Source organism: Streptomyces sp. NPDC001270 (assembly GCF_042896695.1).
Lineage (GTDB): Bacteria > Actinomycetota > Actinomycetes > Streptomycetales > Streptomycetaceae > Streptomyces.
In genome coordinates this window covers 276,729-333,249 of record NZ_JBIAXM010000008.1, presented here as the reverse complement: position 1 = coordinate 333,249, position 56,521 = coordinate 276,729, and the positions used below count along the sequence as shown (strand labels likewise).

Here is a 56,521-nt window from a genome sequence, read left to right as displayed (position 1 = left end):
ACGTGCGAGCCCAGCCCCACCGGCACCCCGTACGCCAGCACCTCCACCACACCACCCAGCGTGTCCCCGTCCCTGTGCGCCCGGTCGATCTCCGCGACCATCGCCTTCGACGCGCCCGCATCCAGACACCGCACCGGATCCGCATCCAGCCGCTCCACATCGGCGGGCGTGGGGCAGACACCGTACGGCGCCTTCGCCGCCGCCAGCTCCACCACATGCGAGACAACCTCGATGCCCGCGGTCTCCCTCAGATACGACCGCGCCACCGCACCCAGCGCCACCCGCGCCGCCGTCTCCCGCGCCGACGCCCGCTCCAGCACCGGACGCGCCTCGCCGAACCCGTACTTCTGCATCCCCGCCAGATCCGCATGACCCGGCCGCGGCCGGGTCAACGGCTCATTTCGCGCCAACCCCGCCAGGATCTCCGGGTCAACGGGATCGGCCGCCATGACCTGCTCCCACTTCGGCCACTCCGTGTTCCCCACCATCACCGCGACCGGCGACCCCAACGTCAGCCCGTGCCGCACCCCGCCCAGAAACGTGACCTCGTCCCGCTCGAACTTCATCCGCGCACCCCGGCCGTATCCCAGCCGCCGCCGCGCCAGATGGTCCGCCACCATCTCCGTGGTGACCGGCACACCGGCGGGAAGCCCCTCCAGCGTCGCGACGAGTGCGGGACCGTGGGACTCCCCCGCGGTAAGCCAACGCAGCCTGCTCAACGGTGCTCCTCTGAAGATCGCGCCCTGGTCCTGCCCTGCGTACGCGGGTCTTCGCGTACGGCGACGGCGCCGCCCGGTTGCGCGGCCCGGTTCGTCACTCCCGATCCTCCCACGTCCGCGGTCCGGACCCGGCCGCCGGTCCAGCAGGCGGGACGCACGGGGACGCTCAGCGGTCGGCCAGGGCCTTCTCCCCGGCCCGGCGCATGGCGTCCAGCGGGGCGGGCGTGCGGCCGGTCATCTGCTCGACCTGGAGCACCGCCTGGTGGACGAGGAGGTCGAGGCCGCTGACCACGGCCCCGCCGGCCATGGACCAGCGGGCCGCGAGGTCGGTCGGCCAGGGGTCGTAGAGCACGTCGAAGAGGGTGGCGGGCTGGTCCGGTACGGCGGCGGCGAGGGCGTCGGTGGTGCCCGCGGGGGTGGTGGCGATGACCAGGGGGGCGTGCAGCGCCTCGGCCGCGTCCGCCCAGTCCGCCGTACGGACCTCGACGTCGAGCCGGCGGCCCCACTGCCGCATCTCGGCGGCGCGGGCCGCGCTGCGGACGTAGGCGACGACCTCGCCGGTGCAGATCCGGGCCAGGGCGGCGAGCGCGGAGGAGGCGGTGGCGCCGGCACCGAGGACGGCGGCGGAGCCGACCTGTTCGATTCCGTGCTCGCGCAGGGCCGCCACGATGCCCGGGATGTCGGTGTTGTCGCCGAGGCGACGGCCGTCCTCGGTGAACACGACCGTGTTGACCGCGTCCACCGCGGCGGCCGTGTCACTGACCTCGTCGAGCAGCGGGATGACCGCCCGCTTCAGCGGCATGGTCAGCGAGAGCCCCGCCCACTCGGAGCCGACCTGCTCGAAGAAACCGGGCAGCCCGGCCTCGTCGACCTCGATGCGGTCGTACGTCCAGCCGCTGAGGCCGAGTTCGGCGTACGCGGCCCGGTGCAGCACCGGGGAGAGCGAGTGCGCGATGGGGGAACCGAGCACGGCGGCCCGCTTGTGCCTGACGTTCTCCATCACCGCTCCGCCGTTCCTTGCCGCCCCGATCCGCGTCGGGCCGCAACGCTACCGGAACCGCCCGCCGCCGAGCACGGCGGGCGTCCGGTGTCAGCCGATCGAATTGGCGTTGAACTTGTCCCGGAGCTGCTGGAATTCCTCGTAGGTCTTGGCGAATTCCGTGTTGCTCTTTCCGTCGGTCGCCACGAAGTAGATCCAGCCGTCGTGGGTCGGATTCAGCGCGGCCTTCAGGGCGTCGTCGCCCGGGTTGCCGATCGGACCGGGCGGCAGGCCCTTGTTGGTGTACGTGTTGTACGGGTCCTTGTTGCCGTGCACCTCGGACTCGGTGATGTGGATGTTGCTGGTGCCCTTCAGATAGTTGTACGTCGAGTCGAATTGCAGCAGCCCGTTGGTCTCGGTGTTCGTGGGCTTGAGCCGGTTGTAGATCACTTCCGCCATCTTGCGGAAGTCGTCGTGCGTCTTGCCCTCGGCCTGGACCAGGCTCGCGACCGTGACGAGCTGGAACGCGTTGTCCAGACCGAGTTCCTTGGCCTTGGCTTCGAGGCCGGAGTCGGCGAACTTCTCCTTGGCCGTGCCGATCATCTGCTTGAGGACCGTGTCGGGCTTCATGCCCTTCGCGGCGGGATACGTGCCGGGGTAGAGGAAGCCCTCCAGCGGGTCCCGGATCTGGCTGTTGTTCTGCGCCCAGCTCGGCAACCCGAGGGTCTTGTATTCCTTGTCCGCGGTCTTCTTCGTGGTTCCGGAGGCAAGACCGAGTTGCTTGTCGATCGCCTGGTACACCTGAGTGTTGCGCTCACCCGGTTTGACGAGCACATTGCTCTGGCTCTTCGGGTCGAGCATCATTTTCACGGCGCTCGCGGCGGACATCTCCTTGTGCAGCACATAGGCACCGGCCTGGATCGTGCCGCCCTGGGAGTTCTGCGACTGCGCGGAGACGAACGCGTCGACGCTCTTGACGACCCCGGAGTCCTTGAGCCGCCGCCCGATCTCGTAGCCGCCCGCTCCCTTGGGGATTTCCACGGTCACGGTCTCGCTGGTGCCGTTGCCCGGGTAGTCCGGGGCCGCACCGAAACGGTTCTGGTAGAACTTCAGGCCGAAGTATCCGACCCCGCCGAGGCCGCCGCCGAACACCAGGACGACCACCATGCAGGCGCAGCCGCTGCGCCGCTTCTTGGCTCCCTTGCCGCCCTTGGCGTTCTTGCCCCGTCGGTCACCGCGTCCGCCGCGCCCCTTCGGGTCGTCGTCGACGTCGTCGTCGGAGTCGTCGCCCGTGAAGAACGCGTGCTCGCCCTGGTCCGGGCCGGGGTCCCAGTCGGTCTCGGGATCCGGCTCGGGCCGTCTTCGCCCCGGCGGCTGCGGGGGCGGGTAGGCGTCGGGGGTGCCGTAGCGGTCGGGCTGCTCCGCGCCGTACGCCGCGGGCTGCTGACCGTAGGGGTCGCCCGGGTCCGCGGCGTGCGGCACGTGCCCGTGGGAGCCGCTGGCGTCCCAGCCGCCCTGCTGGTACTGGCCCTGGGGCGGCCCCGGGTACGGCTGCTGCTGGCCCTGCCGCGGGTACGGCGGCTGCTGACCCGCGTAGCCCTGCGGGTCGTAGTGCTGGTCGTGCTGGTCGCCCTGTTGCGCGTAGTGCTGCCGGCCGTGCTCGTCGTAGTACGGGTACTGCTGCTGGCCGTACCCGCCCTGCTGCTGGTCCCAGTCTCCGTACTGCGGCTGCTGGGGATGGTGCTGCGGCACGCCGCCGTAGGGGGACTGCTGACCCGCCTGGGTCTGCTGTCCTCCCCATCCTCCGTCCCCGTACAACGGGTCCTCGGGATGCCATGGTTCGGGGCCCGGGCCCCGGCCATACTCAGTCATCGATCCCCTAGAGCCACGAGGCGGCGGTCCCGCGGCTGCCCGCCGGGGTCCTGTTCCGCCTCTTGATGTGCGGCGGCTGTTCGAAAACCGCCGCATCGCGCGGAACGTTACCGTATCGCGATCAGATGACCACTTCGACGCCCTCGCCGGGCGCCTTACCTGACACCCGTTCGGATTCCAGGGCCTGCTGGAGGATGATGACGGCGGCCGCCTGGTCGATGACGGAGCGGCCCTTCCTGGCCGTGACCCCGGACGCGCGCAGCCCCTGGCCTGCCGTCACGGTCGTCATCCGCTCGTCGACGAGACGCACGCCGACGGGTGCGATGCCCTTGGCCAGCTCCTGCGCGAAGCCGCGCACCTTGACCGCGGCCGGGCCTTCACCCCCTTTGAGGGAACGGGGCAGACCGACGACGACCTCGATCGGCTCGTACTCCTCGACGAGTTGCCTGAGCCGGCGGTGGGCCGCCGGAACGTCCCGTCCGGGGACGGTCTCCACCGGGGTCGCGAGGATCCCGTCGGGGTCGCACGAGGCGACCCCGATACGGGCGTCCCCGACGTCGATCGCAAGCCGACGTCCTCTGCGCATGATTCCTTGACCGTTTCTTACTTGGCGGTCTCGCCGACCAGGCGCTCGACGGCGTCCACGGCGTCACCGATGGCGGCCGGGTGCTGGCCGCCGCCCTGGGCGACGTCCGGCTTGCCGCCTCCGCCGCCGCCGAGGGTCTTGGCGGCGGTACGGACCAGGTCGCCGGCCTTCAGGCCGCGCGCGCGGGCGGCCTCGTTGGTGGCGATGACCGTGAGCGGCTTGCCGTTGTTCACCGTGAACAGGGCGACGACGGCGGCCCGCCCGCCCTGGATGCGTCCGCGCACGTCGAGAACCAGTTTGCGCAGGTCGTCCGGGGTGGTGTTGTCCGGGACCCGGCCGGTGACGACGGCGGTCCCGCGGACGTCCTTGGCGGACTCGGCGAGCCCGGCGGCGGCCTGGAGCACCTTCTCGGCGCGGAACTTCTCGATCTCCTTCTCGGCGTCCTTCAACCTGCCGAGCATGCCGGAGACCTTCTCGGGCAGCTCCTCCGGGCGGCCCTTGAGCAGTTCGGTCAGCTGGTTGACGACGGTGTGCTCGCGGGCGAGGAAGGTGTAGGCGTCGACGCCCACCAGGGCCTCGATACGGCGCACACCGGAGCCGATGGACGACTCGCCGAGCAGCTTCACCAGGCCCAGCTGGGCGGTGTTGTGCACGTGCGTGCCGCCGCACAGTTCCTTGGAGAAGTCACCGATGGTGACCACGCGGACCCGCTCGCCGTACTTCTCGCCGAACTCGGCGATGGCGCCCTGCTTCTTGGCCTCGTCGATGCCCATGATCTCGGCGTTGACGTCCAGGTCGCGGGCGAGCACCTCGTTGATCTTCTGCTCGACGTCGGTCATCACGGCCGTGGGAACGGCGGACGGCGAGCCGAAGTCGAAGCGGAAGCGGCCGGGCTGGTTCTCCGAACCGGCCTGGGCGGCGGTCGGGCCGAGGGCGTCGCGCAGGGCCTGGTGGGTGAGGTGGGTGGCCGAGTGGGCGCGGGCGATGGCCTTGCGGCGGCGGGCGTCGATGGTGGCGTGCGTCTTGGCGCCGAGCGTCACCTCGCCGACCTGCACGACGCCCTTGTGGACGTACACACCGGGGACGGGCTTCTGGGTGTCGCGGACCTCGATGACGGCACCGGAGTCCGCTTTGATGCGGCCGGTGTCGCCGATCTGGCCGCCGCCCTCGGCGTAGAACGGGGTGCGGTCGAGGACGATCTCGACCTCGTCGCCCTCGGTGGCGGCGGGTGAGGGGACGCCGTCGACCAGGATGCCGACGACCGTGGACTCGCCCTCGGTGTCGCCGTAGCCGATGAAGTCGGTCTCGCCGGCGGTGTCGGCGATCTCCCGGTAGGCGCCGAGGTCGGCGTGGCCGGTCTTCTTGGCCTGGGCGTCGGCCTTGGCGCGCTCCCGCTGCTCCTTCATCAGGCGGCGGAAACCGTCCTCGTCCACGGTGAGGCCCTGCTCGGCGGCCATCTCCAGGGTGAGGTCGATCGGGAAGCCCCAGGTGTCGTGGAGCAGGAACGCCTTGTCGCCGGCAAGGACGGTGGAACCCGTGGCCTTGGTCTCGGTGACGGCGGTGTCGAGGATGTTGGTGCCGGACCTCAGGGTCTTGAGGAAGGCGTTCTCCTCGGCGAGGGCGACCTTCCCGATGCGCTCGCGGTCGGTGACCAGCTCCGGGTACTGCTGTCCCATCACACGGATGACGACGTCGATGAGGTCCGCCACGACCGGACCGGTGGCGCCGAGCAGGCGCATGTTGCGGATGGCCCGGCGCATGATGCGGCGCAGGACGTAGCCGCGGCCCTCGTTGCCGGGGGTCACGCCGTCACCGATGAGCATGGTGGCGGTGCGCATGTGGTCCGTCACCACGCGCAGGGACACGTCCGAGGCGTGGGCGTCGCCGTAGCGCACGCCGGTCAGCTCGGTGGCCTTGTCGATCACGGCCATGGAGGTGTCGATCTCGTACATGTTCTGCACGCCCTGCAGAATCATGGCGAGCCGCTCCAGGCCGAGGCCCGTGTCGATGTTCTTGCTCGGCAGGTCGCCGAGGATCTCGAAGTTGTCCTTGCCGGTGCCCTCGCCGCGCTCGTACTGCATGAAGACGAGGTTCCAGATCTCCACGTACCGCTCGTCGTTGACGGCGGGGCCGCCCTCGGCGCCGAACTCGGGGCCGCGGTCGTAGTTGATCTCGGAGCAGGGGCCGCACGGGCCCGGTACGCCCATGGACCAGAAGTTGTCCTTCATGCCCAGGCGCTGGATGCGCTCCTTGGGCACACCGACGACCTCGTGCCAGATGCGCTCGGCCTCGTCGTCGTCCTTGTAGACGGTGATCCAGAGCTTCTCCGGCTCCAGGCCGTAACCGCCCTTGTCCTGGGGAGCGGTGAGCAGTTCCCAGGCGAGCTTGATGGCGCCTTCCTTGAAGTAGTCGCCGAAGGAGAAGTTGCCGCACATCTGGAAGAACGTGCCGTGCCGGGTGGTCTTGCCGACCTCTTCGATGTCCGGCGTGCGCACGCACTTCTGCACGCTGGTGGCGCGCGGGAAGGGCGGCTTGACCTCACCCAGGAAGTAGGGCTTGAACGGCACCATGCCGGCCGGGACGAGGAGCAGAGTCGGGTCGTCCGCGATGAGCGACGCCGAAGGGACGACGGTGTGACCGCGCTCCTCGAAGAAGCTCAACCAGCGGCGACGAATCTCAGCCGACTCCATCAGTGGTCCTCATTCCGGTTGTACGAGTACGTCGTCGGATCGGCGTACTTCGGGTTGCTGCGGTTCTCGATGGCGGCGTACCGCGGAGGGACGGGGAGTTCCGGGGTCTCGTGGATGCCGAGCGCGTCTTCGAGTTCGGCTTCCCGCTGGGCCATGTTGTCCCGCACGTCGAGCGCGAAGCCCACCGCGCGGTCCTTGACGCGCCGGCCCGTCACGAGCGCCTTGTCCGCCGCGGTCGCGGCCAGACTCTCGGGGGTCAGCTGCTTCAGCTTGCGGTTGACCTTGGCGGTGGCCCACACACCGGCGGCGACACCTGTGGTGAACCAGAACGTACGGCGGAACATCGCTCGGTCAGTCTCTCTTTTCCCGGGTGTTCCGCTTCCCCCGTCGCGCGGACGGGATGGTGCGGCCCACGATCACGGTACGACGGGGCGCCTTGCCGGGCACGTCCTCGCGGCCGCCGTCGGCGGGCTCCGCGCGGCGGCCGGTGATCGCCCGGCGCACGCCGTAGCCGAAGGCCGCGACCTTGACGAGAGGGCCGCCGAAGGTGGACGCGACGGTCGTCGACAGCGCCGACGCGTTCGACGTGACTTCCTGGACGTCCGAGGCGATGGCGTCGACCCGGTCGATCTGGGTCTGCGCCGAGCGCACCGCGGCGGAGGCGTCGGCGAGCAGCGGGACGGCCTGGTCGGTCACGTCCGCCACGAGCTTGGTGGTCGCCTTGAGCGTCTGGGCCAGCCTCGCCAGGGCGACGGCGAGGAAGGACACCAGGATCGCCCAGAAGACGGCCACCAGGATCCCGGCAACCTCTCCACCGGACACGCTGCACCGCTTCCTGTTGTCACTGGAGTGCCCTGCCCACGGGCTCTCGGCGGGCACTTGCCGACGGGCACTCTGAAAGTCGCCATCCGACCCTATCGCGCCCGTGGTGGCCCGCCGTACCGGATTTCGGCGTCCGGCGCCGCGTCGATTCTACGCAGCGCGGCCGTGTACTCACGCAGCGCGGGGCCGGGTCGGCGTGCGGACGACGACGCCCGCCGCTTCCCACCGGTGCGGTGGGAAGCGGCGGGCGCGGGCGCAAGGCCGGTGGTACCGCCGCCGAGGGTGATCAGCGGGCGTAGTACTCGACGACGAGCTGCTCGTCGCAGATCACCGGGACTTCCTTGCGGTTCGGCTCACGGTCCAGGCGGAACGCCAGGGCCCTGAGGTTCACCTGGAGGTAGCGCGGGGTCTCGCCGTCGGGGGCGAAACCGCCCTCACGGGCGATCTGGAAGAGCGTCTTGTCCTTGCTGCGGTCGCGGACCTGGATGACGTCGTCGGGACGCACCCGGTAGGACGGCTTGTCGACCTTCTGACCGTTGACCTGGATGTGGCCGTGGACGACCATCTGACGGGCCTGGTAGATCGTGCGGGCGATGCCCGAACGCAGGACCAGCGCGTCGAGACGGCGCTCCAGCTCGACGATCAGGGCCTCACCGGTCTTGCCCTGGACCTTGGACGCACGCTCGTAGGCGCGCACCAGCTGACGCTCGGAGATGTCGTACTGAGCGCGCAGCCGCTGCTTCTCCAGCAGACGGACCTTGTAGTCCGAGTTCTGCTTGCGGCCACGTCCGTGCTCACCCGGCGGGTAGGGACGGGCCTCGAAGTACTTGACGGCCTTCGGGGTCAGCGCGATGCCGAGGGCACGCGACTTCTTGACCTTGGGGCGGGACTGGTTCGCCATGGAACCGAACACCTCATGTTCTCTGTGCGAATACGGCTTCACCAGGGTTAAGGGAGGTCGCATCCGCAGCCGGGGAATCCCGCCGGGTCCGCAGGACGGACCGGGTGGGCAGCCGCTCCCCTGGTCTGGGCACATACGTGCAGCACGCGAGTGGCCCACCGACCGGTCCCGGAGCCCCGGGGTGGTGGTGGGCTGCCCGCGACACCGTTCGACGGTGCGCGACGCTCCTGGATCCCCCGGCCCTCGCGGGCCTGGGGTTCCGGCTGGATGTCCCGTTCTGGTGGTGCCGGTTCTCCTTGCGGAGGCACGGACACGGGACACAGCACTTCGCGGAAGTCTACAGGGCGCTCAGGACCGCTTGCGACCCAGGTGTTTCCTGGTCCAGTCGACCGCGTCCGCGTACCGGGCCTCGGCACCGTGCCGGGTCGGGGTGTAGTACTCGCGGTCCTGGAGGCCGTCCGGCGCGTACTGCTGGGTGGCGATGCCCTCGGGCAGGTCGTGCGGGTAGACGTACCCCTGTGCGTGGCCGAGCTTGGCGGCGCCCTTGTAGTGCCCGTCGCGCAGGTGCGGCGGGACCGGGCCTGCCAGGCCCTTGCGGACGTCGTCCAGGGCGGCGCCGATCGCCGTGGTCGCGGCATTGGACTTGGGGGCGAGGGCCAGGGCGATGGTGGCGTGGCTGAGGGTGAGGGCCGCCTCCGGGAAACCGATCATGGCGACGGCCTGGGCGGCGGCCACCGCGAGCGGCAGGGCGTTCGGATCGGCGAGGCCGATGTCCTCGCTGGCGGAGATCATCAGCCGGCGGGCGATGAAACGGGGGTCCTCGCCGGCCTCGATCATCCGCGCCAGGTAGTGCAGCGCCGCGTCCACGTCGGAGCCGCGGATGGATTTGATGAGGGCGCTGGCCACGTCGTAGTGCTGGTCGCCGTCGCGGTCGTACTTCACCGCGGCCCGGTCGACCGTCTCCTCCAGGGTGGCGAGAGCGATCTCCGGCTCGCCCTTGTCGAGCGCCGCACCGGCCGCCGCCTCCAGGGCCGTCAGCGCACGGCGGGCGTCGCCGCCCGCGATCCGCAGCAGGTGCTCCTCGGTCTCCTCGGGAAGGGCGACGGCAGCGACGAGGCCCCGCTCGTCGGCCAGGGCGCGACGGAGCAGGCCGCGCAGGTCGTCGTCGGTGAGGGGTTCGAGGGTGAGCAGGAGGGAGCGGGACAGCAAGGGGGAGATCACGGAGAAGTACGGGTTCTCGGTGGTGGCCGCGATCAGGGTCACCCAGCGGTTCTCGACGGCCGGGAGCAGGGAGTCCTGCTGGGCCTTGCTGAAGCGGTGGATCTCGTCGAGGAAGAGGACGGTCTCCTTGCCGAAGCCACCGGTGGCCCGCCGGGCGCCGTCGATGACCGCCCGGACCTCCTTGACACCCGCGGTGATCGCGGACAGTTCCACGAAGCGCTTGTCGGTGGCCTTGGAGACGACGTACGCCAAGGTCGTCTTGCCGGTGCCGGGCGGGCCCCAGAGGATCACCGAGGAGGGTCCGGCCGGGCCGCCCGCACCCTCGCCGACCAGCCGGCGCAGCGGCGAGCCGGGCTTCAGCAGGTGCTGCTGGCCCACCACCTCGTCCAGGGTGCGCGGGCGCATCCGCACCGCCAGGGGGCTGCCTGCCGGGTCCTTCTCCTGGCGTTCTTCCGCCGCGGCGGTGAACAGGTCGGGTTCCACGGTGAAACCCTAAATCACGGTACTGACAACGCGACCGGGCCCTCCGCCGGGCGGGCCGGCGACGGGACGCGTACCGGGCTCAGCCGGTCCAGAAGTCCCACCAGCGGGTCAGGATCAGCATGCCGATGATGCCGACGTGCAGTACCGGCACCACCCAGGTGAACTCCCCGAAGAAGCCCTTCAACCAGCCCGGGGCGGGCAGGAAGCCCTTGCGGACGTTGAACGACGTCACGTACCAGAACATGGTGATCGTGGCGACCCAGGCCAGGCAGCACCACAGGCACAGCGCGTTGATCCGGTACAGGGACTGGAACTGCAGCCAGGTGCAGAAGCCGACGCCGAAGAGGGTGCCGAAGTTGAAGGTCAGCCAGTACCAGCGGGGGAACCGGGCCCGGGCGAGCAGGCTCATGCCGACGCAGATGACGATGCCGTAGCAGACCAGGCCGAGCATGGGGTTCGGGAAGCCGAAGGCGGCGGCCTGCTTGCTCTCCATGACGCTGCCGCAGGAGACGACCGGGTTGAGGCTGCATCCGGGGGTGAAGGTCTTCCCCTCGACCTTCGCCTCCAGCAGTTTGAACTTGTCGATCGTGATGACCCAGGCGGCGAGCAGGCCGGCCGCGCCGGTGATCACCAGCAGCAGGGCGAAGGCGCGGCTGCCGCCCTCCGTCCGCGTGCCGGGGGCACGCCCGGAGTCGGGCTCGGGCTCCGTGGAGGCGTCCTTGACTGTCGTCTTGCTCATCCCGCCGATTCCGTCTGCTTGAGAGTTGGACCTTCTTCGGCCAGGGGCCATTGTGCCGCACCGGGGATCCGGACATCCTCCGGTGGCCGTAAGTGGCCGACCCGAGGAGGTGCGCACGATCGTCCCGGAGCGTTGGTTCCTGGCCGACCCGTACTGCCATGACAGCACAGGCGGGCGAATTCCCGGTGGACGGATGGGGGGGACGGACGGTCCCGGAATCGCCTGGCCGGGCGAACCGGCGGCGCCGGATTGACGACGCGGCGGCCCGCCGGGAGGAGGGTCAGGGGCCGCCCTTCGCCGGTGGCCCGCGCCGTGGTGGGTCGGCCGGGCGGTTCCCCGTCCCTGCGGGCGCCGCCGCACCGGCGGCGGCGCCCCACCGCTAGTGCCCCGACAGGCAACGTTCGCCCCGTCGCGACGCCCGGCACGTGCTCTCGCCGCACCGGCCGAAAGCCCAAGTACGTCCAGTACGAGGACTTCCGGCCGGCACTCCCCCAAGCTCTTCGAGCAGGGGGGACCCCCAGAGCACGCACCGAACGCCGCTCCTTGACGGGCAAACGTTGCCTGCCGAGACACTAGCCGAGGCGCGACTCCAGTTCGGCCACGATCTCGTTCACGCCGATCGACGTCTGCTCGCCGGAGTCCATGTCCTTGAGCTGGACGACACCGTCGGCGAGGTCCCGCTCGCCGGCCACGATGGTGTAGCGGGCGCCGCTGCGGTTGGCGTTCTTCATGGCGCCCTTCAGGCCCCGGTCACCGTAGGAGAAGTCCGCCGCGATGCCCACCTTGCGCAACTCGGTGACCTTGGCGAACAGCACACGCCTGGCGTCCGCCCCGAGCGGGACCGCGAAGACGCTGACCGGCGACGGCAGGTCGAGGTCGACGCCCTCTGCCTCCAGGGCCAGCACCGTACGGTCGACGCCGAGGGCCCAGCCGACCGACGGGAGCGCCGGGCCGCCGATCATCTCCGACAGGCCGTCGTAGCGTCCGCCGCCGCCGACCGCGGACTGCGAACCGAGGCCGCCGTGCACGAACTCGAAGGTCGTCCGCGTGTAGTAGTCCAGGCCGCGCACCAGCTTCGGGTCGTCCTCGAAGCCCACACCCGCCGCGGTGATCAGCTCACGGACCTCCTCGTGGTACGCCTTGCAGGCGTCGCACAGGTAGTCGCGCAGCAGCGGCACGCCGGTCAACTGCTTCTGCACGGACTCGCGCTTGTCGTCGAGCACCCGCAGCGGGTTGATCTCGATGCGACGGCGGGTGTCCTCGTCCAGGTCGAGGCCGCGCAGGAACTCCTGGAGCGCCGCCCGGTAGACCGGCCGGCACTCCTTGTCGCCGAGGCTGTTCAGCAGGACCCGGAAGTTGCGCAGCCCGAGCGAGCGGTACGCCTGGTCCGCCAGGATGATCAGCTCGGCGTCCAGCGCGGGGTCCTCGGCGCCGATCGCCTCGGCGCCGACCTGGGAGAAGTGGCGGTAACGCCCCTTCTGCGGGCGCTCGTAGCGGTAGTACGAGCCGGAGTACCAGAGCTTGACGGGGAGGTTGCCCGCCTTGTGCAGGTTGGCCTCAAGAGCCGCGCGCAGCACGGAAGCGGTGCCCTCGGGGCGCAGGGCGAGCTTGTCGCCGCCCTTGGTCTCGAAGGCGTACATCTCCTTCGTCACGATGTCGGTGGACTCGCCGACTCCGCGCGCGAAGAGTTCCACGTTCTCGAAGCCGGGCGTCTCGACGTAGCCGTAACCGGAATTGCGCAGGGGCGCCGCGATCGCCTCACGGACGGCCAGGTACTTGGCGCTCTCCGGGGGGATCAGGTCGTACGTGCCCTTGGGGGCGTTGAAGGTGCTCACGGAAGTCTCTCGTCACAATCCTCGTCGGGGAGCGCCCTCGTTCGCTCCCAGGCCGGCGGCCACCTGCCGCAGATAGGGGTTGGTGGCGCGTTCACGGCCGATGGTCGTGTGCTCCTGGTGGCCCGGGAGTACTACGGTGGAGTCGTCGAGCGGCAGGACCACACGGGCCAGCGATTCGAGCATGTCCGCCATGGAGCCACCGGGCATGTCGGTGCGTCCGATGGAGCCGGCGAACAGCAGGTCGCCCGAGAACAGGACCGGCGGGATCTCCGCCGACTCGGGCAGACCGAACGTCACCGACCCCTTGGTATGGCCCGGCGCGTGGGTCACGGTCAGCTCCAGACCGGCCAGTTCCAGCCTGGCCCCGTCCGTCAGTTCCCTGACGTCGCCCGGCTCCCCCACCGTCAGCTCACCCATGAGCGGCATCCCGATGGCGCGGCCGATGGCCTTCTCCGGGTCGCTCATCATGTACCGGTCCTCGGGGTGGATCCAGGCGGGCACGTCGTGCGCGCCGCACACCGGGACGACCGAGGCGACATGGTCGATGTGGCCGTGCGTCAGGACGACGGCGACGGGCTTGAGCCGATGCTTTCCGAGCGCTTCCTCGACTCCTGCGGCGGCCTGATGGCCCGGGTCGATGATCACGCACTCCTCACCGGCGGCGGGGGCGACGAGATAACAGTTCGTCCCCCAGGCCCCGGCGGGGAACCCGGCAATGAGCACGATCGTCCTTTGTTGTGTTGATTACGGGGCGGCTTCAGCTGTTGTCAGAGCCTACCGGCGCTGCCGATTCCTCAGCTAACCCATATACGGTACGGGGCTACACGCGGCGGTCGGCTCACAGAACCCACGCGTACCGGTCGGCACACGACACGCATGAGGAGAGAACCCGGTGGTCAGCCAGGAGAAGCGGCGGCGTCAGCTCGCCCGGGAGAAGTTCTTGCGGCAGCAGCAGCGGCGTACGTCCGCACGGCGCAAATCACGCATGCGCAACTCCGTGATCGCGTCGGTACTCGGCGTGATCGTCATCGGCAGCGTCGCGCTGTACACGACCGGAGTGCTGAAGAACGACGACGACAAGTCGAACGCGAGTGCCGAGGTGACGCCCAGCGCCTCGGCCACCAGCAAGGCCCCCGACCCGTGCGAGAAGCCCGCCAAGGGGTCGGTGGAGAAGCTCAGCTGGAAGAAGGAGCCAGCCATGACGATCGACAAGTCGGCCGACTACACCATGAAGCTGGACACGACCTGCGGGGCGATCGACATCGCGCTGAAAACGGCGGCGGCTCCGCACACCGTGAACTCGTTCGACTTCCTCGCCGGCAAGGGCTACTTCGACCACACCAAGTGCCACCGGCTCACCACGAACGGGATCTACGTGCTGCAGTGCGGCGACCCGACGGGCACCGGCAGCGGCGGTCCCGGCTACACCATCCCGGACGAGAATCTGAAGGACAAGAGCCTGAAGAACAGCGTCTATCCGGCGGGCACGGTCGCGATGGCGAACACCGGTCAGGCACACACCGGCGGCAGCCAGTTCTTCCTCGTGTACCAGGACAGTCAGTTGCCGCCCAGCTACACACCGTTCGGAACGATCGACGAGGCGGGCATGAAGGTGCTCAAGAAGATCGCCGACGCGGGCGAGAACACGGGGGCCGGTGACGGTGCCCCGAACGCGACGGTCGTGATCAACAAGGCGACGGTCACCAAGTCCTGACGGCCATGACGGCCGGGCGTGGAATTTCGGTCGCGCGGGATGCGGACAGGCAACCCGCCGGTCGCCTATGTTGGCCGTGACGAAACTGTGGACGATGCCCGGGGGTGTACGAGCCCTGCGCAGGCATCATGTGGAGGAGGCGCTGTGAGCAGCGACCCGTGGGGCCGCGTCGACGAGACGGGGACCGTGTACGTGCGTACGGCCGACGGCGAGCAGGTCGTCGGTTCCTGGCAGGCCGGCTCCCCCGAGGAGGCGCTGGCCTACTTCGAGCGCAAGTACGAGGGCCTGGTCGTCGAAATCGGCCTCCTCGAAAAGCGAGTGCAGACCACCGACCTGTCGGCGAAGGACGCCCAGACCGCGATCGGCCACCTCCGCGAGCAGGTGGACGCGCATCACGCGGTGGGTGACCTGGAAACGCTGCGCGGTCGGCTGGACAAGCTCGTGGCGACCGTCGAGGCCCGCCGCGAGGAGCGGAAGGTGCAGCGGGCCAAGCAGTCCGACGAGGCCCGCAAGGCCAAGGAGGACCTGGTGGTCGAGGCCGAGCAGCTGGCGCAGTCCGACCAGTGGCGGGCCGCCGGCGAGCGGCTGCGTGCCCTGGTGGACACCTGGAAGGGTCTGCCGCGGCTCGACCGCAAGTCGGACGACGAGCTGTGGCACCGCTTCTCACACGCCCGGTCGGCGTTCTCCAAGCGCCGCAAGGCGCACTTCGCGCAGCTGGACGCGCAGCGCGAGGACGCCCGCAAGGCCAAGGAGCGGCTGGTCGCCGAGGCCGAGGCGCTGTCCGACTCGACGGACTGGGGTCCGACGGCGGCCCGCTACCGCGAGCTGATGACGGAGTGGAAGTCCGCGGGCCGCGCCCAGCGCGAGCACGAGGACGACCTGTGGAACCGCTTCCGCGGTGCGCAGGACGTCTTCTTCGCCGCCCGCAGTTCGGTGTTCGCCGAGCGGGACGCCGAGCAGACGGAGAACCTGAAGCTCAAGGAGGAGCTGGCCGAGGAGGCCGAGAAGCTCCTGCCGGTCAGCGACCTCAAGGCCGCCCGGGCCGCCTTCCGTTCGATCAACGAGCGCTGGGAGGGCATCGGCCATGTGCCGCGCGACGCGCGTCCCAGGGTCGAGGGCCGGATGCACACGGTCGACCGGGCGATCCAGGAGGCCGAGGAGTCCGAGTGGCGCCGGACCAACCCGGAGGCACGCGCGCGTGCCGAGGGGCTGACCGGTCAGCTCCAGGCCGCCGTGGACAAGCTGCGGGGCCAGATCGAGCAGGCTCGGGCCCAGGGCAACGCGTCCAGGGCCGAGAAGCTGGAACGGGAGCTGGAGGGCCGTCAGGCACTCCTGGACCAGGCGTTGAAGGGGTTGCAGGAGTTCGGCGGCTGATTGCCGGCCGGACCACTCCGCCCGTCGCCCGCGAGAGGGCCCCGTACGTCGCGTACGGGGCCCTCTCGGCGTCGCGGACACCTCTGCTGGTTCTTGTGCCACCCAGGCCGCCCAGGCGGCGTACGGGCCGCTGGCGGCTTCCGGGATCTCACCGGCTTCGGGAGCGTGTCACCTGCTGCGGGAACGTGTCACCGGCTGCGGGAACGTGTCACCGGCTGCGGGCCGAGGTCACCCGGTACACGTCGTACACGCCCTCCACGCCCCGGACCGCCTTCAGGACGTGTCCCAGGTGCTTCGGGTCGCCCATCTCGAAGGTGAAGCGGGAGGTGGCGACGCGGTCGCGGGAGGTCTGGACGGCCGCGGAGAGGATGTTGACGTGCTGGTCCGACAGGACACGGGTGACGTCCGACAGGAGCCGGGAGCGGTCCAGCGCCTCGACCTGGATGGCGACGAGGAAGACCGAGGACTGGGTGGGCGCCCACTCGACCTCCAGGATCCGCTCCGGCTCCCGGGACAGTGACTCCACGTTGACGCAGTCGCTGCGGTGCACCGAGACGCCGTTGCCGCGCGTGACGAAGCCGATGATCGGGTCACCGGGCACCGGCGTACAGCAGCGGGCCAGCTTGACCCACACGTCCTCGACACCCTTGACGACCACGCCCGGGTCGGCGCTGGAGCGGCGCCCCCGGCCCCGGCCGTGCGAGGGCGGCACGCTCTCGTCGATCTCCTCGGTGGCCGCCTCCTCGCCGCCGAGCGCCTGCACCAGCTTCTGCACGACGTTCTGCGCGGAGACGTGCCCCTCGCCGATCGCCGCGTACAGCGCGGAGATGTCCGGGTAGCGCATCTCGTGCGCGAGCGTGACGAGCGAGTCGCCGGTGAGGATCCGCTGGATCGGCAGGTTCTGCTTGCGCATCGCGCGGACGATGGCGTCCTTGCCCTGCTCGATCGCCTCGTCGCGGCGCTCCTTGGAGAACCAGGCCCGGATCTTGTTGCGGGCGCGCGGTGACTTGACGAAGCCGAGCCAGTCCCGGGAGGGACCGGCGCCGGCTGCCTTGGAGGTGAAGACCTCCACCAGGTCGCCGTTGTCCAGGGTGGATTCGAGCGGTACAAGGCGGCCGTTGACCCGTGCTCCTATGGTGCGGTGGCCGACCTCGGTGTGGACCGCGTACGCGAAGTCGACCGGGGTGGCACCGGCGGGCAGCGCGATGACGTCGCCTTTGGGGGTGAAGACGAAGACCTCGTTGCGGGACAGGTCGAAGCGCAGCGACTCCAGGAACTCCCCGGGGTCCTCGGTCTCCTTCTGCCAGTCCAGCAACTGCCGCAGCCACGCCATGTCGTTGATGGCGGCGGCTTCCTTGCCGGCCTTGCCGGTCGGCTTGGGCACGTCGGTACGGACCTTGGAGGCACCGGCGACGGCCTCCTGCTTGTACTTCCAGTGCGCGGCGATGCCGTACTCGGCACGGCGGTGCATGTCGAAGGTGCGGATCTGCAGTTCGACGGGCTTGCCGTTGGGACCGATCACCGTCGTGTGCAGCGACTGGTACATGTTGAACTTGGGCATCGCGATGTAGTCCTTGAAACGCCCCGGAACCGGGTTCCAGCGCGCGTGCACGGTGCCCAGCGCCGCGTAGCAGTCGCGGACGGTGTCCACCAGGACGCGGATGCCCACCAGGTCGTAGATCTCCGCGAAGTCCCGGCCGCGGACGATCATCTTCTGGTAGACGCTGTAGTAGTGCTTCGGCCGGCCGGTGACGGTCGCCTTGATGCGGGCGGCCCGCAGGTCGGACTGGACCTCGTCGGTCACTATGGCCAGGTACTCGTCACGCTTCGGTGCCCGCTCGGCCACCAGCCGGACGATCTCGTCGTACATCTTCGGGTAGAGGATCGCGAAGGCGAGGTCCTCCAGCTCCCACTTGATGGTGTTCATGCCCAGCCGGTGGGCGAGCGGCGCGTAGATCTCCAGGGTCTCGCGCGCCTTCTTCTCCTGCTTCTCCCGCTTGAGGTAACGCATCGTGCGCATGTTGTGCAGGCGGTCGGCGAGCTTGATGACCAGGACGCGCGGGTCCTTGGCCATGGCGACGACCATCTTGCGCACGGTCTCCGCCTGCGCGGCCTCGCCGAACTTGACCTTGTCCAGCTTGGTGACGCCGTCGACGAGCAGGGCGACGACGTCGCCGAAGTCGCGGCGCAGGTCGTCGAGGCCGTACTCGGTGTCCTCGACGGTGTCGTGCAGCAGCCCGGCCATCAGGGTGGCCGGGTCCATGCCCAGCTCGGCGAGGATGGTGGTGACCGCGAGCGGGTGGGTGATGTACGGGTCGCCGCTCTTGCGCTTCTGGCCGCGGTGCCAGCGCTCGGCGACCTGGTAGGCGCGCTCGATCTGGCGCAGGGTGGCGTTCTCGATCTTGGGGTCGTTGCTGCGCACTATCCGCAGCAGCGGCTCCAGGACCGGGTTGTACGGGTTCGCGCGCTGCACGCCGAGGCGGGCGAGCCGGGCCCGGACGCGGTTGGAGGAGCCGGTGCGCGCGGGCTGGCCGCTGTTGGGGCGGGTCACCGGGCGCTCGGCGGGTACCGGTTTGGGGCGCGAGGTCTCGGCCGACTTCTCGGCGGGCGCGGACTGGGCGTGCTCGACCGGCCCACGGGTGTCGTTCTTCGTCTGCGACACGTTCGGCGCGGGCTTGGCCGCGGGCGCCGAGGCGGGCTCGGGCTTGGCGGCGGTCAGTGGCTGGGCCTCGTCTGGCAAGAGGGCTCCTCGTGCGCGATCCGGGTGCCCCGGTCAGGCTCCGGAGGATCCATCGTAGCGATCCTGGGCTCCGGCATCGCCTGCAGGACGGTGTGAGAGCCTTCCACACGAGAAACGCAAGGGGCGGGCGCCGGATTCCTCCGGGGCCCGCCCCTTCGAGGCGGCACAGTCGTCACAGGTCCCTTGAAGGCCCGGACGGCCGGGTGAAGAGAACCTCGTCGCGCCGACCGGAATACGACCGTCAGGCGACGGTGTCCTCCTCCTTGCAGTTCTTCGGCGCGTAGCCGGACTTCGTGTTGCACGCCTTGAGGGTCACTTTGGTCCCCTCGGCGAGGTCACCGGTCGCCCAGGGGCTGCAGTAGTCCGCGGAATGGCCGCTCGTCGTGGACGTACGGTCCCAGGACCCGTTCCGCCCGATGTCCAGGTAGGCGGTGACTCCCCACCCGTCCGCCGTGAAGTCGCAGGCTCGGATGGCGTCACCCGGAGTGGGGTTGGTGCCTCCCACCGGGTCCTGGTTGAAGTTGCCCCAGTCCTGGAAATCGTTGATCTGCACCGCGATGAGCATGCCGGTACCCGCTTGCGCCGGGCTCGCGGCCGCTCCGAGGAAGGACGCCGCGGCAATCGAAGTGACGGCCGCGATCGATCTCATGCGCAACATGAAAATCCCCCTGCTCCATGTCCCACGAACCCTCTCCGGGCAGCGGAAAACGCCAGACACACGCGCATGCCCCGTAAGACAAGTCGATAGGTGCCCCCCCGTGCCCGGAGCAGTGATCACGTGATCCGGTAACGTTTTGATCATTCAAACTTAACCGGCAGTACATGTCAATCGAGATCCCGAAAGCGCTGTCTTCCTGCCGATGATCAAAGGCGCAAACAGAAACGGTGCCTTCGCGGTGCGTCGAAGCGACGCACCGCGAAGGCACCGTGACGTGCCGTAGGGGCCGGATCAGACCACGATCAGCGCTTCCAGCGGGGCACCCATCAGCGTGGGCTCAAGCCGGGCGCGACCCCGCAGGAACCCCAGCTCCATCAGGACCGCGACGCCCGCGACCTCCGCGCCCGCGCGGTGGACGAGATGGACCGACGCCTCCGCGGTGCCGCCGGTGGCGAGCACGTCGTCGACGATCAGGATCCGGTCGTCCTTGCCGAGGTCCTCGGCATGCACCTCGATCTCTGCGGAGCCGTACTCCAGCTCGTACACCTGGCTGAGGGTCGCTCCGGGGAGCTTGCCCGCCTTGCGGACCGGGATGAAGCCGAGGCCGGCCCGGAGGGCGACCGGGGCGCCCAGGATGAAGCCCCGGGCCTCCAGGCCGACGACCTTGGTGGCGCCGGTGCGCCCGGCGATCTCGGCGAGGGCGTCGGTGAGCGCGGTGAACGCGGCCGGGTCCGCCAGGAGCGGGGTGATGTCCTTGAACATCACGCCCGGCTCCGGGTAGTCCGCGACGTCCCGGATGCGGCTGAGCAGCAGCTCCCTGATGTCCGTCATCGGCGCTTCCCGGACGGTCGGTCACGGCCGCGAGTGCGGGACGCGGGCTGGTTGCGCGGACCGACGGCGGCCGGGGCCGCGTCATCCGGTCCCTCGGAGCCGCCGACCCGGGCCTCGGCCATCTCCTCCTCGGCGGCGGACTGGGCGCGCTTGGCGAGGACCCGCTTCTTCAGGGCCTTCATCTGCGGCTCGGCCTCCTTGAGGTCGGCGACGAGCGGCGTGGCGATGAAGATCGACGAGTAGGCACCGGCGGCGAGACCGACGAACAGCGACAGCGAGATGTCGTTGAGCGTGCCCGCGCCGAGGACGCCGCCGCCGATGAACAGCAGGCCCGCGACCGGCAGCAGCGCGACGACCGTGGTGTTGATCGAACGGACCAGGGTGCCGTTGATCGACTGGTTGGCGATGTCGCTGTAGGTGAAGCGGGTCTGCTTGGTGATGTCCTTCGTCTGCTCCTTGAGGCTGTCGAAGACGACGACCGTGTCGTAGAGCGAGTAACCGAGGATCGTCAGCAGACCGATGATCGTACCGGGTGTGACCTCGAAGCCGACCAGGGCGTAGATGCCGGTGGTGATGGTGATGTCGTGGATCAGCGCGACCAGGGCCGCGACCGCCATCCGCCACTCGAAGGCGATCGCCAGGTAGATCACCACGAGGACCATGAAGATCGCCAGACCCTCCCAGGCCTTGTTGGCGATCTGGTCACCCCAGCTGGGGCCGACCAGGTCGGCGGCGATGGACTCGGGGTCCAGCTTCATGTCCTTGGCCAGCTCGGCCTTGGTGGCGTCGGACTTCTCGGTGTCCATGCCCGCGATCTGGATGCGCAGACCACCCGCGCCGAGCTTCTGGACGACCGCGTCGTGCCCGGTGGCCGCCTTCGCGTAGTCCTCCGCCTGGGACACCGAGACGCTGGTCTTCGGGGTGGTGAAGACGGCACCGCCCTGGAAGTCGATGCCCATGTTCAGGCCGCGCACCGCCAGGCCGACGATGGCCGTGATGGTGATCAGGATGGAGACGCCGTACCAGATCTTGCGCTTGCCGACGAAGTCGTAGCTGATCTCGCCGCGGTGGAGTCGGGCGCCGAGGTTGCCGAGTTTCGACATCGCTCACGCTTCCTTCGGGTCGACAGGGCCGGCGGCAGGTCCGGCGGGACGGCGGGTGCGGCGCAGCGGCGGTTGGGCGCCCAGACTCTTCGGGTCGAGTCCGGACCACTTGTGGCCCTGTGCGAAGAACTTCTTGCGGGCGAGGATCGTCATCAGCGGCTTGGTGAAGAAGTAGACGACGACCACGTCGAGCACGGTGGTCAGGCCGAGCGTGAACGCGAAGCCCTGGACCTTGCCGACGGTCACGATGAACAGCACGGCGGCGGCGAGGAACGACACGAAGTCGGAGACCAGGATGGTGCGTCGGGCACGCGGCCAGGCCCGCTCGACGGCCGGGCGCAGCGTGCGGCCCTCACGGATCTCGTCCCGGATGCGTTCGAAGAACACGATGAACGAGTCCGCTGTGATACCGATCGCGACGATCGCACCGCAGACGGCCGGCAGGTTCAGCGCGAAGCCGATGGCCGGGCCGAGCAACGACATGATCACGTAGGTCAGGATCGCGGAGACCAGCAGCGAGGCCATCGCGACCAGCGACAGGCCCCGGTAGTAGACGACCAGGTAGATCACGACCAGGGCGAGACCGATGGCGCCGGCCAGCAGACCGGCGTGCAGCTGCTCGCCACCGAGGGCGGCGGTCACGGTGGTCATGCTCGCCACCTTGAAGGAGAGCGGGAGCGCGCCGTACGACAGCATGTTGGCGAGGCTCTGGGCCTCCTCCTGGGTGAAACTGCCCGAGATCTGCGCCTGGCCGCCGGTGATGGACTGGCTGACGTACGGGCTGGAGACGACCTCACCGTCGAGGACGATGCCGAACTCGTTCTGCGGGGTCTGGTTCTGGGCGAGCTTGCCGGTGACGTCGGCGAACTTCTTGGAGCCGCTGGAGTTGAAGTCCATCTGGACCTGCCAGCCGGCCGCGGTCTGCGTGTCGAAGACCGCCTGCGCCTTCTTGACCTCGGTGCCGTCGACGGCGGCCGGGCCGAGCAGGTACTTGTACCAGACCTTGTTGATCTCGCCGCAGGCCACGGTCGTGTCGCCGGGCTTCGCCGTCTTGCCGGCGGTGGCCCGGTCCGCTGCCTTGGAGCAGTCCAGCTTGGCGTACTCGGCCTCCTCCTTGCTGGAGGCGGCGTCGGTACCGCTGTTCGCGGCGGAGCCGGCGGGGTCCGTGGCGCTCGGGCTCGCGGCGTCCGAGGCGCCCGACGACGCGTTCGGTGTGGCGTCGGCCTTCAGGGCGTCGGTCACGGCCCGGCCCTGGGAGGTCTCGGATGCCGTGGGCGACGAGGGGGCGGACGCCTTGTCACCGGTCGACGCGCTGCTCGACGGCGACGGCGAGGAGCTGCCGCTGGGCGACGTGCTCGGCGACGCGCTCGGCGTGGCGGAGCTGGGCTCGCTCTGCAGGACCGGGCGGAAGTACAGCTTTGCGGTGGTGCCGACCTGCTGGCGGGCCTCTTCGGAGTTGGTGCCCTTGGGGATGTTGACGATGATGTTGCTCGTCCCCTGGGTCTGCACCTCCGCCTCGGAGACACCCAGGCCGTTGACACGGCGGTTCATGATCTCGACCGCGGTGTCCATGTTGGCCTTGTTGATCGCGGACCCCTGGTCGGCCTTCGCCTGGAGCGTGATGCTCGTACCACCGGCGAGGTCGATGCCGAGACGCGGGGTGGTGTGCCCGGAGGCGAACATTCCACCGGTGAGCGCCACGATGGCGATCAGGATGAGGGCCAGCGAGCGCCCCGGCTTGCTCTGGGCGCTCGCGCTCCGGCCCTTCTTAGGTGCTGCCACCTTCTTGTACTCCCTCTCGGGCCGTCCCGCGCCGGGTCAGCGCGGCTGCGGCCATGACGTGGTTCGGGACCCCTGCGAGAAGCACACGTCGAGGGGTGCCCGAGCCGGAACCGCGCACCCCTGGACGTTACTACTTCGCGTCGGAGCCGCCGTCTGTCTTCTTCGACTCGTCGTCCGCCTTCGGCGCGTCGTCCGCCGCCGCGCTGTCGGCGGGCTCCCCGGCAGCGGCCTCCTTGCCGGAGCCGACGGTCTTGTCGGCGGCGGGGGCGGCGTCGGCGGGCTCCTCGGCGGCGTCCTTCTTGCCGAGGTCGATGGCCTTGTCGGCGGCCGGGGCGGCATCGGCGGGCTCGTCGGTCTCGGTGAGGGAGGAGGCATCGTCCGGGACGATGTCGAGGTCCGACTTCAGGTCGTGCTCGATGCCGTGCACGATGCGGTTGTACTCGTCGTCGGTGAGGACGGCACCGATGGCGTTCTTCGCGAAGAGGAGCTCGACGCCCGGGCCCGCGTCAAGGAGGACGGTCTCCTCGTTGACCTCCTTGACCGTCGCGTAGATGCCCCCGATCGTGCGGACACCGGAACCGGGCTGCATCTGGTTCCGCATGTCACTGGCCTGCTGCTGCTTCTTCTTGGCCGAGCGTGTCATCAGGAACATGGCCGCGATGAGCACGATGAACGGGAGAAGGGTCAAGGTATTCACGGGTCGGGATTTCCTTCGCACGACCGCGACGGGCTGCGGCCTGGTGGCTGGGGGTGTGGACGGACGCCGCTTGTCGGGCGGCATCGGCGGAGTCTAAGCGAGTCCGCGCGCATGGAACAACGCTCAGCATGGCACCTGGGTTCCTGTCCCGGCCACCGTGCCCGCGGTCACGTCCCGAACAAGTCCTGTTGTCCGTTTCCCGCAGCCGCCGCGTGGGGCGGGGTGAGGCCGAGGTGTGCCCAGGCCGCGGGCGTCGCGATCCGCCCGCGCGGCGTCCGGGCCAGCAGGCCCTCCCGGACGAGGAAGGGCTCGGCGACCTCCTCGACCGTCTCACGCTCCTCCCCCACCGCGACGGCGAGGGTCGACAGACCGACCGGACCGCCGCCGAACAGCTTGAGCAGGGCTTGCAGGACGGCGCGGTCGAGCCGGTCGAGGCCGCGCTCGTCCACCTCGTACACCGCGAGGGCCGCGCCGGCGATCTCGCGCGTGATCAGCCCGTCGGCCTTGACCTGCGCATAGTCCCGAACGCGGCGCAGCAGGCGGTTGGCGATCCGGGGTGTGCCGCGGGAGCGGCCGGCGATCTCGGCGGCACCCTCGGGCTCGATCCCGACGTCGAGCAGCTGGGCCGAACGGTGCACGACGCGCTCCAGTTCGGCGGGCTCGTAGAACTCCATGTGAGCGGTGAAGCCGAAGCGGTCGCGCAGCGGGGGCGGCAGCAGGCCCGCCCGGGTGGTGGCGCCGACCAGGGTGAACGGGGGCAGTTCGAGCGGGATGGCGGTGGCGCCGGGGCCCTTGCCGACGATGACGTCGACGCGGAAGTCCTCCATGGCCATGTAGAGCATCTCCTCGGCGGGCCGGGACATCCGGTGGATCTCGTCGAGGAAGAGGACCTCGCCCTCCTGGAGTGAGGAGAGGATCGCCGCGAGGTCGCCCGCGTGCTGGATGGCGGGGCCGCTGGTGATGCGGATCGGGGCGCCCATCTCGGCCGCGATGATCATCGAAAGGGTGGTCTTGCCCAGGCCGGGGGCGCCGGAGAGCAGCACGTGGTCGGCGGTGGCGCCCCGCGCGCGTGCGGCCCGCAGGACCAGGTCGAGCTGTTCGCGGACCTTCTCCTGGCCGATGAACTCGCCGAGGTCCTTGGGGCGCAGGGCGGCCTCGACGGCCTGGTCCTCACCGTCGGCGGCGGAGCCCACCAGCCGGTCCGCGGAGGGGGCGACGGGCTGCTCGGGTGCGGCGCCGCCGGTCGTGTCGTCCCAGTTCACTGAGGTCTCCTAGCTGGGTGGCCCAGGTGGTCAGCGGGCACGGTTGAGGGTCTGGAGGGCGGCCTTCAGCAGCTGTCCGACCTGCGGGGCGCCGCCGGCCGCCTCGGCCTGCGGGGTCACCGCGGCGACCGCCTCGTCGGCCTCACGGGTCGCGTACCCGAGGCCGATCAGGGCCGCGTGCAGCTGGTCGCGCCAGCCCTGGGTGACCGGCGCGCCGACGGCGGGGGCGCCGATCGGCTCGCCGAGCCGGTCCTTCAGCTCCAGCAGCAGTTTCTGGGCGCCCTTCTTGCCGATGCCGGGGACGGCGACGAGCGCCTTCTCGTCCCCCGTGGAGACCGCGCGGCGCAGCGCGTCGGGGGCGTGCACGGCCAGCATGGCCTGGGCGAGGCGCGGGCCGACGCCGCTCGCGGTCTGCAGCAGCTCGAAGACCTGGCGTTCGTCGTCGTCCACGAAGCCGTACAGGGTCAGTGAGTCCTCGCGGACCACCAGGGAGGTGGCGAGCTTCGCGGGCCGGCCCACACGGAGCGTGGAGAGCGTGTTCGGCGTGCACTGGACGGCCATGCCGACACCACCCACCTCGACCACCGCGGTGTCGGGAGCGAGTGCGGCGACCGTGCCGCTCACGAAGGCGATCATGGCGTACGGCCTTTCGGTGCTACGGGCGGTGTTCTGGCTGCGTGCAGGGCCACGGCCTGCTGGAGCCGGTTCTGCGCGGGGGCGCGCCAGATGTGGCAGATGGCGAGGGCCAGGGCGTCGGCGGCGTCCGCGGGTTTCGGCGGCGCGTCCAGCCGCAACAGCCGGGTGACCATGGCGCCGACCTGGGCCTTGTCAGCGCGGCCGGTGCCGGTGACGGCCGCCTTGACCTCGCTGGGGGTGTGCAGGGCGACCGGGATGCCCCGGCGGGCCGCACAGAGCATGGCGACGGCGCTGGCCTGGGCGGTGCCCATCACCGTGCGCACGTTGTGCTGGCTGAAGACGCGCTCCACGGCCACGCACTCGGGGCGGTGTTCGTCGAGCCAGGTCTCGATGCCCTGTTCCACGGCGACCAGCCGGTGGGCCGGCTCGGCGTCCGCGGGGGTGCGGACGACACCCACGCCGAGCATCGTGAGCGGGCGCCCGGCGACGCCCTCGACCACCCCGACGCCGCAGCGGGTCAGCCCCGGGTCCACCCCCAGCACACGCACGCGCCCCGTCCCTTCGCTCTCCCCCGGCTCCGCCGGGCGGTTCCCCCAGTTCGTGCAGGCTATCGGGTGCCACCGACAACGCCGGGCAAAGGGACGGGCCGACGGGTGTGTCCCGTCGGCCCGTACGCCCGTGCAGCCCTGCGGATGGTCGCGGCGTTACGCGTCGACCTTCTCCATGACCTCGTCGCTGACGTCGAAGTTGGCGAAGACGTTCTGCACGTCGTCGCTGTCCTCCAGCGCGTCGATCAGCTTGAAGATCTTCTTGGCGCCCTCCTCGTCCAGTTCGACCTGCATGGTCGGGACGAAGTTGGCCTCGGCGGAGTCGTAGTCGATCCCGGCGTCCTGGAGGGCGCTGCGGACCCCGACCAGGTCGGTGGCCTCGCTGAGCACCTCGAAGGACTCACCGAGGTCGTTGACCTCCTCGGCACCCGCGTCCAGGACGGCACCGAGGACGTCGTCCTCGGTCAGCTCGCCCTTGGGGACGAGCACGACGCCCTTGCGGTTGAAGAGGTACGACACCGAGCCCGGGTCGGCCATGGAGCCGCCGTTGCGGGTCATGGCGACACGGACGTCGGAGGCGGCGCGGTTGCGGTTGTCGGTGAGGCACTCGATGAGCACCGCGACACCGTTGGGGCCGTAGCCCTCGTACATGATCGTCTCGTAGTCGGCGCCGCCGGCCTCCAGGCCCGCGCCGCGCTTGACGGCGGAGTCGATGTTCTTGTTCGGGACCGACTGCTTCTTCGCCTTCTGGATGGCGTCGTAGAGCGTCGGGTTCCCCTCCGGGTCGGCGCCGCCCATCCGCGCCGCTACCTCGATGTTCTTGATGAGCTTCGCGAAGAGCTTGCCGCGCTTGGCGTCGATCACGGCCTTCTTGTGCTTCGTCGTGGCCCATTTAGAGTGGCCGGACATCTGCCTGTCTCCTTCGCGTAACCCGTCTCTGCAGCGAACGCCAGAGATCCTACAAGGACTCCGCCGTGCGGTTCGCGCGCACCATGTCGACGAACAGGGCGTGGACCCGGTGGTCGCCGGTCAGTTCCGGGTGGAACGAGGTGGCGAGCGCGTTGCCCTGGCGGACCGCGACGATGTGGCCGTCGTGCTCGGCGAGCACCTCGGCCGCCGCTCCGACCGACTCCACCCAGGGGGCGCGGATGAAGACGCCCTCTACAGGATCGCCCGCGATCCCGGTGACGTCGACCGCCGCCTCGAAGGACTCGTTCTGCCGGCCGAAGGCGTTGCGGCGCACGATCATGTCGATCCCGCCGACGGTCTCCTGGCCCGAGCGCGGGTCGAGGATCTTGTCGGCCAGCATGATCATGCCCGCGCAGGTCCCGTACACGGGCAGGCCGTCCCGTACGCGCGCGCGGAGCGGGTCCATGAGGCCGAAGAGGACGGCCAGTTTGGAGATGGTGGTGGACTCACCGCCGGGGATGACGAGTCCGGCCACCTCGGCGAGTTCGTCGGGGCGCCGCACCGGCCTGGCCACGGCGTCGGCCGCGGCCAGGGCGACGAGGTGCTCCCGTACGTCGCCCTGGAGGGCCAGGACGCCGATCACAGGAGTGCTCATGGGGTTACCAGCCGCGGTTGGCGTAGCGCTCGGTCTCGGGGAGGACGTCGACGTTGATGCCGACCATGGCCTCGCCGAGGTTGCGGGACGCGTCCGCGATGATCTTCGGGTCGTCGTAGAAGGTGGTGGCCTTCACGATGGCGGCGGCGCGCTTGGCCGGGTCGCCCGACTTGAAGATGCCGGAGCCGACGAAGACGCCCTCGGCACCGAGCTGGCGCATCAGGGCGGCGTCGGCCGGGGTGGCGACACCGCCGGCGGAGAACAGCACAACCGGGAGCTTGCCGAGTTCGGCGACCTCCTTGACCAGCTCGTACGGGGCGCGCAGCTCCTTGGCCGCGGCGTACAGCTCGTGGCTGTCGAAGCCGCGCAGCCGGGCGATCTCGTTCTTGATCTGGCGCAGGTGGCGTACGGCCTCGACGACGTTGCCGGTGCCGGCCTCGCCCTTGGAGCGGATCATCGCGGCGCCCTCGGCGATGCGGCGCAGGGCCTCGCCCAGGTTGGTGGCGCCGCACACGAACGGCGTGGTGAAGGCCCACTTGTCGGAGTGGTTGACCTCGTCGGCCGGGGTGAGGACCTCGGACTCGTCGATGTAGTCCACGCCGAGGGACTGCAGGACCTGGGCCTCGACGAAGTGGCCGATGCGGGACTTGGCCATGACCGGGATCGACACGGCCGCGATGATGCCCTCGATCATGTCCGGGTCGGACATGCGGGCCACGCCGCCGTCCTTGCGGATGTCGGCCGGAACCCGCTCCAGGGCCATGACGGCGACGGCGCCCGCGTCCTCGGCGATCTTCGCCTGCTCCGGTGTGACGACGTCCATGATCACGCCGCCCTTGAGCTGCTCGGCCATGCCGCGCTTCACCCGCGCGGTGCCGGTCTCGGGGGCCTGGTTCTCCGGAAGCGTGCTGGACACGGGGTGACCTCACTCGGTGGAAGAGGGATTCTGCTGCACCGAGAAAACGTGATTGGACCATTCCACAGCAAGGGCCAATGGTGAGTCGGTGGATCCTTTTGAGCGGGGGGCGGGACGGGGCGGGGGTGCCTGGGCCTTTGGGGGACGGGCCCGGGGCCGGGGACCGTCAGGCCGGCCGGGGGCCCGTCAGGCCGGGGAGCAGGGGCCGTCCGGCCGGACAGCGGGGGCACCAGGGCGCAGGGGCGTGGAGGTGACAGCGGGTCGTGCGGGGTGCGGTCTCAGGCGGCCCGGTCCACGAGGGCGGCGGGTGGCTCGTCGTCCATCTCGAAGGCCAGGGGGAAGGGCGCGTGGCCGGCCAGCCGGAACCACCGGACCTTGCGGTGCTCGCGCAGCCTGCGTGCCGCGCCGACCGCGTCGTTGTGGAAGCGGCGGGCCATCGGCACCCTGCGCACCGCCTCGGTCAGCTCACGGGCCGCCGCCTCTCCGCCGGGTGCCCGGCGGACCTCCTCGACCTGCTGGACCTCCGCGAAGACGGCGCGCAGTGCCTGGCTCAGCTCGCTCTCGGCGACCTCGCGCTGCTCCTCCTCGGACTGTCTGGCGGCGTGCGCGGCCTCGTACAGCACCATCGAGGCGGCCGGGTCCAGCACGCCCGAGGTCGCCAGTTCCTGGGCGACGGAGGCCCTGCGCAGCAGTTGGGCGTCGAGGGCGGCGCGGGCCGCGTCGATCCGGGAGTGCAGGCGGTCGAGCCGGCCGGCCGTCCAGCTGAGGTACAGGGCGACGGCGACCAGGGCGACGAGGATCCAGATGAGGGTTGCGCTCACGGCGGGAAAGGCTACCGGGGGCTCCGCCGGGGTGGGCGGGATCGGATGCCCCAGCCAGGATCGCCGGAGGGCACCGGGGCCTCGGCCGGCGTTCCCGGGGGCTGCCACCCGCAGACCCCCGCTTCATCCCGGACGGCCTCGTCCTCGAACGCCGGACGGGCGGTTCGGGGCCACCGCCCGCAGGCCGTACCCCCTCCGGTTCAGTCCCGGTCCCGGGCGAGGCCGAAGCGGGCGCGCAGGCCCGTGGTGCGTTCGTCCGCCGCGACCGCCGCCGTGCCCGTCGTCACCGTCTCGTAGACCGAAAGGATGTCCGCGCCGACCGTGGACCAGTCGAACCGCCGTACGTGGACGCTGCCGCGTTCGCGCAGTTCGGCGCGGCGGGACGGGTCGGCGAGCAGGCGGATCGCCGCGTCGGCGAGGGCGTCGGCGTTCTCGTTGGCGAACAGTTCCCCGGCCGCGCCCTGGTCGAGGACCTGGGCGAACGCGTCGAGGTCGGAGGCGAGGACCGGGGCACCCGCCGACATCGCCTCGACCAGGATGATGCCGAAGCTCTCGCCGCCGGTGTTGGGCGCCACGTACAGATCGATGCTGCGCAGGAGCTGCGCCTTGTCCGCGTCGCTGACCATGCCGAGGAACTCGACCCGGCTGCGCAGGCCGGCGGGAAGGGTCTCGACGGCCTCCTCCTCGTCGCCGCGGCCGGCCACCAGCAGCCGGGTCCCCGGACGGGCGGCGAGGATCTTCGGCAGGGCCTTCATCAGCACCGGCAGGCCCTTGCGGGGCTCGTCGATGCGGCCGATGAAGCCGATCGTGTCCCCCTGCCACTCGGGCTTCGGCTCGGCGCGCGCGAAGAAGCCGACGTCGACGCCGTTGGGGATCACCACCGCGTCCCCGCCCAGGTGCTCGACCAGCGTGCGCCGGGCGTACTCGCTCACCGCGATGCGCGCGCTGATCTTCTCCAGCGCGGCCTGCAGGATCGAGTACGCGGCGATCATCGCGCGCGAGCGGGGGTTGGAGGTGTGGAAGGTGGCCACGATCGGGCCCTGCGCCGCCCAGCAGGTCAGCAGGCCCAGCGACGGCGACGTCGGCTCGTGGATGTGGACCACGTCGAACGCGCCGTCGTGCAGCCAGCGCCGCACCCGGGCGGCGGAGAGGAAACCGAAGTTCAGGCGGGCCACCGAGCCGTTGTAGGGCACGGGCACCGCACGGCCGGCCGAGACGACGTACGGCGGCAGCGGGGTGTCGTCGTCGGCGGGCGCGAGGACGGAGACCTGGTGGCCGAGGCGGATGAAGTACTCGGCGAGGTCCCGGACGTGGAACTGGACGCCGCCCGGCACGTCCCAGGAGTACGGGCAGACGATGCCGATCCTCACGAGGTTCCCTTCGGCGGGTCCAGATCAGCGAGCCACAGCCGCTGGAGCATGTGCCAGTCCTCCGGATGGTCGGCGATCCCTGAGGCGTAGGCATCGGCCAGCGCCTGTGTCATGACAGACGTCTTTTCGGTCCGCGTACCTGTCTCGGGTACCTCGACCGGGGGATGGACCCGGCCGCGCATCACCGGAGAGTCGTCGTACCAGAGCGTGACGGGCAGCAGCAGCGCGCCCGTCTGCTGGGCGAGCAGGGCCGGGCCCGCGGGCATCCGGGCCGACTCGCCGAAGAACGTGACCGGCACACCGCCGGCGGACAGGTCGCGGTCCGCGACCAGGCAGACCAGGCCGCCGTCGCGCAGCCGGCGGGCCAGGGTGCCGAACGCGGAGCCGCCGCTGTGCGGCAGCACCTCCATGCCCAGCCCCTGGCGATAGGCGACGAAGCGGTCGTACAGCGTCTCCGGCTTCAGGCGCTCGGCGACCGTGGTGAAGGGGGTGCGCAGCGCGGTGGTGACCCAGGCGCCCGCGAGGTCCCAGTTGGCCAGGTGCGGCAGGGCCAGGACGACGCCCCGGCCGGAGGCCAGGCCGTCGGTGAGGTGGTGTATGTCCTTGGGGTCGAAACCGGTGCTGATCCGCTCGGGGCTCCAGGCGGGCAGCCGGAAGGACTCCATCCAGTAGCGCAGGTACGACCGCATGCCCGCGCGCGAGAGTTCGGCCAGCCGCTCCGGGGTGGCGTCCGGCACCACGCGCGCGTAGTTGCTCTCCAGACGCCTGACGCCCTTGCCCCGCCGTTTCCAGGCGAGGTCGGCGACGGTACGGCCGAGCCGCACGGCGGCCGGCTCGGGAAGCGTCCTGACGGCGCTCCAGCCGACTCCGTACAGGGCATCGGTCAGGCGCTCCTTGGCGCTCACTTCGCCGCCTCGCTCCCCTGGGACGTGCTCGGGTGGCCCGCCTCCGCCTCCGCCTGGGCGGACTCCCGGCGGACCGTGACGACGCGCTGGACCAGGGTGATCAGGCTGCCGACGGCGACGATCCACAGGGCGATCGGGAGCAGCCACTGGATGCCCGGCACACCGAACTTGTGGAAGCCGGCCAGTCCCGCCGCGACCAGCGAGATCACCAGCCGTTCGGCGCGCTCCACGAGGCCGTTGACGGCCACCGGCAGCCCGATCGACTCGCCGCGCGCCTTGGTGTACGACACCACCTGGCCGCTGGCCAGGCAGAAGATGGACACGGCACACAGGACATTGTTGTCCCCGTCGCCCGCGTACCACAGGGCGAAGCCGCCGAAGACGGCGCTGTCGGCCACCCGGTCCAGGGTGGAGTCCAGGAAGGCGCCCCAGCGGCTGGAGCGGCCCAGCTGGCGGGCCATGTTGCCGTCGACCAGGTCGGAGAAGACGAACAGCGTGATCACGACCGTGCCCCAGAAGAACTCGCCCCGGGGGAAGAAGACCAGCGCACCCGCGACCACACCGGCCGTGCCGATGAGCGTCACCGTGTCCGGGCTGACTCCCCTGCGGATGAGATACGCGGCGAACGGTGTGAGGACACGCGTGAAGAATGCACGCGCGTACTTGTTCAGCATGGCCTTCCCGACGGTCGGTGTCGCCGCGCGGCCCCTGCTGGCCACCGGCTGGCCCATCGTAGCCACGCGCGCGCGTGCGCGACGGCGGGGCACCCGGACCGCCCCCGGAGACCGGCGGAAGCGGGCCGCAACCCACTCCTGACCGCGGGATCGCGTCGCTTGTATGGACGCGCCGTGAAGGGAGTGGAAAGCTCGAATGACCGCGGGCGTCGCCTACGCTGCCACCACACGCGGCCTGCGCGCCTCCCGCGCCCACAGTGACCTCACCGTGCACGGGAGGCTAGGCCATGGGCGACAAGACGAACACACATCCTGGGGCCGCCGGCAGGGCTACGGCGGCCGACCACCCCGCGTCCGTTCGGAATGTGGTGCTGGTCGGCCACTCCGGATCGGGCAAGACCACCTTGGTGGAGGCTCTCGCGCTGGCCGCGGGAGCGGTGAACCGGGCGGGCCGTGTGGAGGACGGCGGCACCGTCTCTGACTACGACGAGATCGAGCACCGGCAGCAGCGGTCCGTACAGCTCTCGCTGGTGCCCGTCGACTGGGACGGCTTCAAGATCAACCTGCTGGACACCCCCGGGTACGCCGACTTCGTCGGAGAGCTGCGGGCCGGTCTGCGCGCCGCGGACGCGGCCCTTTTCGTGGTCTCGGCCTCGGACGGGGTGGACGGCTCGACCCGGGCGGTGTGGGAGGAGTGCGCGGCCGTCGGCATGCCGCGGGCCATCGTCATCACCCATTTGGAGGCAGCCCGCGCGGATTTCGAGGAGATGACCCGGGTGTGCGCCGCGGCGTTCGGCGCGGACGACCCGGACGCCGTGCTCCCGCTCCACCTGCCGCTGCACGGCCCGCGGACCGCCGACGGGCACGCGCCCGTGACCGGGCTGATCGGCCTGCTGACGCAGCAGTTGTCCGACTACTCGGCCGGGCAGCGCGAGGAGTCCGAGCCGGGTCCCGACCTGCTCCCGCGGATCGAGGACGCCCGCAACCGCCTCATCGAGGGGATCATCTCCGAAAGCGAGGACGAGACGCTGATGGACCGCTATCTCAGCGGTGAGCGGATCGACGTCAAGACGCTGATCGAGGATCTGGAGCGGGCCGTGGCGCGCGGCGCGTTCTTCCCGGTGCTGGCCGCCGCGCCCGCCGCCGAGAACGCCCGCCAGGGGCTCGGCACGGTCGAGCTGCTGGAGTTGATCACCCGCGGCTTCCCGACCCCGGCGGAGCACACGGCGCCGGACGTCACCACGATCGACGGCAGGATGCGCGAGCTGCGGCCGTGCGATCCGGGCGGACCGCTGGTCGCCGAGGTCGTGAAGACCTCCTCGGACCCGTACGTCGGCCGGGTCTCGCTGGTCCGGGTCTTCTCCGGCACCCTGCGCTGCGACGAGACGGTGCACGTCTCCGGGCACGGGCTGGCCGACCACGGCCACGAGGACCACGACGTCGACGAGCGGGTCGGCGCCCTGTCCACCCCGTTCGGCAAGCAGCAGCGGCCGGTGACGCACGCGGTCGCCGGCGATCTGGCGTGCGTGGCGAAGCTGGGCCGGGCGGAGACCGGGGACACCCTCTCCGCGAAGGACGACCCGCTGCTGATGGCGCCGTGGGAGATGCCCGACCCGCTGCTGCCGCTGGCCATCCAGGCGCACAGCAAGCCGGACGAGGACAAGCTCTCGCAGGGCCTCGGCCGGCTGGTCGCGGAGGACCCGACGATGCGCCTGGAGCAGAACCAGGACACCCACCAGGTGGTGCTGTGGTGCCTGGGCGAGGCGCACGCGGACGTCGCCCTGGAGCGGCTGCGCAGCCGGTACGGCGTCCAGGTCGACGTGGTGCCGCACCGGGTGTCCCTGCGGGAGACGTTCGCGCACCGGGCGTCGGGGCGCGGGCGGCACGTCAAGCAGTCCGGCGGGCACGGGCAGTACGCCATCTGCGAGATCGAGGTCGAGCCGCTGCCGGGCGGTTCGGGCATCGAGTTCGTGGACAAGGTGGTCGGCGGAGCCGTGCCGCGGCAGTTCATCCCATCGGTGGAGAAGGGTGTGCGGGCCCAGGCCGCCAAGGGTGTCGCCGCCGGTTATCCGCTCGTCGACGTGCGGATCACGCTGCTGGACGGCAAGGCGCACTCGGTGGACTCCTCCGACGCCGCTTTCCAGACGGCGGGCGCGCTGGCGCTGCGGGAGGCCGCGGCGGACGCGACGATCCATCTGCTGGAGCCGGTGGCCGAGGTGAGCGTCCTGGTGGGCGACGACTACGTGGGCGCCGTGATGAGCGACCTGTCGGGCCGGCGCGGGCGGGTGCTGGGCACCGAACAGGTGGGCCAGGGACGGACCCTGGTGCGGGCCGAGGTGCCCGAGTTCGAGATCGGCCGGTACGCCGTCGACCTGCGGTCCCTCTCGCACGGCACCGCACGTTTCGGCCGTGCCTACGCCCGGCACGAGCCGATGCCGGCGCAGATCGCCGTAAGGATCCGCGAACAGGCGAAGGAGGCTTCGTAGTTGGAATTCCGACGGCCGGCACGGGCGTTCGGCGGGCGGCTTCGGCCGTCCGCCGACGGTTGTCGGCGGCGGCGGATACGCTGATGACCTGATCAACAGGTGTGCGGTGGGCGGAAGTCGGGAAAGCCGCAGAAGCGGGACGGCGGGAAGTGGGGGCGGGAATGAGCTTTGAGGACTTCTTCGGGCCACAGGTGCCCAGGCCCGGCAGCGATGCGCAGGCCCCGACCTTTGCCCTGGCCTCGGCGGCCTACCGGGACACCCCGATGGAGGAGATCAAGAAGGCCGACAACGAGTGGCACCAGTCGTCGGTCAACGAGGGCCGCAAGTGGGCGAAGATCTTCCGGCCCAACTTCGGTGAGGCGTACGCGCAGGCGGTCATCGACCGGATGCTGGGCGTCGGCCGGAAGCCGCTCATCCAGTCCTTCGGCTTCGAGCCCCAGGTGGTGGTCGAGCACTGCCTCGCGGCCAACCGCATCCGGCGGGAACGCGACAAGAAGCTGACCGCCCTCATGCTGCTGTGCGGCGTGCTGTTCCTGCCCGGCCTGGTGGTCTGGCTGCTCGTCTTCCAGCTTCGGGCCACCATGCTGAAGAACGGCAACAAGCGGGTCTCCGGGCTGGGCACCGGCCTGCTGGTGGTTGTCGGTGTCGCAGCGGTGATCCTGCTGATCCGGATGCCGTTCACCGGCCTGCTGGGGTGGTACGTGCGCGGCTGCATCGTGCTCCCCGTCGCCGGCTGGTACCTGGCCAAGCGGATCTGTGAGAGCACCGCGAAGGACCTGCGGGAGAACTGGGGCGGTCTGCTCTCGGGCGGCAGCGTCGGCGCGAAGATCCCCGAGGCGGTGCCGACCAGCCCCGACCAGGCCGCGGCCGAGCAGCTGCGCCAGTCGCTGGCCCGGCTCAGCGCCGAGCAGCAGTCCAACTCGGTGTTCTACGCCGGTCCCAGGGGCATACTCGGCATGGGCACCCGCTGGGGCGCCTGGCACCTCGCCGAGGAACTGGTCCCGCTCGACCCGGTCAAGGGCATCCACGAGTTCCGCAGCTGGACGGTCGTCCGCGCGATCCACGACGAGCTGAGCGTGCTGCACCGGCAGCATCTGAAGACCGGTGGCTTCCCCGAACCGCAGGTGCGGCACTGGATCGTCACCCATGTCGGCGAGGGCGCCAAGTCGGTGTCCCGTCCCGAGGGGACCGACGTCGAGGCGTACCAGGTCAAGCCCAGGGCCGTCGAGGACATCTGCAACAACCAGCAGTTCAACAGCGGTGAGCGGCACTACCTGGGCGTGCAGTGGCCGAACCTGTGGAACGGCGATCTGGTCCTCACCATGATGATCACGGTGACAGTGCTGAAGGAGACCCTGCGCATCGAGGTCACCGGACACGCCCTCGGCCCGGTCAACGGCCTGTTCGGCGGCAAGCCCGAGGCCCCCACCAAGAAGGTCGCCAAGACCGTCCGGTTCTGGGAGACCCGGACCATCAAGCTGCCGCTGGTCACCCCCGACGAGGTGGTCCGGCTCGCCGCCCGGGCCGCCATCGGCTGGTACCCGCCGCTGCTGAAGTGGCTCGGCGGCTCGATCGGCCTGCCCGAGCCCTTCGGCCTGCGGCACGCCTGGGCCGACCAGCCCTGGAAGCACCGCTTCATGGCCGACGACGCGCTGCGCGCGGCCACGCCGATACTCCGTGCGGTGCACCGGGCCGCGCTCAGGGTGCTCAAGGAGCACGACGTCGACATCGAGAAGTTCAGCTCCCGCGCGTCGGCCCTCAGCGGATCGGTGCAGGACGTCTCGCCGAAGAAGGCGGACTCCTACGACGCCTGAGCGATCCGCCGGCCGGGCCGTGGCCTGACGTCGTTCTCGCCCGTGTTCTCGGCCTCCCCCGGGTTCTCGGCTCCGCTGGGACCGGGGGTGCCCCACGCGGCGGTGTCGTCGCGGGTCGCCCGCTCCCGTGGGGGCGCGGGCGGACCGCAGCGGGCCCGACGGGACTCACGCGTTCGGCCAAGCCTCCGCGAGCATCTGCCGGGTGTCGGCCAGCAACTGCGGCAGCACCCTGGTGTGGCCCACCACCGGCATGAAGTTCGTGTCGCCGCCCCAGCGGGGCACGATGTGCTGGTGCAGGTGGGCGGCGATGCCGGCGCCCGCGACGGCACCCTGGTTCATGCCGATGTTGAAGCCGTGGGCGCCGGAGGCGGTGCGCAGCGCCGTCATCGCCTGCTTGGTCAGCTCGGCCAGCTCCGTGGTCTCCGGCCCGGTCAGCTCGGTGTAGTCGGCGACGTGCCGGTAGGGCACGGTCATCAAGTGACCGCCGTTGTACGGGTACAGGTTGAGCACCGCGTACACGTGCTCACCGCGCCGGACGATCAGCCCGTCCTCGTCGGACTTGGCCGGGATCGCGCAGAAGGGACAGCCGTCGCCGGCCCCCGGACCGGTCGGCTTGTTCTCGCCCTGGATGTAGGCCATCCGATGAGGCGTCCACAGGCGCTGGAACGCATCCTGCGTCCCCACTCCGATCTGCTGTTCCGGCTCACTCGTCATGCTAGGCAGCATATGGCTTCGCCCGTTCGCGGCGGGTCGCCGGGGCGGCGGCAACCGGGCCGCCGGGGGCACCGCGCGGGGCCGCGGCGCGGACAGCCCCGTACGGGGCACCCCGCCGACGTGTACGAGGTGCCGCCCGGTCTCCCGCGCGGGATGGGCCGCGGCAGTCCGTCCGCCAGGTCCGCCGGGCCGTCCACCGGGCCCGTGATCCTGTCGCCGTGGCGCCGGGTGCCCTCGTGCGGGACGACGAGCGGCCCCCGGGGGAGCCGAGCCTCCCGGGGGCCGCCGCGTGGGCCGGGTTCAGACCTGGGCCCGCTCCTCCACGATCTTCACGATCTTCGCGATGGCGTCGTCGAACGGGATGCCGTTCTCCTGTGAGCCGTCACGGTAGCGGAACGACACCGTGCCGGCGTTCATGTCCTCGTCGCCGACGATGACCATGAACGGGACCTTCTGCTTCTGCGCCGTCCTGATCTTCTTCTGCATCCGGTCCGAGGACGAGTCCACCTCGACGCGCAGACCCTTCTTCTTCGCCGCCACGGCGAATTTCTCCAGGTACTCGACGTGCGCGTCCCCGACCGGGATGCCGACCGCCTGCACCGGCGCCAGCCAGGCCGGGAAGGCGCCCGCGTAGTGTTCGAGGAGCACCGCGAAGAAACGCTCGATGGAGCCGAAGAGCGCGCGGTGGATCATGACCGGCCGCTGCTTGGAGCCGTCGGCGGCCGTGTACTCCAGGTCGAAGCGCTCCGGCAGGTTGAAGTCGAGCTGGATCGTCGACATCTGCCAGGTGCGGCCGATCGCGTCCTTGGTCTGGACGGAGATCTTCGGGCCGTAGAACGCGGCACCGCCCGGGTCGGGCACGAGCGGAAGGCCCTGCTTCTCGGCGACCTGGCGCAGCGTCTCGGTCGCCTCCTCCCATGCCTCGTCGGCGCCGACGAACTTCTCCGGGTCCTTGGTGGACAGCTCCAGGTAGAAGTCGGTCAGGCCGTAGTCGCGCAGCAGGCCCAGCACGAAGGTGAGCGTCTTGTCGAGTTCGTGCGACATCTGCTCACGGGTGCAGTAGATGTGCGCGTCGTCCTGGGTGAAGCCACGCGCGCGCGTGAGCCCGTGCACGACGCCCGACTTCTCGTACCGGTACACGGTCCCGAACTCGAAAAGCCGCAGCGGCAGTTCACGGTAGGAACGCCCGCGCGCGTCGAAGATCAGGTTGTGCATCGGGCAGTTCATGGGCTTCAGGTAGTAGTCCACGCCCTCGTCGAGCTGCATGGGCGGGTACATGCCGTCGGCGTACCAGTCCAGGTGGCCCGACGTCTCGAAGAGTTTCCCCTTGGTCGCGTGCGGGGTGTAGACGAACTCGTAGCCCTCCTCCTCGTGGCGGCGGCGCGAGTAGTCCTCCATCACCCGGCGCACGATGCCGCCCTTGGGGTGGAAGACCGCGAGGCCGGAGCCGATCTGCTCGGGGATGGAGAACAGGTCGAGTTCGCTGCCCAGCTTGCGGTGGTCGCGCTTCTCGGCCTCGACGAGGAAGTCGAGGTACGCCTTCAGCTCGTCCTTGGACGGCCAGGCGGTGCCGTAGATGCGCTGGAGCATGGGGTTCTTCTCGCTGCCGCGCCAGTAGGCGGCCGCGTTGCGCATCAGCTTGAACGCCGGGATGTTCCGGGTGGAGGGCAGGTGGGGACCGCGGCAGAGGTCCTTCCAGCACAGTTCGCCGGTCTTGGCGTCCAGGTTGTCGTAGATCGTCAGCTCGCCGGCACCGACCTCGACGTCCGCGCCGTCGTCGGCGGACGCCGACCCCTTGAGGCCGATCAGCTCCAGCTTGTACGGCTCGGCGGCCAGCTCCTCACGGGCGGCCTCGTCGGTCACGGCACGGCGGGAGAACTTCTGCCCCCGCTTCTGGATCTCCTGCATCTTCTTCTCGATGGCCTTGAGATCCTCGGGCGTGAACGGCTTCTCGACGTCGAAGTCGTAGTAGAAGCCGTCCTTGACCGGCGGACCGATACCCAGCTTGGCCTCCGGGAACAGCTCCTGCACGGCCTGCGCCATCACGTGCGCGGTGGAGTGGCGCAGGATGTTCAGGCCGTCCTCGGAGGAGATCTCGACGCCCTCGACGGTCTCGCCGTCCTTGACCTCGTAGGCGAGGTCCTTCAGCTCACCGGCCACGCGGGCGGCGATGACGGAGCGCTCGCCGGCGAAGATCTCGGCGGCCGTAGTGCCCGTCGTCACCGTGCGCTCTTCCCGCCCGGAATCGCGTTGGATGATCACACGGACGTCTGACACCGGTCTCTCCTGACTGCAGGTGGATGCGGGCGCCGTACCAGGAGCGCGCGCAATAGGGGATCGTACCGACCCGGGCCCGCCGACGGCCAAACGGTGGCCCTCCGTGAGGGCCCGCCCCCGGTCAGTCGCAGTCGTCCCCGCTGCACGCCTCCTCGAAGAAGTCGAGGTGGTCCTGGAGGGACTTCAGCAGCCGGTCCCGCTCGGCCTCGTCGACCTGCACCGGTACGACCCCGAAGGCGCCGGACAGGCGGCGGAAGCCGCCCCGGCTCTCCAGCCGGCCGTGCACCCGCACCGGCAGCCCGACGAGATGCGCGTGCCCGGCGATGCGGTAGTCCTCCTCGTCCAGGGTGACCCGGACCTGCGGCACCTCGGCACCGGCGATCACCCGCAGCCGTACGGTGCCCCGGCCGTGCGTGCCCGAGCGGCGCATCCGGATCACGGTGCCGGTGACGCGGACCGGGACGGAGGGTTCCGCGCGCAGGTAGCGGGCGCCGGCCTCGCGCAGCACGGGCAGGTCGCCGGGCGAGAACTCGACGGGTTCGCCGGTCACCGCGCAGTCCTCGGGGACACCGGCGGCGGGCGCCCACGCGACGGCGACGCGGGCTCCTTCGGTGCCGCGCACGAGGGTGATCAGCGCCTCGGTCAGTTCGCGGCTGACGCCGGCCTCGTCGGCCGCGTCGAAGGCGTCCATGCCGTCGGTGGCCCGCTGGTAGTCGATCGCCTCGCGGGCGGCGTGCAGGGCCTGGTGGAGGCGTACGGCGAGGGGGCGTGCGGTGTCCACCGGGACGAAGGCGGTGAGGCCGCCGTCCGCGGCCGGTCCGACGAGGACGTTCTCCAGCATGGCGGCGGCGGTCCGGCGGTGCCGGGCACCGTAGTAGCCCGCGCGGCCGCGGCCGGCGAGCGCGCCCGCGAGCAGCATCTGCCGGGCGGCGGTGCGCAGTTGCTCCTCGGACGTCCAGGTCGCGGCGGGCGCCGGGCCGCTCGGCACGTCCCGCCACCAGTGGATCTCGTCGCTGGGCACGGCGAGCCCGACCAGCACCTCCCGCGCGGCGGGCGTGCCGCTGCGGGAGAGCGCGTCGAGGGCTTCGCCGAGCAGGTCGTCGCTGTCGGGGAAGGCGCGGTTCTCGGGCACGAGCAGGCTGGTGCCGCCGCCGCCCGGGCCGGGCGGGGTCCAGCGCCCGTACCGGCCCGGGGCGCCGCCGCGGCGCTGCCAGCCGTGCCGGTGCAGCAGGGCGCTGAGCACCGCGGGGTCGACCGCGGCGGGGTCGAGCCCGGCGGGCTCGGGTGCGGGGTTCCCGTACGCGTCGACGGGGTGCGGTCCGACCTCCCGCAGGGGCCCGTCGGCCGGACGACGCCTCATGGTCTGCCTCCCGTCCCGACCCGCGTCATGATCTCGCACAGCGCCCGGTCGTCGAAGATCCGCGTGGTCGGTACGCGCACGGTGGTCCGGTGACGGCCGGTGACGGGCTGCCCGGCCAGGTTCACCCAGTAACAGCAGTGCCTGAGGTCGAGCCGGTCGTGGCTGGCGCGCAGCCAGTCGTCCTGGGATCGCGGGACGAGCATCACGACCAGGATCTTGTGCACCGAGACCGGCGTCCGGGCGAGCTTTCTCAGATGGTCGTTGTCGAGGGTGAAGGAGAAGGAGCGGCCCGGGGGGTTGGGCGCGATCTGGTAGGTGCATTTGAGCTGCACCTTGATGGTCACTTCGTCGTCGACGGTGTGTCCGGGCGCGCTGTGGCTGACGTGCCAGTCGATGCCGTTGTCCGGGAACGGCTGGGACAGTGAGCAGCCCGCGGCGGCGGCGACCGCGTGCAGATAGCCGACCTGCAGTGTCTCCATGCAGGCGGTGGTGGCGAGTGTGCCGCGATGGGGGCCCGTGCGTTCGGGGAGCAGCCCGCCCCGCTCGGGCTGCGCTATCGCCATGACCAACAGCCTTCCAAGCCGGATGTTTTCCCTCGACGGGCCGCTGAACTGCAAAGACCCGTACTCCTGTTGTGTCCTCCCGGCGTACGGCGCAAACAGCCCGGGTATCACCAAACGGGCAGAAGACGGATCGTCATCTGCCGTAGGTGAACGAGGAGTTGTGTAGGTATGACGTGCTGGTACGAGGGACCCCTGGCCGCCTTCGACACGGAGACCACGGGCGTGGACGTGGAGACCGACCGGATCGTGTCGGCCTCCGTCGTCGTCCAGGACGCGCCGGGCACCCGCCCCCGGGTGACCCGCTGGCTGGTGAATCCGGGTGTACCGGTGCCCCGGGCGGCGACGGCGGTGCACGGGCTGACGGAGGAACACCTGCACCGCAACGGCCGCTGGCCGGCGCCGGTGATGTTCGAGATAGCCGAGGAGCTGGCGGGGCACGCGGCGATGCGCCGGCCCCTGGTGGTGATGAACGCGCCGTTCGATCTGACCCTGCTGGACCGGGAGTTGCGCCGCCATCGGGCGTCGTCGCTGGACCGCTGGTTCGAGTCGGCGCCGCTGCTGGTCCTGGATCCGCGGGTACTGGACAAGCATCTGGACCGCTACCGCAAGGGCCGCCGGACGCTGACGGATCTGTGTGCGCACTACGACGTGCCGCTGGAGGGTGCGCACGACGCCGCCGCGGACGCGCTGGCCGCGCTGAACGTCGTACGGGCGGTGGGCCGGCGCTTCGCGGCCCGCCTCGAACGCCTCTCCCCCGCCGAGCTGCACACCCTGCAGACGACGTGGCACGCGGCGCAGGCGCGGGGCCTGCAGGCGTGGTTCGCACGCAGCGGCTCCGACGAGGCGGTGAGCACGGACTGGCCGCTGCGTCCGGAACTGCCCACGGCGGCGTGAGGGTGTGGGGCCGCCGGGACCGGCGCCCGTGCGACACCAGGACCCGCCGCCTCCCCCACGGGCGCCACCGCCGAGCCCCAGCAGGAGGCGTCACCACCGGAACCGCCGCCGGGGCCTGCGGAACCGACGGCCGGCACCTGCATCCCGCGCCGTCCAGCACCCGGACCCGCGCCGTCCTGCGGAGGCCGCCTCCCCGCCTTCGCTCTCGTCTGCCTGCCCCGCCGCTCATGAGGTGCCGAGCCGCACCAGGCACGATGACGGGCCGCAGACACGAAAAAGCCGGTCCGCGTGTGCGGACCGGCATCTCCCGGTGGGCGATACTGGGTTCGAACCAGTGACCTCTTCGGTGTGAACGAAGCGCTCTTCCACTGAGCTAATCGCCCGGGAACGCACTGAACAATACAGGTCCCGGCGGGTTCCGTTCAAACCGCTCGGAGGTGTGCGAGCAGTCCCCGCCGTCCCGCCCGCATCATCAGCCGGTGGTTGGCACGGAAGAACGGCCGCCCGGGGACCGCCAGTCGGCGCAGCAGCGGCTTGGTGACGTCGACGACCTGGTCGTAGCGGGCGAGGGTGCCGGTCCCGGCGGCGGTGACCGTCCAGCGGGCCCAGCCCTCGATGTCACCGGTCATCGCGACCTCCAGCACACCGGCCGCCGGATCGCGCCGCGCCGCGCGCACCGTGAACGTCATGTCGTACGGCAGGACCGAGCGGATGGTGATGACGCCGGTGGTGTCGTTCAGCCGGCTCACCGTGCGCACCTGGGGCCACCAGCGGGGGTAGTCCTCGGCCCGCTCCAGCGCGGCGTAGACGGCGGCGGGCGGCGCGGGCAGGGGCCACAGGCTGCGGAAGCGGTAGTGCGTCCAGTCCATGGGCGGAGTCTGCCCGCGGGGTTCGCCCGAGTACGCGCACTCATGCCCCGCGGAGTGATCTGGGCCACACTTGCGGGTACGAGCGCCGCCGCCCGTGCGACGGCGCTCCCCTCCCCTCCGTCTCCCGCGCCCCGGCCCTCCCGGGCTGCCGGGGGCCGTCGCAGGTGACCCGGACTCAGTTCGCCTGTCCGCTCTCCCTACTTGGGGAGACAAGGAAAAAGCTCTCTTGTCGTACTTCCGGAGAACTCAGACGGTATTCCAGAAATCATCCGGAGGATTTCCGTCCACGGCGGGTGCACGAGACTTCTCCCGGAACCTTGGGAACGTCCGGAAGTCGGCCTTGACCGGATCTTCGGGCGTTTCTTCGTGCAGCGCGCGATGATCCGGCCGGTCTTCGCGGCCGCTCCTCGCCGACCGTCCGGGAGTAACGGAACGTGACTGTTCCGTTCCGGTCGCGCTCGGCCCGCCTCCTCGCGACGTCGTCGCCGGGCGGATCCAGCAAGCCCTTGCCGGAACAGGCACCGGCGGACACTCGGCAAGCGGTCTCGGGGATGCGCCGCAAGCGGCTCACTCCGGGTGCGGACACGGCGGCGGCCCGCCTGCGAGTTGCAGACGGGCCGCCGATCCGGGTGGGCGATACTGGGTTCGAACCAGTGGCCTCTTCGGTGTGAACGAAGCGCTCTCCCACTGAGCTAATCGCCCGGATGCAGGAAGAACATTACCCCATGTCAGGGAGTGCTTCCGCGCAGGACGGAGCGGCGCCGCCACCGGCCCGGGCGAGCGCCCCGCCGATCACTGGTCCTTGATCTTCCAAGGCATGACGACGCCGAACTTCCAGAGGTAGATCCCGAGCAGTACCGCCACGATCACCAGGCCGACCACCGTCAACGCGATGTTGCGGCGGCGCACCCGGGGATCCAGCGCCCGCTGCGCCGCCTCGGTCACCTTGCGCTTGGTCCAGCGGAGCACGAGCTGGGCCCAGACGAACTCGGTCGCCCAGATCGCCATACCGCCGAAGATCACCACCCAGCCGGGGCCGGGCAGCGGCAGCATGATGACGCCCGCGACCACGACCGCGAGGCCGACGACGAAGACGCCGACCTGCCAGCTCACGTGCAGGGCGCGGCGCGCCTTGATGAACTCCGGTGCCCGGGACCCGAGCCCCCGCCGCTCCGGCGTGTCCGCCGGCTTCGTCTCCGCCTCGTCCGGGCCGGAGACCGTGGCGGCCTCGCGCGATCCGTCACTCCCCGTATTCATACGACCAAACCCTACCCGAGTGAAACCGGTCACTGGAATGGTGGTCGCACCCTGATGATTCTCGGCCGGAAGAGGTACCTAAAGACACGCAAAACACTCAGAGGGGTTTACAACGGCATCGTAGGTGGCATGTCGATTTCGCCGACGTGCGAATCCCCGAGCGCACACTGAGCGAAAGGCCCTGGCGCTTATGAACACCACGGTCAGCTGCGAGCTGCACCTGCGCCTCGTTGTGTCGAGCGAGTCCTCCCTGCCTGTCCCCGCAGGCCTGCGGTACGACACGGCCGACCCCTACGCCGTGCACGCCACCTTCCACACCGGAGCCGAGGAAACCGTCGAGTGGGTGTTCGCCCGCGACCTCCTCGCCGAAGGGCTGCACCGGCCCACCGGCACCGGCGACGTCCGCGTCTGGCCGTCCCGCAGCCACGGCCAGGGCGTCGTGTGCATCGCCCTCAGTTCCCCGGAGGGAGAGGCACTGCTGGAGGCCCCGGCGCGAGCCCTGGAGTCCTTCCTGAAGCGAACCGACGCCGCCGTGCCGCCCGGCACGGAACACCGGCACTTCGACCTGGATCAGGAGCTCTCGCACATCCTGGCGGAGAGCTAGGCCGCCCTCGAAGCAGCCCGGCGCCGTCCACTCGGGGAGACGGCTCGGGCCAAGACAACCGCATACGGCGTGGCCGTAGCCGCCGCCGCGAGCTGTCGCGGGGGCGGCTTCGGTGTGCCCGCGGCCCGTCCGGCCGTGGCAGGGCCCGCACCACGGCGGGAACCGCGCCACGCGGGGAGCCGTTCTTCCGGCTGTCGGCCATTACCATCGGCCAGCATCGGCGGGCACCCGCCCGACCCTCACGCCAGGGAGCGAAACGTGCTGATCACCCACGACACCCGGTGCGCGCTCGACACCGTGGTGGATCTGGTGAACACCGTGCCGGAGGACGATGCGGCGCCGGACGGACTGCCGGACGTCGCGACGCTCACAGATTTCGTACGAAAACACAAAATCAGCGATGTCGGGGTGCTCTCCGAGTTCGACCTGTCGGCCGTGCGCAAGGTGCGCGGCCGGTTCGCGGCGATCTTCACCGCCCCCGACGCCCGGATCGCCGCCGGGATGATCAACGAACTGGTCGCGGCGGCCGGCACGACCCCGCGGCTCACGGACCACGACGACTACGACTGGCACGTGCACTACTTCGCGCCCGGCGCCTCGATGGCGGACCATCTCGCCGCCGACTGCGGGATGGCGCTGGCGTTCTTCGTGGTCGCCGGGGAGCAGGAGCGGCTGCGGCGCTGCGAGGCCCCCGACTGCCGGCACGCCTTCGTCGACCTCTCCCGCAACCGCTCACGTCGCTACTGCGACAGCCGCACCTGTGGAAACCGCTTGCACGTGGCCGCGTACCGGGCCCGGCGCAAGGAGGCGGCGGGCTGATCACCCGCGGGGTCCCGATGCCGACGCCCGCCCCGGCGGGTGGCGCCGGGACTGGCGTGTACGACTCACAGCAACAGCAGATCGTGCAGCGCAGCCATGAGGAGCAGACACCCGATCACCGCCAGGAAGATCATCAGCGGTGGCTGGGAAAGGGCGAAGAGGCACCCGCGAGGCTCGTCCTTCGGCGGCGCGGCCTCGCTCTGTGTCGTGTCCAGCATCTCGGGGCGATGATGACCCAGCCGACCTCACGTTCGCGATCAACACGCCCGAAATGTACGGGAGTTCGCTGAAATCCGTGATGTCCGGTTCGATTGGTTTCGACGCATGATCGTTTCCAGGCGCGGTCCCGACGGACTGTGTCGTTTCCCCGCGCGCCGGGATCAGGCGCCGCAGCGCGTGCGTCGTGCTGCCCGGCTCATATGCCGTGCTTCTTGAGGATGGCCTCGATGTCGCTGAAGTCGTCCGCTGAGCCGGTGGCGCGCGGGGCGGTCGCGGGCGGGGCCGCGGGGCGGGTGGCCGGACCGAGCGCGGGCGCCGAGGAAGAAGAGGGGGCGGCGGGTGCCACCGGGTCGCGCTGTGCGTCCCGGGCCGCTCTCCGCTGCGCACGGGTGCCACCGCGACGGCGTTCGACGGCACGTGTGGTCGCGAACAGGGCCCAGGCGGCACCCAGCACACCGAAGCCCGCCCACGCCACGGGACTGAACGCGGTGTCGGCCAGCCAGCCGACGACGCCCGTCATCACCAGCCCGACGGGGACCAGCGAATAGGCCGCGATACGGGCGGCCGCGACGAAACGCTTGCGGTAGGCCGTGACCACCGCGATACCCAGGCCAGCCGCGGAGGCGGCGGAACAGACGGTCTCGGCAATCATCCGGTCCTCCAGGCGGGCTCGGTCGGGCAGGTCGAGGCGCCGGTGCGCTTCGTCCCTTCCATCCTGCACCGTCCGCTCCCCGCGATGCCATGGCCCGGCCCGAGATCAGGGACATCTCCGGGTCGTGTCCTCCGCAGGTCCCGGTCGGACGCGTACCGCGCGGATTCGGTCGGGGGAGCCTCGCCTGGAAGACTGGTGCCCATGAGTGACTCCTCCCCCTCCCCCAGCGGCGCCCCCGTCCCCGTGCTCGACGTGTGGTGCGAACTCCAGTGCCCGGACTGCCGTACCGCCCTGGCCGACCTCCGTGCCCTGCGCGCCCGCTACGGCGACCGGCTGGAGCTGCGGCTGCGGCACTTCCCGCTGGACAAGCACCAGCACGCCTTCGCGGCGGCGCAGGCCGCCGAGGAGGCGTTCGAGCAGGGGCAGGGCTGGGCCTATGCCGAGGCGGTCCTGGGCCGCATCGCGGAGCTGGACCGCGAGGGAGAGCCCTTCCTGGTCCGGGTGGGCCGTGAACTCGGTCTGGACGCCGAGGAGTTCGACACCGCGCTGATCGACGGGCGGCACATCCTCGTGGTCGACGCCGACCAGGCAGAGGGCAAGGCGATCGGGGTGACCGGCACCCCGACGTACGTCATCGACGGGGAACGCCTCGACGGCGGCAAGAGCCAGGAGGGCCTGCGCGAGCGGATCGAGGAGATCGCCGACCGGCTGCTGTCGGCGCAAGCCTGACAGGAAGCCGTACGCACGGGTCCGACCGGACGTGGGCGCCCACCCTCCGAAGGCACCGAGTGCCTCAGAGCAGATCCTTGTACAGCGCGTACTCCACCGGCACGTACCCCAGCGACTCGTAGAGCCGCTCGGCGGGTGTGTTGCCCGCGAAGACGTTCAGGCCGAGGAAACGGTGGCCGGCGGCCGTCGTCTCCGCCTCGGCCAGCAGCATCAGGGCGCGGCCGTGGCCGCGGCCGCGGAAGCGTTCGCCGGCCTCCACCCGGTAGACGTAGGCCCGGTCGGCGGCGACCGACAGCCACAGGGTGCCGACCCTGGTGCCCTCGTGCTCCAGGACGCTCAGCACGGTGTCCGCGGTCGCCGGGCCGTCCGGCAGGAGCCTGGCGTGATCCCGCTCCGCCCTGGCCCGCGCCGCGTCCGCGGGTACGCCCCGGTCGATCCAGGACTGCGCGTAGCCCTTCATCGCCTGCGCGTTCCAGGGGCCGAACTCGGCCTCGGTCATCGCTCTGCCCCGGCTGCCCGCGGGCAGGGCGGGCGGTACGTCGCCGAGCGGCTTGCGCATACGGCGATTGCGCTGGACGTAGCCGAGCGCCGTGGCCAGCCGCAACGCTGCTCCGGCCGCCGCGGGCACCGCGATCTCCATGCGCGCGCAGCCCCAGCCGCGCGCGATCTCCTCTGCGGCGAGGGCGGCCACCGTGCCCCGGCCCCGGCCGCGGTCCGGTACGTCGATGCCGAGGTCCGTGATCCGCGCGACGGCCGGCCCGAAGTCCGGGTCCGTGGCGAGGTGCACCGCACCGACCGGGCGGCCGTTCACATACACGCGGAAGTGCCGGGACAGTGCCCCGCCCGCGGCGCGCTGAAGCGGCTCGGTCGGCCGCAGGGTCGTGGTCATCACCGCTTTCTACCCCGTGCGGAGATCCGTGACAGCCCATTTTCCGCAGCCCCCGGGGATCGAGCAGCGCTCACGGACCGAGACCGGCTCACGGACCGGGCCGCGCTCACGGATCGAGGTCGTCCGTGGACCGCTCGGCGAAGATCCGCATGGCCTTCGCGGTCACCGGCCCCGGCGCGCCGGGCAGTTCACGGCCGTCGACCCGGTGCACGGCCTGGACGTCGCGCAGGGTGGAGGTGAGGAAGACCTCCTCGGCGCGCTCCAGCACGTCCAGCGGCAGATCCGTCTCACGGGCTCCGGTCCATTCGACGGTCAGCGCACGGGTGACGCCGGCCAGGCAGCCCGAGGCGAGCGGGGGGGTGTGGATCTCGCCGTCGAGCACGACGAAGACGTTCGAACCCGTGCCCTCGCAGAGCCGGCCGGCCGTGTTGCCGAACAGCGCCTCGGAGGCACCCTGTGCGCGGGCACGGGCGAGGGCGACGACGTTCTCCGCGTACGAGGTGGTCTTCAGACCCGTGAGGGCGCTTCGCTCGTTGCGGGTCCAGGGGACGGTGACGGCGGCGGTGGAGTCGGGGCGCGGGGTGGTCTCGCCCAGCGCGACCACGAGGGTCGGGCCCTGCTCGCCGCGGTCGGAGCCGAGCGGGCCGTGGCCGCCGGTGTAGGTGATGCGCAGCCGGCCGAGCGGCATCGGGTCGGCCGCCAGCACGGCCGCGCAGGCCCGCCGTACCTCGTCGAGGTCGGGTTCGGGCAGGCCGAGGCCGCGCGCGGAGCGGGCCAGCCGGTCCAGGTGGCGGGTGAGCGCGAACGGCCGGCCGGCCGCGGCCCGCACCGTCTCGAAGACACCGTCGCCCACGGTCAGCCCGTGGTCCAGGACGGAGACCCGGGCGGACTCGATGTCCCGCAGGCCGCCGTCGAGCCAGATCCTCACCTCAGGATTCCTCCCTGCTCGCGTCGTACGTCCCCGACGCTATCGCGAGCAGCCGGGCCGACTTCAGCTCGGTCTCCCGCCACTCCCGCTCCGGGTCGGAGCCCCAGGTGATGCCGGCGCCGGTGCCGAAGCGGAGTGTCGCCCCGGCCGCGGCGGACCGGTCGAGCCAGAAGGTGCGGATGCCCACGGCCAGCTCGCCGGTGCCCCGGTCCGCGTCGACCCAGCCGATGGCGCCGCAGTACGGTCCCCGGGGAGCCGTCTCCAGCGCCTCGATGATCCGCAGGGCGCTCGGCTTGGGGGCGCCGGTGACCGAGCCGGGCGGGAACGCGGCGGCCAGCAGCCGCGGCCAGCCGGCACCGGCGCGCAGTTCGCCGCGGACCGTGGACACCAGGTGGACGAGGCCGGGGTGCTTCTCCACGGTGCACAGGTCGGGGACGGTCACGCTGCCGGTGGCACAGACCCGGCCGAGGTCGTTGCGGACCAGGTCCACGATCATCACGTTCTCGGCGCGGTCCTTGTCCAGGAGGTCGGCCTCGGTCCGCCCGGTGCCCTTGATCGGACCGGACTCGACGACCGTGCCGTCGCGGCGCAGGAACAGCTCGGGCGAGGCGGTGGCGATCTCGACGCCGTGGCCGGGCAGCCGAATCGTTCCGGCGTACGGCGCCGGGTTGCCGCGGGCGAGCAGCGCGGTCAGGGCGTCGACGTCGGTGCCGGGGGCGACGGGCGCGGACAGCACCCGGCAGAGGTTCGCCTGGTAGACCTCGCCGGCTGCGATGTGCTCACGGATCCGGACGACGGCCGCCGTGTACGCGGCGCGGTCCAGGGACGACGTCCAGTCCTGCGGCCGCGGTCCCCGCCACCGGCCCGGCACCGGGGCCGGTACGGGCTCCGTCCGGACATCCGCGAAGCGGGCACAGGTCAGCCGGCCCTCGTAGTCCGCGCAGACGGCCCAGAAACCCGCGGAGTCCAGGGCCGCCGGGTCGTCGGTGACGTCGAGGAGGCCGCTTGCGACGCGGTCGCCGAACCGGGCCAGAGGAGGCAGAGGGGACACGCCGCCGAGTCTAGGGCGCGTGTCCTCGGGGTGACCCGGGCATGTCCCGCGGGTGCCCTGACCATGCCGTTCGCCGGGCACAGGGCAGCACGCTGCGCAAACGCGTTTTTGTGCTGGCCCCGGAATCCGCTAGAGTTCAACACGTCGCCGGGACGCTGATGCCGACCGAAACGACAAGCGGACGTAGCTCAGTTGGTAGAGCGCAACCTTGCCAAGGTTGAGGTCGCGAGTTCGAGCCTCGTCGTCCGCTCGAAGGAGCAGGGGACTTTGGGCCTCTGCGCTCCTGGTGGAGTGGCCGAGAGGCGAGGCAACGGCCTGCAAAGCCGTCTACACGGGTTCAAATCCCGTCTCCACCTCCATGGACGATTAGCTCAGCGGGAGAGCGCTTCCCTGACACGGAAGAGGTCACTGGTTCAATCCCAGTATCGTCCACTGGATCCGCGAGGATCCCCCGCGCGATTAGCTCAGCGGGAGAGCGCTTCCCTGACACGGAAGAGGTCACTGGTTCAATCCCAGTATCGCGCACGCACCGTCCGTGATCCTCGGGTCACGGTCCCGAGGACGATTAGCTCAGCGGGAGAGCGCTTCCCTGACACGGAAGAGGTCACTGGTTCAATCCCAGTATCGTCCACACTCCGAAGCCCCCGGCCGTCTCGTACGGCCGGGGGCTTCTTCGTGGTCTCGGTCGCCTCAGCTGGAGAACAGCATGTGGGCGAAGCCCTTGTTGCGGTGGTGGCCGTAGTGACCGCCGTGGCCGCCGTGGTGACCGCCCGGAGCGCCCCAGGCGGGAGCGGGCGGGGCCGGGTACGCCTGCGGGGCGGGCGGAGGCGGCGGGGCCGGCTGGGACCACTGCGCCTCCATACGGGTCAGCGCCTCCAGCTCGCCGTAGTCGAGGAAGATGCCCCGGCAGCCGCTGCACTGCTCGATCTGGACGCCATTGCGGTTGTAGGTGTGCATCGGCGCATGGCACTTCGGACACTGCATGGTCGGCTCAACTCCTCGCCGGTCGGACCTGCTTCGCGGTACGCCAGGACAGACTCCGCCCGGCCGCGGTCGGTTGCAGCCTACTTCGGGATTCCGGGCGTCAACTCCGCAGGTGCCAAATCCATTCGGGCACAGGCGTCGACGAGTGCCCGCTCCACCTCGTCCAGCGGGCGGTCCGCGGCCAGCGCCTTGGTGATCGCCCGGGCGGCGGTCTGCACGGTGAGGGCGCGGGCCGGAACGTCCAGGGCGGGCCAGGGGTCCGCCCCGGCGGGGACGGCGGGTCCGCCCGCGGCGTGGTAGGCGCCCAGGAAGCGGGTCCACTCGTCGGGGGCGAGGAGCCCGCAGGCGTACCAGGCCGCGGGGCGTGCGAGATCCCAGGCCGGGACGCCCACCCCCAGGTCGTCCACGTCGATGAGCCGCCACGGGCCGTCCGGCGCGGGGTACCGCACCAGCTGGCCGAGGTGCAGGTCACCGTGGCAGAGGATCGCGGGGCCTGGCATGGGGGCGGCGTCACGCGCCCAGGCGGGCAGGGCGGCCCAGGCACTCAGGACCGGGGGTGCGGCAGCGCTGCCGGTGGTGGTGAGGGCGGTGCGCAGACGGGTGATCGCGCCGGCTGCCTTGCGCGGGCCGCGCATCGGCGGTGGTGCGGGGGCCGGGCACGGGGGTGCGGGGGCGGCACCGGCCGCCGCCGGGGTCCGGTGGAGACGGGCGAGGAGGGCGCCTGCCGCCTCCCACGGTGCGTCGTCCGGGGCCTCCGGGTCCACCGGAGTGCCGTACGGCCAGAGGGTGGCGAGGCGGTCGCCGAGCGTGGCCGCTGCCGTACCGAGGGGTGGGACGAAGACGTCCGGGAGGCGGGCGGCGGTGGCCAGCCGGAAGGCCAGTCCGGCCGGGTCGGTGTCCGGGGCGTGGGCCTTCGCCACCACGCCCGCGTGCCGCAGGACAGTGGCGTCGGGACGCTCGGCGAGCGTGACGGCCGCTCCGCAGGCACACGGCGGCCCGCCCGGGTGGGCGGCTTCCCTGAGCCTCGCGGCCAACTGCGGCAGGACGGGTGCGGTCACGAGGGTTCCTGTGGACGGGTGGCCATTGCGGTGAGCCTACGCGGGCCGTCGGGGTGGAAAGGGCCGTATCCCGGCGTCGGGTCTGCGGCTCGGGACGGGGCGGCAGCTCGGGGGCACGACCGGGCAGCGGCCGGGTTTCGGCTCGGCGGGCGGTGCGCGGCCCGTCGGTGTACTGGGAAAAGCAATGCCGGCGCAGCTCCCCAGCTGCGCCGGCATTTGTGCCGTCCGCCGCACCCCCGTCCCCACGGGGTTTCATGGGTGGATGTCCCCGCCCGGACCGCTCTTCCGGGCCTGGGGTCGCCGCTCAGCGCCCCAGCATCACGCCCACGGACGACGCCTGTGTGGCCACTGTCTCCCAGCCGTCGAAGACGACGAGGAGCAGGACCGCCAGGGGAAGGGCCATGAGCGTCGCCACCACGGGGTGGCGACGTCCCTGACGGCGGGTGCGGAACGGGGTGCGTCCCTGCGTGCGGAGCAGCGTCCGCGATGCCGTGTGGGCCATGGTCCCTCTCCTGACCGTTCTCCGTAGTCCTTGGCAGCGGCGGGTGTCTGACCTCGGGGGACGAGTGCTGCACCCGCCGCTTGACCTCAAATCTAGGCGGACGACGCCCCCCGGACGTCATGCCGTCGTACCGATTCGCGGGCCTACGGGAGGATGAGCCATCGCCCGCTGAGTACTCCCCTGGGTGGAGACGGAGACCTAGGTCTCGGGGTCTTCCCGGAGGGGTCGTCCGGAGTGTGTGTGCTTTTCCCGGATGTCCGCGCGGGCCTTGCGAGTTCCCCGTTGCACGAGGGGCATGGCGGGGGCATCGGGTGACTTCGCTCACTTCCGCCGTCCGCGGAGCGCCACCGTCTCCGTCCGGTGGCCCGGCCGGCGGGCCGCCGCCCCCTGGGTACGTGTCGTGTCCCCGGCGCTCGTGCCCCGCTCGGCGCGGTCGGCCTGCGCGGAGTCAATCCCCGCTCCGTGACGGCCGGTTGACGCCGGGGTGCGGGCAAGGGCGCTGCGGCGGCAGGGGCGGTGACCGGCTTTCGGCTTCCCTCGCACGGCACTGACAATCCGTCGGGGCGAGAGGGCGCGGCCTCTGCGCGCGGGCGGCCCGGTAAACGTAAGCTGTGCCACGTCACACGGACCGGGCAGCGGGGATGAACATGGCGATGATGCGCCTGAGGCGCGAGGACCCGCGTGTCGTCGGCTCGTTCAGGCTTCACCGGCGGCTCGGCGCGGGCGGGATGGGCGTCGTCTACCTCGGTTCCGACAAGAAGGGGCAGCGGGTCGCGCTGAAGGTGATCCGGCCCGATCTGGCGGAGGACCAGGAGTTCCGGTCGCGGTTCGCACGCGAGGTCTCGGCGGCGCGGCGGATCCGGGGCGGCTGCACGGCTCGGCTCGTCGCGGCGGACCTGGAGGCCGACCGACCGTGGTTCGCCACGCAGTACGTGCCGGGCCCCTCGCTGCACGACAAGGTCGCCGACGAGGGGCCGCTCGGCGCCGCCGAGGCCGCCGCCGTCGGGGCGGCCCTGTCCGAGGGCCTGGTCGCCGTGCACGAGGCCGGTGTGGTGCACCGGGACCTGAAGCCGTCCAACATCCTGCTGTCCCCGAAGGGGCCGCGGATCATCGACTTCGGCATCGCCTGGGCGACGGGCGCCTCCACGCTCACGCACGTCGGTACGGCGGTCGGCTCCCCGGGGTTCCTCGCGCCGGAGCAGGTGCGCGGCGCCGCGGTCACCCCGGCCACGGACGTGTTCTCGCTGGGGGCGACGCTGGCGTACGCCTCAACCGGTGACTCGCCTTTCGGGCACGGCAGTTCCGAGGTGATGCTGTACCGCGTGGTGCACGAGGAGCCGAAGCTGAGCGGGGTGCCGGACGCGCTCGCGCCGCTGGTGCGGGCCTGCTTGGCGAAGGACCCCGAGGAGCGGCCCAGCACGCTCCAACTGTCGCTCCGGCTCAAGGAGATCGCGGCCCGCGAGGCGCACGGTCTGCCCGAGGTACGGCCGCCCGCGCCGCGCGCCGCCGAGGCGGACCGGCCCACCGGGCGGCTCACCGAGCCCTATCTGGAACAGCAGCGCACCCTGCGTCGTCCGCAGCCCGCGCCGGGCGGTACCCCGGCGCCGCGCGGCGGGGCTCCCGTGCGCGGCGGCGGCCCGCCCTCGCGCGGGAACGGCGCCGCACGCGGCGGCGGGGCTCCCGCGCGGTCCGGCGGCGCGCGGCCGACGCCCGCGCCGCGCAGCACGACCCGGTCCGGCAGTGGGAGCAGGCCCGCGTCGCGCGCCGGTGCCGGCCGCCCGCAGCCGCGTCCCACGGGTACCGGGCGGCGGCCCGCCAATCCGCGGCTGCTGCGGCAGCGGCTGTTCGTGTTCGTCGTGGTGACCCTGCTGGTCGCCCTCGGCATCGCGGTGGCCCAGGGCTGTCAGGGGCCCGCGCACGGCCTGGGCCGCGTCGGGGGCGTCGTCGGATCGCGGGAGAGGCAGGTGCCGCCAGACGCCGGGGACCGGGACACCGCGCCGGCCCGGGGCGGCGCGGACGCCCCGGACATCGTGCCCCCGCGGCCGAGCTGACCGGTCCGCCGGACGCGTCAGGGAGCGGGCCACGACGCGCCGCCTCCGACCGCGGCGGCGTCGTGGTCGCGGCCGGCGGCGCGGTGCCCGTCCTCCTTCGGGACTGCTCAGTCGCGGGGACGGCCGGTGGCCACCGCGTAGAAGGCGACCGCCGCCGCGGCGCCGACGTTGAGCGAGTCGACCCCGTGGGACATGGGGATGCGGACCCAGGCGTCGGCGGCTACCAGGGCCTGGGTGGACAGTCCGTCGCCCTCGGCGCCGAGCATCAGCGCCACCCGCTCCATCCGGTGCGGCGCCGCCTCGTCCAGGGACTCGGCCTTCTCGTCCGGGGTCAGCGCCAGCAGGGTGAAACCCGCCTCGCGGACCGACTCCAGGCTCTTGGGCCAGGTGTCCAGGCGGGCGTACGGCACGGAGAACACCGCGCCCATGGAGACCTTGACGCTGCGGCGGTAGAGGGGGTCGGCGCAGTCCGGGGAGAGCAGCACCGCGTCCATGCCCAGGGCGGCGGCCGAGCGGAAGATCGCGCCGATGTTGGTGTGGTCGTTGACCGACTCCATGACCACCACCCGGCGGGCGGAGCGCAGCAGTTCGGCCGCCGTGGGCAGCGGCTTGCGCTGCATGGAGGCGAGGGCGCCGCGGTGCACATGGTAGCCGGTGACCTGTTCCGCGAGTTCCGGGCTGACCGCGTAGACGGGAGCGGGCAGTTCGTCGATCACGTCGCGCATGACGTCGATCCACTTGGCCGACAGGAGCATCGAGCGCATCTCGTAGCCCGCTTCCTTGGCCCGTCTGATGACCTTCTCGCCCTCGGCGATGAACAGTCCTTCGGCCGGTTCGCGCTTGCGGCGCAGTTCGACGTCGGTCAGGCCCGTGTAGTCGCTCAGGCGGGGGTCTTCGGGGTCCTCAACGGTGATGAGATCGGCCACAGAGAGATACTGCCTTGTCCTGGGTGCGGTGCCAACGGCTCGGGAGGGGTTGTGTTACCCGCGGTTACTCAGCGCTCGTGGTCACGGGGAGCAAGCGGTCGCCCGGAGTCCGCGGGCGCCGGAAGCCCGCGGGCGCCGGAGGGCGATCACCGGGCGGGCTCGGCGGCCGGGCGCGGGCCGACGGCGACGACCTCGCCGATGACGACGACCGCGGGTGGCCTCACGTCCTGGGTGCGGACGGTCTCGGCGACCGTGGCGAGGGTCGCGTCGACCCGGCGCTGGGCAGCCGTCGTACCCTCCTGGACCAGGGCGACCGGAGTGTCCGGGGACTTGCCGTGGGCGACCAGCGTCTCGGCGATCCGTCCGATCTTGTCGACGCCCATGAGTACCACGAGGGTGCCGGTGAGTCCGGCCAGCGCCGCCCAGTCGACCA

At 71.1% G+C, this 56,521-nt stretch carries 53 protein-coding genes and 7 tRNA genes (1 of these 60 running past the window's edge); 14 read left to right on the top strand and 46 right to left on the bottom strand.

Annotated elements, in window-relative coordinates:
* The 12 genes from aroC to ACFY2B_RS16565 form a co-directional block, all read right to left on the bottom strand.
* On the bottom strand, positions 1–719 hold a 719-nt coding region (gene aroC, locus ACFY2B_RS16620), incomplete at its 3' end, for a chorismate synthase (RefSeq protein ID WP_390763820.1).
* Positions 720–885: 166 nt separating this feature from the next.
* Positions 886–1,719, bottom strand: a complete 834-nt coding sequence (locus tag ACFY2B_RS16615; RefSeq protein WP_390763819.1) for a shikimate dehydrogenase — start codon at positions 1,717–1,719, stop codon at positions 886–888.
* A gap of 90 nt (positions 1,720–1,809) precedes the next feature.
* Positions 1,810–3,570 (bottom strand): endolytic transglycosylase MltG, encoded by a 1,761-nt coding sequence (gene mltG, locus ACFY2B_RS16610; RefSeq protein WP_390763818.1) that lies wholly within the window; start codon positions 3,568–3,570, stop codon positions 1,810–1,812.
* A gap of 121 nt (positions 3,571–3,691) precedes the next feature.
* The gene (ruvX, locus tag ACFY2B_RS16605) at positions 3,692–4,156 is read right to left on the bottom strand and encodes a Holliday junction resolvase RuvX (RefSeq protein ID WP_376525066.1); all 465 of its coding nucleotides are present in this window, start codon (positions 4,154–4,156) and stop codon (positions 3,692–3,694) included.
* A gap of 17 nt (positions 4,157–4,173) precedes the next feature.
* Positions 4,174–6,846 carry an alanine--tRNA ligase gene (gene alaS / locus ACFY2B_RS16600; protein WP_390763817.1) on the bottom strand — a complete coding sequence of 891 codons (2,673 nt, stop codon included), beginning with the start codon at positions 6,844–6,846 and terminating at the stop codon, positions 4,174–4,176.
* Positions 6,846–7,190, bottom strand: coding sequence for a hypothetical protein (locus ACFY2B_RS16595; protein WP_376525069.1), 345 nt, complete (start codon positions 7,188–7,190; stop codon positions 6,846–6,848). The genes alaS and ACFY2B_RS16595 overlap by 1 nt, the downstream gene beginning before the upstream one ends.
* Before the next feature lie 7 nt (positions 7,191–7,197).
* Positions 7,198–7,668, bottom strand: a complete 471-nt coding sequence (locus ACFY2B_RS16590) for a DUF948 domain-containing protein (protein WP_376525070.1) — start codon at positions 7,666–7,668, stop codon at positions 7,198–7,200.
* A gap of 286 nt (positions 7,669–7,954) precedes the next feature.
* Positions 7,955–8,569, bottom strand: coding sequence for a 30S ribosomal protein S4 (rpsD, locus tag ACFY2B_RS16585; protein WP_181803162.1), 615 nt, complete (start codon positions 8,567–8,569; stop codon positions 7,955–7,957).
* Between the two features lie 348 nt (positions 8,570–8,917).
* Complete coding sequence (locus tag ACFY2B_RS16580) at positions 8,918–10,273, bottom strand: replication-associated recombination protein A (protein ID WP_390763816.1); 1,356 nt, start codon at positions 10,271–10,273, stop codon at positions 8,918–8,920.
* A gap of 79 nt (positions 10,274–10,352) precedes the next feature.
* Positions 10,353–11,012 carry a vitamin K epoxide reductase family protein gene (locus ACFY2B_RS16575; RefSeq protein ID WP_390763815.1) on the bottom strand — a complete coding sequence of 220 codons (660 nt, stop codon included), beginning with the start codon at positions 11,010–11,012 and terminating at the stop codon, positions 10,353–10,355.
* Between the two features lie 572 nt (positions 11,013–11,584).
* Positions 11,585–12,847 (bottom strand): histidine--tRNA ligase, encoded by a 1,263-nt coding sequence (gene hisS / locus ACFY2B_RS16570; RefSeq protein ID WP_390763814.1) that lies wholly within the window; start codon positions 12,845–12,847, stop codon positions 11,585–11,587.
* Positions 12,848–12,859: 12 nt separating this feature from the next.
* The gene (locus tag ACFY2B_RS16565) at positions 12,860–13,570 is read right to left on the bottom strand and encodes an MBL fold metallo-hydrolase (RefSeq protein WP_390763813.1); all 711 of its coding nucleotides are present in this window, start codon (positions 13,568–13,570) and stop codon (positions 12,860–12,862) included.
* A gap of 169 nt (positions 13,571–13,739) precedes the next feature.
* On the opposite strand from ACFY2B_RS16565, the gene ACFY2B_RS16560 reads away from it, so the two are divergent.
* The gene (locus ACFY2B_RS16560; protein ID WP_390763812.1) at positions 13,740–14,561 is read left to right on the top strand and encodes a peptidylprolyl isomerase; all 822 of its coding nucleotides are present in this window, start codon (positions 13,740–13,742) and stop codon (positions 14,559–14,561) included.
* A 144-nt stretch (positions 14,562–14,705) separates the two neighbouring features.
* Entirely contained in the window at positions 14,706–15,935 is a 1,230-nt protein-coding gene (locus tag ACFY2B_RS16555; protein ID WP_390763811.1) for a DUF349 domain-containing protein, read from the top strand.
* A 208-nt stretch (positions 15,936–16,143) separates the two neighbouring features.
* On the opposite strand, the gene ACFY2B_RS16550 is transcribed toward ACFY2B_RS16555, so the two are convergent.
* The 16 genes from ACFY2B_RS16550 to pgsA form a co-directional block, all read right to left on the bottom strand.
* Positions 16,144–18,675, bottom strand: a complete 2,532-nt coding sequence (locus ACFY2B_RS16550) for a RelA/SpoT family protein (protein ID WP_390763810.1) — start codon at positions 18,673–18,675, stop codon at positions 16,144–16,146.
* A gap of 241 nt (positions 18,676–18,916) precedes the next feature.
* Positions 18,917–19,324, bottom strand: a complete 408-nt coding sequence (locus ACFY2B_RS16545; protein WP_390763809.1) for a hypothetical protein — start codon at positions 19,322–19,324, stop codon at positions 18,917–18,919.
* A gap of 300 nt (positions 19,325–19,624) precedes the next feature.
* Positions 19,625–20,164: an adenine phosphoribosyltransferase gene (locus ACFY2B_RS16540; protein ID WP_390763808.1), complete on the bottom strand. Its 540-nt coding sequence runs from the start codon at positions 20,162–20,164 to the stop codon at positions 19,625–19,627.
* A complete protein-coding gene (secF, locus tag ACFY2B_RS16535; RefSeq protein ID WP_390763807.1) occupies positions 20,161–21,267 on the bottom strand; it encodes a protein translocase subunit SecF in 1,107 nt (368 codons plus the stop codon). Before secF ends, ACFY2B_RS16540 begins: the two co-directional genes overlap by 4 nt.
* A 3-nt stretch (positions 21,268–21,270) precedes the next feature.
* Positions 21,271–23,049 (bottom strand): protein translocase subunit SecD, encoded by a 1,779-nt coding sequence (secD, locus tag ACFY2B_RS16530; RefSeq protein WP_390763806.1) that lies wholly within the window; start codon positions 23,047–23,049, stop codon positions 21,271–21,273.
* Between the two features lie 130 nt (positions 23,050–23,179).
* Positions 23,180–23,746, bottom strand: coding sequence for a preprotein translocase subunit YajC (gene yajC / locus ACFY2B_RS16525; protein ID WP_390763805.1), 567 nt, complete (start codon positions 23,744–23,746; stop codon positions 23,180–23,182).
* A 167-nt stretch (positions 23,747–23,913) separates the two neighbouring features.
* A complete protein-coding gene (gene ruvB, locus ACFY2B_RS16520; RefSeq protein WP_390763804.1) occupies positions 23,914–25,008 on the bottom strand; it encodes a Holliday junction branch migration DNA helicase RuvB in 1,095 nt (364 codons plus the stop codon).
* Positions 25,009–25,038: 30 nt separating this feature from the next.
* A complete protein-coding gene (gene ruvA, locus ACFY2B_RS16515; RefSeq protein ID WP_376525095.1) occupies positions 25,039–25,644 on the bottom strand; it encodes a Holliday junction branch migration protein RuvA in 606 nt (201 codons plus the stop codon).
* Entirely contained in the window at positions 25,641–26,192 is a 552-nt protein-coding gene (gene ruvC, locus ACFY2B_RS16510; protein WP_390763803.1) for a crossover junction endodeoxyribonuclease RuvC, read from the bottom strand. Before ruvC ends, ruvA begins: the two co-directional genes overlap by 4 nt.
* Before the next feature lie 156 nt (positions 26,193–26,348).
* Positions 26,349–27,101, bottom strand: coding sequence for a YebC/PmpR family DNA-binding transcriptional regulator (locus tag ACFY2B_RS16505; protein WP_376525098.1), 753 nt, complete (start codon positions 27,099–27,101; stop codon positions 26,349–26,351).
* Between the two features lie 49 nt (positions 27,102–27,150).
* A complete protein-coding gene (gene pdxT, locus ACFY2B_RS16500; protein ID WP_376525100.1) occupies positions 27,151–27,756 on the bottom strand; it encodes a pyridoxal 5'-phosphate synthase glutaminase subunit PdxT in 606 nt (201 codons plus the stop codon).
* A 4-nt stretch (positions 27,757–27,760) separates the two neighbouring features.
* Positions 27,761–28,609, bottom strand: a complete 849-nt coding sequence (pdxS, locus tag ACFY2B_RS16495; RefSeq protein WP_376525365.1) for a pyridoxal 5'-phosphate synthase lyase subunit PdxS — start codon at positions 28,607–28,609, stop codon at positions 27,761–27,763.
* Between the two features lie 341 nt (positions 28,610–28,950).
* Entirely contained in the window at positions 28,951–29,493 is a 543-nt protein-coding gene (locus ACFY2B_RS16490; protein ID WP_390763802.1) for a hypothetical protein, read from the bottom strand.
* 200 nt (positions 29,494–29,693) lie between these two features.
* Complete coding sequence (locus ACFY2B_RS16485) at positions 29,694–30,863, bottom strand: glycosyltransferase family 4 protein (RefSeq protein WP_390763801.1); 1,170 nt, start codon at positions 30,861–30,863, stop codon at positions 29,694–29,696.
* Positions 30,860–31,768, bottom strand: coding sequence for a phosphatidylinositol mannoside acyltransferase (locus tag ACFY2B_RS16480; RefSeq protein WP_390763800.1), 909 nt, complete (start codon positions 31,766–31,768; stop codon positions 30,860–30,862). The genes ACFY2B_RS16485 and ACFY2B_RS16480 overlap by 4 nt, the downstream gene beginning before the upstream one ends.
* Positions 31,765–32,499, bottom strand: a complete 735-nt coding sequence (gene pgsA / locus ACFY2B_RS16475; protein ID WP_390763832.1) for a phosphatidylinositol phosphate synthase — start codon at positions 32,497–32,499, stop codon at positions 31,765–31,767. Before pgsA ends, ACFY2B_RS16480 begins: the two co-directional genes overlap by 4 nt.
* A gap of 230 nt (positions 32,500–32,729) precedes the next feature.
* Between pgsA and ACFY2B_RS16470 the strand changes: the two genes are divergently transcribed.
* Positions 32,730–34,928, top strand: a complete 2,199-nt coding sequence (locus ACFY2B_RS16470; protein ID WP_390763799.1) for an elongation factor G-like protein EF-G2 — start codon at positions 32,730–32,732, stop codon at positions 34,926–34,928.
* A gap of 161 nt (positions 34,929–35,089) precedes the next feature.
* Positions 35,090–36,742 carry a hypothetical protein gene (locus ACFY2B_RS16465; protein WP_390763798.1) on the top strand — a complete coding sequence of 551 codons (1,653 nt, stop codon included), beginning with the start codon at positions 35,090–35,092 and terminating at the stop codon, positions 36,740–36,742.
* Positions 36,743–36,907: 165 nt separating this feature from the next.
* On the opposite strand, the gene ACFY2B_RS16460 is transcribed toward ACFY2B_RS16465, so the two are convergent.
* From ACFY2B_RS16460 to ACFY2B_RS16445, 4 genes are all read right to left on the bottom strand, one after another.
* Positions 36,908–37,468 carry an HIT domain-containing protein gene (locus ACFY2B_RS16460; protein ID WP_376525111.1) on the bottom strand — a complete coding sequence of 187 codons (561 nt, stop codon included), beginning with the start codon at positions 37,466–37,468 and terminating at the stop codon, positions 36,908–36,910.
* Positions 37,469–37,756: 288 nt separating this feature from the next.
* Positions 37,757–39,733: a threonine--tRNA ligase gene (thrS, locus tag ACFY2B_RS16455; protein WP_390763797.1), complete on the bottom strand. Its 1,977-nt coding sequence runs from the start codon at positions 39,731–39,733 to the stop codon at positions 37,757–37,759.
* A gap of 121 nt (positions 39,734–39,854) precedes the next feature.
* On the bottom strand, positions 39,855–41,093 hold the full coding sequence (locus ACFY2B_RS16450; protein ID WP_390763796.1) for a hypothetical protein: 1,239 nt from the start codon (positions 41,091–41,093) through the stop codon (positions 39,855–39,857).
* A complete protein-coding gene (locus ACFY2B_RS16445) occupies positions 41,090–41,656 on the bottom strand; it encodes a DUF4365 domain-containing protein (protein WP_390763795.1) in 567 nt (188 codons plus the stop codon). Before ACFY2B_RS16445 ends, ACFY2B_RS16450 begins: the two co-directional genes overlap by 4 nt.
* 168 nt (positions 41,657–41,824) lie before the next feature.
* On the opposite strand from ACFY2B_RS16445, the gene ACFY2B_RS16440 reads away from it, so the two are divergent.
* The gene (locus ACFY2B_RS16440) at positions 41,825–42,550 is read left to right on the top strand and encodes a 3'-5' exonuclease (RefSeq protein WP_390763794.1); all 726 of its coding nucleotides are present in this window, start codon (positions 41,825–41,827) and stop codon (positions 42,548–42,550) included.
* 311 nt (positions 42,551–42,861) lie between these two features.
* Here the strand turns inward: ACFY2B_RS16440 and ACFY2B_RS16435 are convergent.
* From ACFY2B_RS16435 to ACFY2B_RS16420, 4 genes are all read right to left on the bottom strand, one after another.
* Positions 42,862–42,933: transfer RNA gene (locus tag ACFY2B_RS16435), tRNA-Val, on the bottom strand.
* A 39-nt stretch (positions 42,934–42,972) separates the two neighbouring features.
* Complete coding sequence (locus ACFY2B_RS16430; RefSeq protein WP_390763793.1) at positions 42,973–43,419, bottom strand: SRPBCC family protein; 447 nt, start codon at positions 43,417–43,419, stop codon at positions 42,973–42,975.
* Positions 43,420–44,049: 630 nt separating this feature from the next.
* Positions 44,050–44,121: transfer RNA gene (locus ACFY2B_RS16425), tRNA-Val, on the bottom strand.
* A gap of 90 nt (positions 44,122–44,211) precedes the next feature.
* Positions 44,212–44,676: a TIGR02611 family protein gene (locus ACFY2B_RS16420; protein ID WP_390763792.1), complete on the bottom strand. Its 465-nt coding sequence runs from the start codon at positions 44,674–44,676 to the stop codon at positions 44,212–44,214.
* 190 nt (positions 44,677–44,866) lie between these two features.
* Here ACFY2B_RS16420 and ACFY2B_RS16415 point away from each other — a divergent pair, with 190 nt between their 5' ends.
* Both ACFY2B_RS16415 and ACFY2B_RS16410 read left to right on the top strand, forming a co-directional pair.
* The gene (locus ACFY2B_RS16415) at positions 44,867–45,280 is read left to right on the top strand and encodes an SsgA family sporulation/cell division regulator (protein WP_004002642.1); all 414 of its coding nucleotides are present in this window, start codon (positions 44,867–44,869) and stop codon (positions 45,278–45,280) included.
* A 258-nt stretch (positions 45,281–45,538) separates the two neighbouring features.
* Positions 45,539–46,099: a CGNR zinc finger domain-containing protein gene (locus ACFY2B_RS16410; protein WP_390763791.1), complete on the top strand. Its 561-nt coding sequence runs from the start codon at positions 45,539–45,541 to the stop codon at positions 46,097–46,099.
* Positions 46,100–46,164: 65 nt separating this feature from the next.
* On the opposite strand, the gene ACFY2B_RS16405 is transcribed toward ACFY2B_RS16410, so the two are convergent.
* Entirely contained in the window at positions 46,165–46,317 is a 153-nt protein-coding gene (locus ACFY2B_RS16405) for a hypothetical protein (RefSeq protein ID WP_167345734.1), read from the bottom strand.
* Positions 46,318–46,514: 197 nt separating this feature from the next.
* Positions 46,515–46,970, bottom strand: a complete 456-nt coding sequence (locus ACFY2B_RS16400) for a hypothetical protein (RefSeq protein ID WP_390763831.1) — start codon at positions 46,968–46,970, stop codon at positions 46,515–46,517.
* Between the two features lie 201 nt (positions 46,971–47,171).
* Between ACFY2B_RS16400 and ACFY2B_RS16395 the strand changes: the two genes are divergently transcribed.
* Positions 47,172–47,699 carry a DsbA family protein gene (locus ACFY2B_RS16395; protein ID WP_390763790.1) on the top strand — a complete coding sequence of 176 codons (528 nt, stop codon included), beginning with the start codon at positions 47,172–47,174 and terminating at the stop codon, positions 47,697–47,699.
* Positions 47,700–47,763: 64 nt separating this feature from the next.
* Here the strand turns inward: ACFY2B_RS16395 and ACFY2B_RS16390 are convergent, their stop codons facing one another.
* The 3 genes from ACFY2B_RS16390 to ACFY2B_RS16380 all read right to left on the bottom strand — a co-directional run bounded on the left by ACFY2B_RS16390 (position 47,764) and on the right by ACFY2B_RS16380 (position 50,567).
* On the bottom strand, positions 47,764–48,588 hold the full coding sequence (locus ACFY2B_RS16390) for a GNAT family N-acetyltransferase (protein ID WP_390763789.1): 825 nt from the start codon (positions 48,586–48,588) through the stop codon (positions 47,764–47,766).
* A 106-nt stretch (positions 48,589–48,694) separates the two neighbouring features.
* Positions 48,695–49,516: an aminotransferase class IV gene (locus tag ACFY2B_RS16385; RefSeq protein ID WP_390763788.1), complete on the bottom strand. Its 822-nt coding sequence runs from the start codon at positions 49,514–49,516 to the stop codon at positions 48,695–48,697.
* Position 49,517: 1 nt separating this feature from the next.
* Positions 49,518–50,567 carry a chorismate-binding protein gene (locus ACFY2B_RS16380; RefSeq protein WP_390763787.1) on the bottom strand — a complete coding sequence of 350 codons (1,050 nt, stop codon included), beginning with the start codon at positions 50,565–50,567 and terminating at the stop codon, positions 49,518–49,520.
* A gap of 177 nt (positions 50,568–50,744) precedes the next feature.
* Here ACFY2B_RS16380 and ACFY2B_RS16375 point away from each other — a divergent pair.
* From ACFY2B_RS16375 to ACFY2B_RS16355, 5 genes are all read left to right on the top strand, one after another.
* Positions 50,745–50,817: transfer RNA gene (locus ACFY2B_RS16375), tRNA-Gly, on the top strand.
* Between the two features lie 35 nt (positions 50,818–50,852).
* A tRNA-Cys gene (locus ACFY2B_RS16370) sits at positions 50,853–50,926 on the top strand.
* A 1-nt stretch (position 50,927) separates the two neighbouring features.
* Positions 50,928–50,999, top strand: a tRNA-Val gene (locus ACFY2B_RS16365).
* A gap of 21 nt (positions 51,000–51,020) precedes the next feature.
* Positions 51,021–51,092: transfer RNA gene (locus tag ACFY2B_RS16360), tRNA-Val, on the top strand.
* A 34-nt stretch (positions 51,093–51,126) separates the two neighbouring features.
* Positions 51,127–51,198 (top strand) — tRNA-Val (locus tag ACFY2B_RS16355).
* Between the two features lie 59 nt (positions 51,199–51,257).
* Here the strand turns inward: ACFY2B_RS16355 and ACFY2B_RS16350 are convergent.
* The 3 genes from ACFY2B_RS16350 to ACFY2B_RS16340 all read right to left on the bottom strand — a co-directional run bounded on the left by ACFY2B_RS16350 (position 51,258) and on the right by ACFY2B_RS16340 (position 53,111).
* Complete coding sequence (locus ACFY2B_RS16350) at positions 51,258–51,551, bottom strand: zf-TFIIB domain-containing protein (protein WP_390763786.1); 294 nt, start codon at positions 51,549–51,551, stop codon at positions 51,258–51,260.
* Positions 51,552–51,631: 80 nt separating this feature from the next.
* Entirely contained in the window at positions 51,632–52,609 is a 978-nt protein-coding gene (locus ACFY2B_RS16345; RefSeq protein ID WP_390763785.1) for a phosphotransferase, read from the bottom strand.
* Between the two features lie 304 nt (positions 52,610–52,913).
* Positions 52,914–53,111 carry a hypothetical protein gene (locus ACFY2B_RS16340; protein WP_390763784.1) on the bottom strand — a complete coding sequence of 66 codons (198 nt, stop codon included), beginning with the start codon at positions 53,109–53,111 and terminating at the stop codon, positions 52,914–52,916.
* 641 nt (positions 53,112–53,752) lie between these two features.
* Between ACFY2B_RS16340 and ACFY2B_RS16335 the strand changes: the two genes are divergently transcribed.
* Complete coding sequence (locus ACFY2B_RS16335) at positions 53,753–55,162, top strand: protein kinase (RefSeq protein ID WP_390763830.1); 1,410 nt, start codon at positions 53,753–53,755, stop codon at positions 55,160–55,162.
* A 107-nt stretch (positions 55,163–55,269) separates the two neighbouring features.
* Here ACFY2B_RS16335 and ACFY2B_RS16330 read toward each other — a convergent pair whose 3' ends face one another.
* Positions 55,270–56,088 (bottom strand): TrmH family RNA methyltransferase, encoded by an 819-nt coding sequence (locus ACFY2B_RS16330; protein ID WP_390763783.1) that lies wholly within the window; start codon positions 56,086–56,088, stop codon positions 55,270–55,272.
* Positions 56,089–56,234: 146 nt separating this feature from the next.
* Positions 56,235–56,521 carry the end of a uroporphyrinogen-III C-methyltransferase gene (gene cobA / locus ACFY2B_RS16325; RefSeq protein WP_390763782.1) on the bottom strand. Its footprint extends 958 nt past the window's final position, so only the last 287 of its 1,245 coding nucleotides appear in the window; the start codon falls outside the window, past its right edge; its stop codon occupies positions 56,235–56,237.

Coding starts and splice junctions, on each gene's coding strand:
- ACFY2B_RS16505 (WP_376525098.1), bottom strand. CDS start 27,101: ATGTCCGGCCACTCTAAATGGGCCACGACGAAGCACAAGAAGGCCGTG.
- ACFY2B_RS16335 (WP_390763830.1), top strand. CDS start 53,753: ATGAACATGGCGATGATGCGCCTGAGGCGCGAGGACCCGCGTGTCGTC.
- ACFY2B_RS16415 (WP_004002642.1), top strand. CDS start 44,867: ATGAACACCACGGTCAGCTGCGAGCTGCACCTGCGCCTCGTTGTGTCG.
- ACFY2B_RS16540 (WP_390763808.1), bottom strand. CDS start 20,164: ATGACGGACATCAGGGAGCTGCTGCTCAGCCGCATCCGGGACGTCGCG.
- ACFY2B_RS16420 (WP_390763792.1), bottom strand. CDS start 44,676: ATGAATACGGGGAGTGACGGATCGCGCGAGGCCGCCACGGTCTCCGGC.
- ACFY2B_RS16615 (WP_390763819.1), bottom strand. CDS start 1,719: ATGGAGAACGTCAGGCACAAGCGGGCCGCCGTGCTCGGTTCCCCCATC.
- pdxS (WP_376525365.1), bottom strand. CDS start 28,609: ATGGCCGAGCAGCTCAAGGGCGGCGTGATCATGGACGTCGTCACACCG.
- ACFY2B_RS16575 (WP_390763815.1), bottom strand. CDS start 11,012: ATGAGCAAGACGACAGTCAAGGACGCCTCCACGGAGCCCGAGCCCGAC.
- mltG (WP_390763818.1), bottom strand. CDS start 3,570: ATGACTGAGTATGGCCGGGGCCCGGGCCCCGAACCATGGCATCCCGAG.
- ACFY2B_RS16400 (WP_390763831.1), bottom strand. CDS start 46,970: ATGATTGCCGAGACCGTCTGTTCCGCCGCCTCCGCGGCTGGCCTGGGT.
- ACFY2B_RS16545 (WP_390763809.1), bottom strand. CDS start 19,324: ATGAGATCGATCGCGGCCGTCACTTCGATTGCCGCGGCGTCCTTCCTC.
- secF (WP_390763807.1), bottom strand. CDS start 21,267: ATGTCGAAACTCGGCAACCTCGGCGCCCGACTCCACCGCGGCGAGATC.
- ACFY2B_RS16395 (WP_390763790.1), top strand. CDS start 47,172: ATGAGTGACTCCTCCCCCTCCCCCAGCGGCGCCCCCGTCCCCGTGCTC.
- ACFY2B_RS16595 (WP_376525069.1), bottom strand. CDS start 7,190: ATGTTCCGCCGTACGTTCTGGTTCACCACAGGTGTCGCCGCCGGTGTG.
- ACFY2B_RS16450 (WP_390763796.1), bottom strand. CDS start 41,093: ATGAGGCGTCGTCCGGCCGACGGGCCCCTGCGGGAGGTCGGACCGCAC.
- ACFY2B_RS16405 (WP_167345734.1), bottom strand. CDS start 46,317: ATGCTGGACACGACACAGAGCGAGGCCGCGCCGCCGAAGGACGAGCCT.
- alaS (WP_390763817.1), bottom strand. CDS start 6,846: ATGGAGTCGGCTGAGATTCGTCGCCGCTGGTTGAGCTTCTTCGAGGAG.
- pdxT (WP_376525100.1), bottom strand. CDS start 27,756: ATGAGCACTCCTGTGATCGGCGTCCTGGCCCTCCAGGGCGACGTACGG.
- ruvA (WP_376525095.1), bottom strand. CDS start 25,644: ATGATCGCCTTCGTGAGCGGCACGGTCGCCGCACTCGCTCCCGACACC.
- ACFY2B_RS16460 (WP_376525111.1), bottom strand. CDS start 37,468: ATGCTGCCTAGCATGACGAGTGAGCCGGAACAGCAGATCGGAGTGGGG.
- ACFY2B_RS16350 (WP_390763786.1), bottom strand. CDS start 51,551: ATGCAGTGTCCGAAGTGCCATGCGCCGATGCACACCTACAACCGCAAT.
- ruvX (WP_376525066.1), bottom strand. CDS start 4,156: ATGCGCAGAGGACGTCGGCTTGCGATCGACGTCGGGGACGCCCGTATC.
- ACFY2B_RS16390 (WP_390763789.1), bottom strand. CDS start 48,588: ATGACCACGACCCTGCGGCCGACCGAGCCGCTTCAGCGCGCCGCGGGC.
- ACFY2B_RS16430 (WP_390763793.1), bottom strand. CDS start 43,419: ATGGACTGGACGCACTACCGCTTCCGCAGCCTGTGGCCCCTGCCCGCG.
- ACFY2B_RS16465 (WP_390763798.1), top strand. CDS start 35,090: ATGAGCTTTGAGGACTTCTTCGGGCCACAGGTGCCCAGGCCCGGCAGC.
- ACFY2B_RS16470 (WP_390763799.1), top strand. CDS start 32,730: ATGGGCGACAAGACGAACACACATCCTGGGGCCGCCGGCAGGGCTACG.
- ACFY2B_RS16340 (WP_390763784.1), bottom strand. CDS start 53,111: ATGGCCCACACGGCATCGCGGACGCTGCTCCGCACGCAGGGACGCACC.
- ACFY2B_RS16445 (WP_390763795.1), bottom strand. CDS start 41,656: ATGGCGATAGCGCAGCCCGAGCGGGGCGGGCTGCTCCCCGAACGCACG.
- pgsA (WP_390763832.1), bottom strand. CDS start 32,499: ATGGGCCAGCCGGTGGCCAGCAGGGGCCGCGCGGCGACACCGACCGTC.
- rpsD (WP_181803162.1), bottom strand. CDS start 8,569: ATGGCGAACCAGTCCCGCCCCAAGGTCAAGAAGTCGCGTGCCCTCGGC.
- ACFY2B_RS16440 (WP_390763794.1), top strand. CDS start 41,825: ATGACGTGCTGGTACGAGGGACCCCTGGCCGCCTTCGACACGGAGACC.